52 protein-coding genes and 3 tRNA genes are annotated in these 57,671 nt (G+C 48.7%); 26 read left to right on the forward strand and 29 right to left on the reverse strand.

What is annotated here, in order from left to right; genetic code table 11:
* Window positions 1-6: 6 nt before the first annotated feature.
* The 3 genes from AB8881_09015 to AB8881_09025 all read right to left on the reverse strand — a co-directional run bounded on the left by AB8881_09015 (window position 7) and on the right by AB8881_09025 (window position 2,433).
* A tRNA-Thr gene (locus AB8881_09015) sits at window positions 7-82 on the reverse strand.
* A 202-nt stretch (window positions 83-284) separates the two neighbouring features.
* Entirely contained in the window at window positions 285-1,712 is a 1,428-nt protein-coding gene (locus tag AB8881_09020) for an NAD(P)/FAD-dependent oxidoreductase (GenBank protein XDZ62685.1), read from the reverse strand.
* Window positions 1,699-2,433 carry a TVP38/TMEM64 family protein gene (locus tag AB8881_09025; protein ID XDZ62686.1) on the reverse strand — a complete coding sequence of 245 codons (735 nt, stop codon included), beginning with the start codon at window positions 2,431-2,433 and terminating at the stop codon, window positions 1,699-1,701. Before AB8881_09025 ends, AB8881_09020 begins: the two co-directional genes overlap by 14 nt.
* Window positions 2,434-2,691: 258 nt before the next feature.
* On the opposite strand from AB8881_09025, the gene AB8881_09030 reads away from it, so the two are divergent.
* The 12 genes from AB8881_09030 to AB8881_09085 all read left to right on the forward strand — a co-directional run bounded on the left by AB8881_09030 (window position 2,692) and on the right by AB8881_09085 (window position 11,092).
* Window positions 2,692-2,919 carry a hypothetical protein gene (locus AB8881_09030; protein XDZ62687.1) on the forward strand — a complete coding sequence of 76 codons (228 nt, stop codon included), beginning with the start codon at window positions 2,692-2,694 and terminating at the stop codon, window positions 2,917-2,919.
* A 7-nt stretch (window positions 2,920-2,926) separates the two neighbouring features.
* The gene (murA, locus tag AB8881_09035; GenBank protein ID XDZ62688.1) at window positions 2,927-4,183 is read left to right on the forward strand and encodes a UDP-N-acetylglucosamine 1-carboxyvinyltransferase; all 1,257 of its coding nucleotides are present in this window, start codon (window positions 2,927-2,929) and stop codon (window positions 4,181-4,183) included.
* A 2-nt stretch (window positions 4,184-4,185) separates the two neighbouring features.
* A complete protein-coding gene (locus tag AB8881_09040; protein XDZ62689.1) occupies window positions 4,186-4,659 on the forward strand; it encodes a DUF2948 family protein in 474 nt (157 codons plus the stop codon).
* Window positions 4,660-4,696: 37 nt separating this feature from the next.
* Complete coding sequence (gene hisD, locus AB8881_09045; protein ID XDZ62690.1) at window positions 4,697-5,992, forward strand: histidinol dehydrogenase; 1,296 nt, start codon at window positions 4,697-4,699, stop codon at window positions 5,990-5,992.
* A 7-nt stretch (window positions 5,993-5,999) separates the two neighbouring features.
* Window positions 6,000-6,485 (forward strand): UPF0262 family protein, encoded by a 486-nt coding sequence (locus AB8881_09050; GenBank protein ID XDZ62691.1) that lies wholly within the window; start codon window positions 6,000-6,002, stop codon window positions 6,483-6,485.
* 16 nt (window positions 6,486-6,501) lie between these two features.
* Complete coding sequence (locus AB8881_09055; GenBank protein XDZ62692.1) at window positions 6,502-6,984, forward strand: hypothetical protein; 483 nt, start codon at window positions 6,502-6,504, stop codon at window positions 6,982-6,984.
* A 58-nt stretch (window positions 6,985-7,042) separates the two neighbouring features.
* Window positions 7,043-7,261, forward strand: coding sequence for a translation initiation factor IF-1 (gene infA / locus AB8881_09060; protein XDZ62693.1), 219 nt, complete (start codon window positions 7,043-7,045; stop codon window positions 7,259-7,261).
* Between the two features lie 182 nt (window positions 7,262-7,443).
* A complete protein-coding gene (locus tag AB8881_09065; GenBank protein ID XDZ62694.1) occupies window positions 7,444-8,088 on the forward strand; it encodes a nucleoside triphosphate pyrophosphatase in 645 nt (214 codons plus the stop codon).
* An 11-nt stretch (window positions 8,089-8,099) separates the two neighbouring features.
* Window positions 8,100-9,368: a ribonuclease E/G gene (locus AB8881_09070; GenBank protein XDZ62695.1), complete on the forward strand. Its 1,269-nt coding sequence runs from the start codon at window positions 8,100-8,102 to the stop codon at window positions 9,366-9,368.
* 22 nt (window positions 9,369-9,390) lie between these two features.
* Window positions 9,391-9,627 (forward strand): DNA gyrase inhibitor YacG, encoded by a 237-nt coding sequence (locus AB8881_09075; protein ID XDZ64543.1) that lies wholly within the window; start codon window positions 9,391-9,393, stop codon window positions 9,625-9,627.
* Window positions 9,628-9,809: 182 nt separating this feature from the next.
* Window positions 9,810-9,885: transfer RNA gene (locus AB8881_09080), tRNA-Phe, on the forward strand.
* Between the two features lie 37 nt (window positions 9,886-9,922).
* Window positions 9,923-11,092 carry a DUF6538 domain-containing protein gene (locus AB8881_09085; GenBank protein XDZ62696.1) on the forward strand — a complete coding sequence of 390 codons (1,170 nt, stop codon included), beginning with the start codon at window positions 9,923-9,925 and terminating at the stop codon, window positions 11,090-11,092.
* Between the two features lie 3 nt (window positions 11,093-11,095).
* On the opposite strand, the gene AB8881_09090 is transcribed toward AB8881_09085, so the two are convergent.
* A complete protein-coding gene (locus AB8881_09090) occupies window positions 11,096-11,389 on the reverse strand; it encodes a DUF1330 domain-containing protein (GenBank protein ID XDZ64544.1) in 294 nt (97 codons plus the stop codon).
* 719 nt (window positions 11,390-12,108) lie between these two features.
* Here AB8881_09090 and AB8881_09095 point away from each other — a divergent pair.
* The 3 genes from AB8881_09095 to AB8881_09105 all read left to right on the forward strand — a co-directional run bounded on the left by AB8881_09095 (window position 12,109) and on the right by AB8881_09105 (window position 13,598).
* The gene (locus AB8881_09095; protein XDZ62697.1) at window positions 12,109-13,041 is read left to right on the forward strand and encodes an alpha/beta fold hydrolase; all 933 of its coding nucleotides are present in this window, start codon (window positions 12,109-12,111) and stop codon (window positions 13,039-13,041) included.
* 129 nt (window positions 13,042-13,170) lie between these two features.
* On the forward strand, window positions 13,171-13,497 hold the full coding sequence (locus tag AB8881_09100; GenBank protein ID XDZ62698.1) for a GYD domain-containing protein: 327 nt from the start codon (window positions 13,171-13,173) through the stop codon (window positions 13,495-13,497).
* Between the two features lie 27 nt (window positions 13,498-13,524).
* A tRNA-Arg gene (locus tag AB8881_09105) sits at window positions 13,525-13,598 on the forward strand.
* Between the two features lie 397 nt (window positions 13,599-13,995).
* Here the strand turns inward: AB8881_09105 and AB8881_09110 are convergent.
* The gene (locus AB8881_09110) at window positions 13,996-14,877 is read right to left on the reverse strand and encodes an FRG domain-containing protein (protein ID XDZ62699.1); all 882 of its coding nucleotides are present in this window, start codon (window positions 14,875-14,877) and stop codon (window positions 13,996-13,998) included.
* A gap of 177 nt (window positions 14,878-15,054) precedes the next feature.
* Between AB8881_09110 and AB8881_09115 the strand changes: the two genes are divergently transcribed.
* The 4 genes from AB8881_09115 to phnN all read left to right on the forward strand — a co-directional run bounded on the left by AB8881_09115 (window position 15,055) and on the right by phnN (window position 21,020).
* Entirely contained in the window at window positions 15,055-16,041 is a 987-nt protein-coding gene (locus AB8881_09115; protein XDZ62700.1) for a TAXI family TRAP transporter solute-binding subunit, read from the forward strand.
* 81 nt (window positions 16,042-16,122) lie between these two features.
* Window positions 16,123-18,033: a TRAP transporter permease gene (locus tag AB8881_09120; protein XDZ62701.1), complete on the forward strand. Its 1,911-nt coding sequence runs from the start codon at window positions 16,123-16,125 to the stop codon at window positions 18,031-18,033.
* A 70-nt stretch (window positions 18,034-18,103) separates the two neighbouring features.
* A complete protein-coding gene (gene nadC / locus AB8881_09125) occupies window positions 18,104-18,940 on the forward strand; it encodes a carboxylating nicotinate-nucleotide diphosphorylase (protein ID XDZ62702.1) in 837 nt (278 codons plus the stop codon).
* 31 nt (window positions 18,941-18,971) lie between these two features.
* Complete coding sequence (gene phnN / locus AB8881_09130) at window positions 18,972-21,020, forward strand: phosphonate metabolism protein/1,5-bisphosphokinase (PRPP-forming) PhnN (protein XDZ62703.1); 2,049 nt, start codon at window positions 18,972-18,974, stop codon at window positions 21,018-21,020.
* 103 nt (window positions 21,021-21,123) lie between these two features.
* Here phnN and AB8881_09135 read toward each other — a convergent pair whose 3' ends face one another.
* Together AB8881_09135 and AB8881_09140 are read right to left on the reverse strand one after the other, a co-directional pair.
* Window positions 21,124-21,651: a hypothetical protein gene (locus AB8881_09135; protein XDZ62704.1), complete on the reverse strand. Its 528-nt coding sequence runs from the start codon at window positions 21,649-21,651 to the stop codon at window positions 21,124-21,126.
* Window positions 21,652-22,153: 502 nt separating this feature from the next.
* Window positions 22,154-22,549: a hypothetical protein gene (locus AB8881_09140; protein XDZ62705.1), complete on the reverse strand. Its 396-nt coding sequence runs from the start codon at window positions 22,547-22,549 to the stop codon at window positions 22,154-22,156.
* Between the two features lie 275 nt (window positions 22,550-22,824).
* On the opposite strand from AB8881_09140, the gene AB8881_09145 reads away from it, so the two are divergent.
* On the forward strand, window positions 22,825-24,075 hold the full coding sequence (locus AB8881_09145) for an MFS transporter (protein XDZ62706.1): 1,251 nt from the start codon (window positions 22,825-22,827) through the stop codon (window positions 24,073-24,075).
* A gap of 90 nt (window positions 24,076-24,165) precedes the next feature.
* On the opposite strand, the gene AB8881_09150 is transcribed toward AB8881_09145, so the two are convergent.
* The 7 genes from AB8881_09150 to betA all read right to left on the reverse strand — a co-directional run bounded on the left by AB8881_09150 (window position 24,166) and on the right by betA (window position 34,289).
* Window positions 24,166-24,948: a carnitinyl-CoA dehydratase gene (locus tag AB8881_09150; protein ID XDZ64545.1), complete on the reverse strand. Its 783-nt coding sequence runs from the start codon at window positions 24,946-24,948 to the stop codon at window positions 24,166-24,168.
* The gene (locus AB8881_09155) at window positions 24,941-26,980 is read right to left on the reverse strand and encodes an acetate--CoA ligase family protein (GenBank protein XDZ62707.1); all 2,040 of its coding nucleotides are present in this window, start codon (window positions 26,978-26,980) and stop codon (window positions 24,941-24,943) included. The genes AB8881_09150 and AB8881_09155 overlap by 8 nt, the downstream gene beginning before the upstream one ends.
* Window positions 26,981-26,998: 18 nt before the next feature.
* A complete protein-coding gene (locus tag AB8881_09160) occupies window positions 26,999-28,159 on the reverse strand; it encodes an acyl-CoA dehydrogenase family protein (GenBank protein XDZ62708.1) in 1,161 nt (386 codons plus the stop codon).
* A 31-nt stretch (window positions 28,160-28,190) separates the two neighbouring features.
* Window positions 28,191-29,579 carry a carnitine 3-dehydrogenase gene (locus AB8881_09165; protein XDZ62709.1) on the reverse strand — a complete coding sequence of 463 codons (1,389 nt, stop codon included), beginning with the start codon at window positions 29,577-29,579 and terminating at the stop codon, window positions 28,191-28,193.
* A gap of 10 nt (window positions 29,580-29,589) precedes the next feature.
* A complete protein-coding gene (locus tag AB8881_09170; protein XDZ62710.1) occupies window positions 29,590-30,501 on the reverse strand; it encodes a 3-keto-5-aminohexanoate cleavage protein in 912 nt (303 codons plus the stop codon).
* Window positions 30,502-30,772: 271 nt separating this feature from the next.
* Window positions 30,773-32,410: a long-chain-fatty-acid--CoA ligase gene (locus AB8881_09175; protein XDZ62711.1), complete on the reverse strand. Its 1,638-nt coding sequence runs from the start codon at window positions 32,408-32,410 to the stop codon at window positions 30,773-30,775.
* A 205-nt stretch (window positions 32,411-32,615) separates the two neighbouring features.
* The gene (gene betA / locus AB8881_09180; GenBank protein XDZ62712.1) at window positions 32,616-34,289 is read right to left on the reverse strand and encodes a choline dehydrogenase; all 1,674 of its coding nucleotides are present in this window, start codon (window positions 34,287-34,289) and stop codon (window positions 32,616-32,618) included.
* Between the two features lie 207 nt (window positions 34,290-34,496).
* On the opposite strand from betA, the gene AB8881_09185 reads away from it, so the two are divergent.
* Window positions 34,497-35,858 (forward strand): FAD-dependent oxidoreductase, encoded by a 1,362-nt coding sequence (locus tag AB8881_09185; protein ID XDZ62713.1) that lies wholly within the window; start codon window positions 34,497-34,499, stop codon window positions 35,856-35,858.
* A gap of 89 nt (window positions 35,859-35,947) precedes the next feature.
* On the opposite strand, the gene AB8881_09190 is transcribed toward AB8881_09185, so the two are convergent.
* Both AB8881_09190 and AB8881_09195 read right to left on the reverse strand, forming a co-directional pair.
* Window positions 35,948-36,829: a glycerophosphodiester phosphodiesterase gene (locus tag AB8881_09190; GenBank protein ID XDZ62714.1), complete on the reverse strand. Its 882-nt coding sequence runs from the start codon at window positions 36,827-36,829 to the stop codon at window positions 35,948-35,950.
* A 77-nt stretch (window positions 36,830-36,906) separates the two neighbouring features.
* Entirely contained in the window at window positions 36,907-37,683 is a 777-nt protein-coding gene (locus AB8881_09195; GenBank protein XDZ62715.1) for an SDR family oxidoreductase, read from the reverse strand.
* Between the two features lie 241 nt (window positions 37,684-37,924).
* Between AB8881_09195 and AB8881_09200 the strand changes: the two genes are divergently transcribed.
* Window positions 37,925-38,896 carry an agmatinase gene (locus AB8881_09200; GenBank protein ID XDZ62716.1) on the forward strand — a complete coding sequence of 324 codons (972 nt, stop codon included), beginning with the start codon at window positions 37,925-37,927 and terminating at the stop codon, window positions 38,894-38,896.
* Here AB8881_09200 and AB8881_09205 read toward each other — a convergent pair.
* The 10 genes from AB8881_09205 to AB8881_09250 form a co-directional block, all read right to left on the reverse strand.
* On the reverse strand, window positions 38,893-39,744 hold the full coding sequence (locus AB8881_09205) for a sugar phosphate isomerase/epimerase family protein (protein ID XDZ62717.1): 852 nt from the start codon (window positions 39,742-39,744) through the stop codon (window positions 38,893-38,895). The two genes, AB8881_09200 and AB8881_09205, sit on opposite strands and share 4 nt — an antisense overlap.
* A gap of 3 nt (window positions 39,745-39,747) precedes the next feature.
* Complete coding sequence (locus AB8881_09210; protein ID XDZ62718.1) at window positions 39,748-40,728, reverse strand: fatty acid desaturase; 981 nt, start codon at window positions 40,726-40,728, stop codon at window positions 39,748-39,750.
* Window positions 40,729-40,781: 53 nt separating this feature from the next.
* Window positions 40,782-42,446 carry an ABC transporter ATP-binding protein gene (locus AB8881_09215; GenBank protein ID XDZ62719.1) on the reverse strand — a complete coding sequence of 555 codons (1,665 nt, stop codon included), beginning with the start codon at window positions 42,444-42,446 and terminating at the stop codon, window positions 40,782-40,784.
* Window positions 42,447-42,448: 2 nt separating this feature from the next.
* Window positions 42,449-43,456: an ABC transporter permease gene (locus AB8881_09220; GenBank protein ID XDZ64546.1), complete on the reverse strand. Its 1,008-nt coding sequence runs from the start codon at window positions 43,454-43,456 to the stop codon at window positions 42,449-42,451.
* A gap of 179 nt (window positions 43,457-43,635) precedes the next feature.
* Window positions 43,636-44,631 (reverse strand): ABC transporter permease, encoded by a 996-nt coding sequence (locus tag AB8881_09225; protein XDZ62720.1) that lies wholly within the window; start codon window positions 44,629-44,631, stop codon window positions 43,636-43,638.
* 132 nt (window positions 44,632-44,763) lie between these two features.
* Window positions 44,764-46,311 (reverse strand): ABC transporter substrate-binding protein, encoded by a 1,548-nt coding sequence (locus tag AB8881_09230; GenBank protein ID XDZ62721.1) that lies wholly within the window; start codon window positions 46,309-46,311, stop codon window positions 44,764-44,766.
* Window positions 46,312-46,587: 276 nt separating this feature from the next.
* Complete coding sequence (locus AB8881_09235; GenBank protein ID XDZ62722.1) at window positions 46,588-47,712, reverse strand: TauD/TfdA family dioxygenase; 1,125 nt, start codon at window positions 47,710-47,712, stop codon at window positions 46,588-46,590.
* A gap of 54 nt (window positions 47,713-47,766) precedes the next feature.
* A complete protein-coding gene (locus AB8881_09240; GenBank protein XDZ62723.1) occupies window positions 47,767-48,948 on the reverse strand; it encodes a benzoate/H(+) symporter BenE family transporter in 1,182 nt (393 codons plus the stop codon).
* A gap of 136 nt (window positions 48,949-49,084) precedes the next feature.
* Window positions 49,085-49,375: a DUF1330 domain-containing protein gene (locus AB8881_09245; GenBank protein XDZ62724.1), complete on the reverse strand. Its 291-nt coding sequence runs from the start codon at window positions 49,373-49,375 to the stop codon at window positions 49,085-49,087.
* Window positions 49,376-49,567: 192 nt separating this feature from the next.
* The gene (locus AB8881_09250) at window positions 49,568-50,530 is read right to left on the reverse strand and encodes a Gfo/Idh/MocA family protein (GenBank protein XDZ62725.1); all 963 of its coding nucleotides are present in this window, start codon (window positions 50,528-50,530) and stop codon (window positions 49,568-49,570) included.
* Between the two features lie 380 nt (window positions 50,531-50,910).
* Between AB8881_09250 and AB8881_09255 the strand changes: the two genes are divergently transcribed.
* Window positions 50,911-51,198 (forward strand): cupin domain-containing protein, encoded by a 288-nt coding sequence (locus AB8881_09255; protein ID XDZ62726.1) that lies wholly within the window; start codon window positions 50,911-50,913, stop codon window positions 51,196-51,198.
* Between the two features lies 1 nt (window position 51,199).
* Here AB8881_09255 and AB8881_09260 read toward each other — a convergent pair whose 3' ends face one another.
* Both AB8881_09260 and AB8881_09265 read right to left on the reverse strand, forming a co-directional pair.
* Window positions 51,200-52,078, reverse strand: a complete 879-nt coding sequence (locus AB8881_09260) for an alpha/beta fold hydrolase (GenBank protein ID XDZ62727.1) — start codon at window positions 52,076-52,078, stop codon at window positions 51,200-51,202.
* Window positions 52,079-52,271: 193 nt separating this feature from the next.
* The gene (locus tag AB8881_09265) at window positions 52,272-52,505 is read right to left on the reverse strand and encodes a DUF2798 domain-containing protein (GenBank protein XDZ62728.1); all 234 of its coding nucleotides are present in this window, start codon (window positions 52,503-52,505) and stop codon (window positions 52,272-52,274) included.
* Window positions 52,506-52,682: 177 nt separating this feature from the next.
* Here AB8881_09265 and AB8881_09270 point away from each other — a divergent pair, with 177 nt between their 5' ends.
* From AB8881_09270 to AB8881_09280, 3 genes are all read left to right on the forward strand, one after another.
* Window positions 52,683-54,233 (forward strand): M81 family metallopeptidase, encoded by a 1,551-nt coding sequence (locus AB8881_09270; protein XDZ62729.1) that lies wholly within the window; start codon window positions 52,683-52,685, stop codon window positions 54,231-54,233.
* A 1-nt stretch (window position 54,234) separates the two neighbouring features.
* The gene (locus AB8881_09275) at window positions 54,235-54,477 is read left to right on the forward strand and encodes a DUF2805 domain-containing protein (GenBank protein XDZ62730.1); all 243 of its coding nucleotides are present in this window, start codon (window positions 54,235-54,237) and stop codon (window positions 54,475-54,477) included.
* Between the two features lie 594 nt (window positions 54,478-55,071).
* Complete coding sequence (locus AB8881_09280) at window positions 55,072-55,833, forward strand: transporter substrate-binding domain-containing protein (GenBank protein XDZ62731.1); 762 nt, start codon at window positions 55,072-55,074, stop codon at window positions 55,831-55,833.
* 16 nt (window positions 55,834-55,849) lie between these two features.
* Here the strand turns inward: AB8881_09280 and AB8881_09285 are convergent, their stop codons facing one another.
* Complete coding sequence (locus AB8881_09285) at window positions 55,850-57,388, reverse strand: fused MFS/spermidine synthase (protein XDZ62732.1); 1,539 nt, start codon at window positions 57,386-57,388, stop codon at window positions 55,850-55,852.
* Window positions 57,389-57,671 lie beyond the last annotated feature (283 nt).

Here is a 57,671-nt window from a genome sequence, read left to right on the forward strand (position 1 = left end):
AAAGGATGGTGCTGCCAGCGTGATTCGAACACGCGACCTCACCCTTACCAAGGGTGCGCTCTACCGCTGGAGCTATGGCAGCATCTCTTTGTCATCCGGGCGCTTTTATCAACGGCGCCTAGACCGAGGCGTCATCATGTGCCTCAAATTCGTGACAGGTACTAACAGTCTTGCCCCGAAATGACAAGCGGAAATAGGCCGACCAATCATCACATAACGATGCGTAAAAGAACGCGATAATCAGCGCGATAAAAACTGGTGTCAGGGGATTGTCGAACCTGCGCCTAGAATTTCAATAAAAACCCTACCAGCCGGCGGGTTGCCGGTGAGAACAGCTTATTCGTGAAAAAGCTGCCAGCCGCCCGTTTACTGGCGTCACCATAGGTCGGGTAAGGGGCAATCAGGTTGGCCATACTGCCAATCTTGGCCTTGCTCGCAATCGCATGGCTCCAGGCTAAAATCATTTCGCCCGCTGCAGGTGCCAGAATTGATGCACCAAGAATACGTCCATCCTTGTGGGTGATGATCTTGATCATGCCTTCGCTGCGCTGCTCGGCAATTGCACGGTCATTGCCGGAAAGCGGCGCCCTAAGCAAGGTGATTTTTTCTGCGCCAAAACGGCTCTTTGCATCGTGATATCCAAGCCCAACATGCGCCAATTCCGGGTCGCAATAGGTAACCCATGGCACAACGTCATCATTCAGTTTTGCCGGTATCTTGAACAGGATATTGCGGATCACGATGCCCGCATGATAGCCCGCGATATGCGTGAATTGCTGGCGTCCGGCAACATCACCAATGGCGTAAACATGCCGGTTACTCGCGCGTAACCGCCGGTCAGTGATAATGCCTTTGCCATTATGGCGAACCTTGGCAGCGTCCAGCCCAAGATTGTCCAGCGCCGGTTCTCGCCCGACCGCCATTAATAAATGACTACCGGTCACTTGCTTGCCATTGGCAAGGCTGGCGGTAATGACAGATCGGCCCTTTCTTATGGATTTTGAGAGGCCGGTAACGCCAATTCCCTCAATTAGCTTTACGCCTGATTTGATTAATTCCTGCCGCAGGATCGCTACTAATTCCGGATCGTCGCAGGTCATGATTTCGACGGCCTCAATCAGCGTCACGTTACAGCCAAGGCGCGCATGTGCCTGTGCCATTTCAACGCCGATTGGCCCGCCGCCGATAATCAGTAAATGATCGGGCTTTTCGCGATCGGCGAAAATTGTTTCATTGGTGTGGTAATCAACCTCATCCAACCCGGGAATTGGGGGCAGCATTGGCCGTGAGCCGCTGGCGATTACGATATATTTTGCCCGCACTGATGCTGTGGCTGATCGCACCTCGCGCGGGCCGGTAAAATACGCCATTTCGGGGATAACGGTGACGCCAAGCGCTTCGAAACGGGCAATCGAATCATGCGGTTCGATCGTTGCAATAACGCTGGCCAAATGCGCTTTTACTGCGGCAAAATCAATTTGCGGCGGATTATTCTTGATGCCCATCGCCGCATTACCATTGGCCTGATAGGCTGCCTTGGCGGCGGCCAGCAACGCTTTGGACGGGACGCAGCCGCTGTTCAAACAGTCGCCGCCCATTTTGCCGCCTTCAAACAGCACAACATTTGCACCCATCTGAACCGCACCTGCGGCAAGGCTTAGGCCGCCTGAGCCGCCACCAATCACGCAAATATCGGTCTCAATCTGCTTCATTGCCGGGTTCCTTTTTGCGACATGTTTGAACCGCCCGCCAGCGGCGGGTGATGATTGGCAACAGCGATAAAATTCCAAGCCCTGCCAAGGGCAACAGAATCTGCGGGCTGGTTAAAACACTAAGATCAGGTGTCTTGCCGGCGGCGAGGATATGATCAAAACCGCGTCCAACCGAAATATAAACCGCACTACCCGGAATAATGCCAAGAAATGTTGCAATCAGAAACTGGGGCAAGGGCATACGGGTCAGGGCGGGCACAATATTAACCACCCAGAATGGTGCGGCTGGCACAAGGCGCAGCGCCAACAAATAGAAAAAGGCATTTTCGGAAAAGCCAGCTTCTAATTTGTTGAAAAACGCACCGGCGCGGCGGCGCAGCAGGTCACTTAATAGCGTACGCGCCGCCACAAAAACCAGCCCAGCACCGGTCGTTGCCGCACCAACCACAAGCAGAACGGCAGGCCAGCCAAAGATCGCACCGCCGGCAAGGGTAAGCAGGCTTGCAATTGGCAGTGAAAACGCCACCGCCAGACTATAGGCGCAAAAATAGACAAGATAGCCAAGCCACAAATGATCAATGCTAAGGGATTTGATGGCTTCATAATGTTGGCTAAGAAATTGCCAACTGATCACCTGATTAGCACCACTGGCGAAAAATCCAACTAATCCGGCACTTAAAATCACCGGCAAGAGAAACCGTTTTGCAGATGATGTTCTCATCTCTCATGCCTCAGCTTTTGCCGGGGGGCTTGCCATGAGTTCTGCCGGGCTTGTTTGAGTGGCATGGTGGTGATCCTATCATTGCTAGATTTCATCTTAAAAGCGGCCTATAAATTGAAACAAGTAAATTGGAACAATAAAACAGAAACAGCGCTTGGTATGGCCGCCAAACACCGGATTCATCGGCCATAAATATGCCATAACATGATGCGAGACATGTGATAGGTAATATCGGGGGCGTGAAATAGGGATGCAGTCGTGAGTGGTGATCAGCAAACCGGCAAGACAGCCGCACAACAGGCCAAGCAGGATTCTGCTGACCGGTTAGCCAGGGCGTTGCGGGATAATTTACATCGCCGCAAAGCGCAGGCGCGCGCCCGTAAATCAACCGATGCAGGCTTGGCAAAAAACAGCCCTTTAATGAGTGATGATGAGGCGGCAAGACAGCCTAATCATCGTGATTTAACCCCAAAAAGCAAAGGCTAGCAGGCGCATGGATGGTTTGGAAATTAACGGCGGTACAGCGCTTCGCGGTGACATTGTTATCAGCGGCGCAAAAAATGCGGCCTTGCCGTTGCTATGTCTTGGCTTGATGGGCAGCGCGCCATTGGTGCTGGAAAATATGCCTGAACTGGCAGATACGATTTCGATGGAGGGGTTGCTGCGTCATCATGGCGTTGATGTTACACGCAATGGTAATACCGTGACCATGCAGGGCGGGGCGACAAATTATGACGCCCCTTACGAGCTTGTCCGCAAAATGCGCGCATCGGTGCTGGTTCTGGGGCCATTATTGGCGCGTTACGGCGAGGCGCGGGTATCTTTGCCCGGTGGTTGCGCTATTGGCACGCGGCCGGTTGATCTTCATGTTCGCGCGATGCAGGCGCTTGGTGCGGTGGTCGAGCTTGCTGATGGCTATATTCAGGCACGCGCGCCTGGTGGGGTGAGCGGCGGACGGGTTGTGTTTCCGATGGTCTCAGTTGGTGCCACTGAAAATGCGCTTATGGCGGCGGCGCTGGCAAGGGGGCCAAGCGAGCTGGTGAACGCGGCGCGTGAGCCGGAAATTACTGACCTTGCAAACTGCCTCAATGCGATGGGTGCAAAAATTACCGGTCAGGGCACTGACACGATCATGATCGAGGGGGTTGATGGCCTGCATGCGGCAAATTATGCCGTGATGTCTGACCGGATCGAGGCCGGAACATTTGCCATTGCGGCGGCAATGACTGGCGGTGATTTGACCCTGAAACGGACCAAGGCACGAACGCTTGATGCGTTGTTGATGGTGCTGCGCGAAACTGGCGCAACCGTAACCGAAACCGATGATACGATTAGGGTTGTTGCGAATGGCCGCCCGATTGCTGCGGATATCACCACTGATCCGTTCCCCGGATTTCCAACTGACTTGCAGGCGCAATTCATGGCGATGATGTGCATTGCCGATGGCTCGTCACGTATTTCTGAAACAATTTTTGAAAACCGTTTTATGCATGTTCCTGAATTGCTGCGCATGGGTGCTGATATTCAGGTTGATGGTGGCATTGCGATGGTGCGGGGGCGAAATGCGTTAACCCCGGCGCCGGTTATGGCGACCGATTTGCGAGCGTCGGTTTCGCTGGTGCTGGCGGCGTTGACGATTGAGGGGACAAGCCAGATAAGCCGCATCTATCATCTTGATCGTGGCTATAGCCGGCTTGAGGAAAAGCTTGGCAATTGCGGTGCGCAGCTGCGCCGTATCAAGGTGGCATAAACATGTATAATCCGGATGGCCAACTTCGCCTTTTGGCGCGTGATGGTGATGATGTTGCGGTGGTGTCTGCATTATTGCAGGATGCGATCATTCCCGGCGCTGACATGGAATATAACCACAAGAACAATCAGTTTATTATTGTTGCAAACCGGTTTTGTTGGGAAATCCCGCCGCTTGCTGGGGTGACAAGCAGTGCTGGCAGGCCGGTTCATGAACGCCGTCTCTGCGGTGTGCGGATTGGCAATGTTACGGCGGTACAGCATTATAACTGGCCCCAGATGCGGCAAGATACGCTGTTCAACCTGCTTGCGCTTCGCCATGTGGATATGGCAGAACAGGCAGAGAAAAGAACCGGTCTCCAATTTGAGTTTTCGGGTGGTTCAAGCCTCCGGCTAACAACGGACAGGATCGATATTACGCTTGCTGATCTTGATGCGGGTCACCCGACAAGTCTGCAGCCGGCGCATGATGTTTAGGGCGGCCCGCTGGGCGCTGGTGAAGTAGGATTAGGTAATGGCTCAAAGGCTGGATTTTCGTTCCGCAGATTTTGCTGCGGATTTTGACGCGCTGCTGTCGGGCAAGCGCGAGCAAGATAGTGACGTGCATGATGCTGTTGCCAAAATCATTGCTGATGTGCGCGCGAATGGCGATCCGGCAGTGCTGGCGCTAACGGCACAATTTGATAATCTCAAAGCTGAAACAATGGCCGAGCTAGCGGTCGGTCAAGATGAAATGGCCGCAGCGTTGGACGGGCTTTTGCCGGAACTGCGCGACGCGCTTGAGCTTGCGGCAGATCGTATCCGCAAGTTCCATGAACGGCAGTTGCCGCAAGATTTCACCTATGAGGACGAGGTCGGGGTCAAGCTTGGTATGCGCTTTGCGCCGGTAGATGCTGCCGGGCTTTATGTTCCGGGCGGCAAAGCGGCCTATCCGTCATCAGTATTGATGAATGCTATTCCAGCACTGGTTGCTGGTGTTGAACGGCGGGTTATGGTTGTGCCAGCGCGTGATGGCGAGGTTAACCCGCTGGTTTTGGCAGCGGCCGCGCTTGCCGGTGTCAGCGAGGTCTGGAAAATTGGCGGTGCGCAGGCGGTTGCCGCGCTTGCCTATGGAACCCAGACGATTGGTCAGGTTGATAAGATTGTGGGGCCGGGCAATGCGTTTGTTGCCGCGGCAAAGCGTCAGGTCTTTGGGCAAGTGGGTATTGATAGTATCGCTGGCCCGTCCGAAATTCTGGTGGTCGCTGATGCGCATAATGATCCAAACTGGATTGCCGCCGATTTACTGTCGCAGGCCGAACATGACGAAGCGGCACAATCAATTCTAATCACCGATGATGCAGCATTTGCCGATGATGTTGCAACGGCCGTCGAGGCGATGCTGCCACAATTGGAGCGTGCCGCGGTTGCGGGTCAATCTTGGGCTGATAATGGTGCCATTATTACCGTGCCATCAATGGATGAAATGCCGGCGCTGGCCAACCGCATTGCCGCCGAGCACCTTGAACTGGCGCTTGATAATGCGGCTAGCTGGTCGGAAAAGATCCGGCACGCCGGCGCGATGTTCCTTGGCCGCTATACGCCCGAAGCGATTGGCGATTATGTGGCCGGGCCGAACCATGTTCTGCCAACCGCGCGAACCGCACGGTTTTCATCCGGCCTCGGTGTTGCCGATTTTATGAAGCGTACAACGATGGTGGCTTGTGATGCTGATGGGTTTGCGGCCATTGCGCCATCAGGTGTTGCATTGGCGAATGCCGAAGGGCTTGGGGCGCATGCTTTATCCATGCGTATCCGAATGAACCGATAGGGATGTGATGGCTTCGGACGGGGATCAAAAAGACCAAGACCGGCTCGTGAAGATTGATTTGGACGATGCTGGCAAACCCCGTCGGTCAGCCGAGGCTGAACAGGAACGCGCCATCGCGATCTATGATATTCTTGAAGATAATATGTTCCGCCTTGATGGGCAGTCCGGCCCCTATCATCTGCATCTTCGCCTTGAGGGGCGGCATGTCCATTTTGATATTCGCGAGGCCAATGACACACCCCTAATCCAGTTTTTTATGGCGATGGGGCCGCTGCGCAGTGTCATGCGCGATTATTTCCATGTTTGCGATACCTATTATGATGCTATCCGGACGAAGTCGCCGTCACAGATTCAGGCTATCGATATGGGGCGGCGCGCGCTCCATAACGAAGGATCAGAATTGTTGCAAGCCCGCCTTGAAGGCAAGGTGGAAACAGATTTTCAAACTGCGCGGCGCTTATTCACGTTGATTTGTGTTTTGCAAAGCCACTAGGGGGCAATGACCTGAGATGACTGTTGAAACATCAAAAGCCGATGCTGACCAGCCCAAGAAAAAGGGCGTGGGGGCTATCTTATTCGCCTGTAATCTCAATGCGGTTCGCTCTGCGATGGCTGAAGCTATGGTGAAGGTAACCTTTCCGGGGCAAATTTTTGTTGATTCTTGCGGCGTTGCGCCCGGCAACCCCGACGGGTTCGCCATTGCGGTCATGGCCGAAATCGGCATTGATATGGGGGCGCATCAACCCAAATCCTTTGATGATCTGGATTCTGAATTTTACGATGTCATCATATCCTTTTCACCAGAAGCGCACGCCGCTGCAATGGAACTGACCCAGAGCATGGATTGTGAGACATTATATTGGCCGGTTGATAATCTTGCCGAATTAACGGGGTCGCGTGAGGAGCGTTTGCGCGCCTATCGTCATGTCCGTGATGACATTCAGGCCAAGCTAGAAAATTATCTAAATAAATCAATCGCAGTAAAAACTTGACCTTTTAGCCAAATTTGCGCATTCCTATGGCTCAATTTGATAAGATGGAAAGGCACACATGGCCAAGGAAGGCGTAATCGAGTTTTCAGGAACGGTAGCAGAATTGCTGCCAAACGCTATGTTTCGCGTCAAACTCGACAATGATCACGAGGTACTTGCTCATACGAGTGGCAAGATGAGAAAAAACCGCATTCGGGTGCTTGCTGGTGACCGCGTCAATGTCGAAATGACGCCTTATGACCTTAGCAAAGGCCGCATTACTTTCAGGTTCAAGTAACGGATAGGTTTTTGTAACAAAACCGCCCAGCCATGCCATTTAGGTGCCTGCATATGGCCCTTTGGTTGACATAACAATTTTTATGGCAATTCTTATGGCAGTCCTTTCGGTCGTTTTTAGTGCCGTCTTTTGATAATCTTCGGGCCTAGTCGTTACCTTAGGCGAGCAGGAGCAAGAGCGGCGTGCCAAACAAAAATCACCACCAAAACCAACAGCTTATTTTGGCCTCAGCATCGCCGCGGCGGCTGGATTTATTGGCGCAAATTCAGCTTATCCCTGATCAGGTTCTGCCCGCCAATATTGACGAAACCCCGCTAAAGGGTGAGCGGCCGGCAGATTATGCGCTGCGCATGGCGTGCCAGAAGGCGCATCATATTGTTACGGCGATAGAGCCAAAATTATCAACTGCCTTTGTGCTGGCCGGTGATACGGTGGTTGCTGCTGGACAGCGCATTCTGCCAAAGGCCGAAACTGAACAGCAGGTGCGCGCCTGTCTGGCCATCTTGTCGGGTCGCCGTCACCGCGTTTATGGTGGTATCGCGCTGCGGTTACCGGACGGCCAGCAGCGGCAGCGGCTGGTGATGAGCCATGTGCGGTTTCGGCGGCTTTCGGCGGCTGATATTGATCACTACATTGAGCATGGTGACTGGCAGGGCAAGGCTGGCGGTTATGCGATTCAAGGTATGGCGGCGCGATTTATTCGTTCGATAGACGGTAGCTATTCCAATATTGTTGGGTTTAGTCTTTATGATATTGCGGCGATGCTTGACGCAGCAGGCTGGCAAAATCCGGGGCAAAAACACCCTCCATCTCCCCTAGCTGAGTAGGGCCGCTAGTGATGCGCAGCCTTGCCGTTAAAAAGCTATATCTTGAAACCGCCCCGGGTCAGACGCGGCTTGGGTTTTTTGGGTCTGATGACCGCCTTCTTGATGTGTGGTTCGACGCGTGGCATCGTCCCAATCTGATGGAAACCGTCCATAATGTTCGTATCGAGCGGGTATTTGCCAGCCAGAATCGCGCGACCGCAACGCTTGCTGATGGTGTGGCAATAAGCATCCGGCTGCGTAAATCAGATGCTAGTCTTGTAAAGGTGGGCAGAATTTTGCCGGTCACCATCATCGCTGCCCCGCGGCATGGCAAGCCCTGGCAGGCGATGCTTGGTGCGCGCTTGGCCTCAGCTGGTATGATCCTTCTTGTTGGTGTGGCTGACGGTGCCAGCAACATTGCGCTTTCAAACAATATTCCCAGCGAGGACCGCGCTGGCCTCACGGCGCGTTTGTTGGCGGAGGCGGGCTCAAAATTGCCATCAGGCTTTGGGGTGATTCTGCGGCGCGGCGGCAGCAAGCTAACCGATTTTACCGCGCCAGTATCACAGCTTCTTAAACAGTGGCAGGATCATGCTAATCCCATAGTCGCAGATCAAACCGGCTGTATTTATGATAGCGGCGGTTTGCTGGAGCGGGCGCGGCGTCTTTTTGGTGATCTTCCGCTGATTGACGATCCGGCAGAGGCCGCCACGATCTCGGCATTGCTGGATGATGAAATTGCTGCCGCCTGCCAGCCAAAGACGGCGCTTTCGTGCGGCGGTAACCTATGGTGTGCGCAATCGCACGCCTTATGGTCGATTGATCTTGATGGTAATGGCGTGACTGATTTTGACCGTGTGTTCAGCGAAGCGGCGATTGAGATACCCCGGCAAATGCGGCTTCGTGCTATGTCGGGCCCTGTGCTGGTTGATTTGCCGCGCCTTGCACCGGCAAAAGTTAAAAAATTTCGTCGCGCGCTTGAGACTGCGCTTGGTGATGATCCGCGCCAGCCAGATTGTCTGGGCATGACCCGCGGCGGATTGCTGGAATTGCAGGTCCCACATGGCGAGATGGCGCTCCATGCGGTGATGCAGGAACAGCCGGCACAAGATGCGCTTGCAGGGTTACGTTTAGTCATGCAGCAGCCGCCATTTAAGCCGGTTAAACTGGCGGTTAGCCGTGCTATGGCGGCGTGGCTTGAGGGGGTGGGGCGGCCCGCGCTCGATCACCTTGACAGACAGGTTCAGCTTGTTGTCTGGTCGGATGATACGCATAATCAGAGCGCGCATATTCTTGGCTAAATGGCGGTAGATGATGAGTGACATGGATAATGACCAGCAATCGGCACTGGCAAAAAAGCTGCCAAAATGCCCGACTTGTGGAGCCCCAGCCGATTCCAAGGCACGGCCGTTTTGCTCGTCGCGCTGCGCTGATATCGACCTAGGTCACTGGTTTCAGGGAAAATATGCGATTCCGGCGGTTGATGCGGCCGATGACACGATTATCGAGGCGTTGCGGGCGACTGGTGATCTGCCGGTTTCAGATGATGGAGAGAGCTAATTCCTTTATCGCCGTTTAACAAATCTAGACATTGGTTTTTTGAGTGAATTCAGACTGGACAGCAGCAAGCCAAGCGGCTATATCCGTCTGGTCGGGTGCGCACCGCGTTAGTTTCTGGGTAACGGAAAATGGGTGAGGCAGCGGCTGACCATAAAAGCGGTACATTCCTCGTCCGCAAAGATGCCCGGGTAGCTCAGTTGGTAGAGCAGCGGACTGAAAATCCGCGTGTCGGTGGTTCAAGTCCGCCCCCGGGCACCACTTTTTCTCTTACATCACTGAAATATAAGCGTTTATCGTGCTAACAGCTCTGGTGACGCTCAAAATGACGTACAAAACACGCCCATCACATTTACGTAATCGCGATGGCATTTATCACTTTATCCGCCGTATTCCGGCCGACCTTCAAAGCCATTACCGGTCTGACCGCATTTGCTTAAGCCTCAGAACTAAATCTGCACCCGCAGCATCTCGGGCTGCTGGCTCAATCTCTCAACGGCTCGATGACTACTGGTCTGGCCTACTTTTGCAAAAAATGGATGTTCCCGCCATTCACCTTCTTATCGGCAATAATGATGATGCAAAGCACGACAGCCCAACATTAAAGGAGGCGGTTGAGGTGTATTTGCTTTTGAAGGGTGACGCTACTAATCCAGTCTTCGCAAGAACAGCAAGACGGAATGGCCGCTATGTGATTGAAGCCCTTGGCAACAGGCCTATTACTGCTTACTCGTCTGCGGATGCGGCTAAGTTCCGAGATTACCTATTTGAAAATAGCCTCAGTTTAGGCAGTGTGAGGCGAATATTTGGCTCAGTCAGGTCAATTATAAACCTTGTTATGCGAGAGCAAGGCATTGAAGGTACCAATGCCTTTGCGAGAACTTATATGCCCCAAAGGTATGACCAAAAGGAAAGACAGCCTATTCCTTCGGCTGCGCTCTTGGTACTTCAGCAGAATTGCAAGGATAAAGACGATGAAGCCCGCTGGTTAATTGCGCTTATTAGCGACACGGGGATGCGGCTAGCAGAGGCTGCTGGGCTGGCAATGAATGATATTTGTCTTGATGAAGAACTACCTCACATTTCTATCCGAACGCACTCTTGGCGAAGGTTAAAAACAAGAAGCAGTGAGCGTGTAGTTCCGCTCGTTGGTGCATCGCTATGGGCGGCAAAGCGCCTGCATCAGAGGGGCGGCGCATTTGCCTTCCCGCGTTATTGTAATGAGCAAGGGTGCAATGCAAATTCAGCGAGTGCTGCATTAAATAAGTGGATGAAAGGGGTCGTTGGCAATGAATATGTTATCCACGGCCTTCGACACAGTCTACGAGACAGGCTTAGGGCAGTAGAATGTCCATCGGATATAACTGACCAGATAGGTGGCTGGACGACAGAGGGTGTGGGCCACGGCTATGGCAGGGGTTATAATTTGGAGGTTATGGCCAAGTGGATGCGAAAAATTGAGGCGTGAGTTTTAATCAGCCACACCTTCAATAATCATAAAATCAGTGTCCGAACATTCGTCTCTAACAGCTTTTGCCGCCTGATACTCTTCGCTATGATAAAACGTGTTTGCGGCTTCTTTGCTCTCAAATTCAATCATCATTACGATACCGCTGACATCTCCTTCAAGTCTTTCAGCGTCTGGCCCTCGAGCAAGAACCTTGCCACCATATTTTTTTATGGCTGGACCAGCCATACCAGAAAATTGTTGAAATCTGTCTTGGTCAGTAACCCTAATGTTTGCAACTACATATCCTTTAGGCATTTTACACTCCGCAAGTTTGAAATGCCCCAGCGTCACCAGAGCTGTTAGCACGATAAACGCTTATATTTCAGTGATGTAAGAGAAAAAGTGGTGCCCGGGGGCGGGGTTATGTTCCCGATGTAGGCACTTCTCAGCACTGTCGTATCAGCGTTTCTGCCAGTTTAGGTGTCACCTGTTGCAAGTCAACAGGCACGTTTTGTACGTCAGTTTGTGCACCAGTGGCTAGCAACCCAGCCGTTGCAAGCCCCCCATCAAAATATCAGACGGGGCGCCATTGCTATTACAGTGGGGCGTCACTCACCGCTAGCCTTTGCGCTGGGCTTATTTTTCGATTGCCCTAGTGAACAAATCCGTTAATCTGACATCAGGCATTTAACCACCAACTTGTGCGCCTTGGCATCCTGCCTAAAGCACTAAAGCGGAGGATAGCGTTATGACTAAGCACCACACTTCCCTATATGACGACAAGACTAACCCAGCGCCTGATGGCGTCCTCAAGCAGGAACTGGTCACCTTAGAGCAAACACCTGACGGCATCCGAATAACCCGCCTCAAGCGACGTTTCTCTGGAGAAGCAGTCAATAGCAGCTTTGAGAGCGAGCCAATAAGCCTAACTTAAACTAAATAGGCCAGCCTTTGCGTTGGCCTTGTTTTGTGGCAGGGTTGATGGAAGTATTAGGCTCAAACAGTGCAGGCTAAATGAATTTGGATTAGCGCTAATGGCAAAGACAAATCTAACACATCACTTCACTAAAATTTCTGGTCAGGAGTGGCACTGGGTAGAACAGGGTACAGGAATTCCAATTGTACTACTCCACGGAATTCCAGAAAGCTGGCAGTGCTGGAAACACCAAATCCCGAGTTTAGCGAGGCAATTTCGTGTAATTGCACCAGACCTTAAAGGTTATGGAAAATCTGGAAAGGGGGATGGTGACTACTCAATGACCTGTGTCGCAGGAGAAGTGCTTGCTTTATTAGATGCGATTGGCGTGGATGATTTTCACCTAGCAGGGCACGACTGGGGTGTAGCTATATCAGATAATATTATTAGCCAGGCATCGCACCGAGTTAAGCGTTACATTAGATGCTGCTTGTCGCTCCACGAGTATGACCCACGGAACTCTCTACACCACCAGTGGAATGCTGAAAACCACCGGGAAGCCGCAAAGTTAATGAATTGTGCTGAGGCTTACGTACGAGTTTGGTTTGAGAGTTCATGTAAACCGGAGCTTTTACCTCAACAGCAAGAACTAAATGAGATTATTGAAGAATTTTCTGAACCTGGAACTGGCGATGCTGTTTCTAGGTATTTCCGGGATATTCGTAAAAGTAAGCCAATAGATTTATCCAAATTTACAATGCCTATTCTTTACATCCATGGTGAACACGACCCTCGGCAACCGATAGAATACTGTCATGGCATGGAAGAACATTTAACTGGACTTCAAGCAATACTGGTAGTTGATTCAGGGCATTTCGTGACGAGAGAAAGACCAACAGTTGTAACTAATGCCATGGTCTGGTTTCTAAATTCTATGCTGGCTTCTGGACTGCCAATTTTCGAAAGGTCAAGGCATTACGGTTTGCCAACTCGCCCAGCCAAAAAGCCAGAAACAAGTTTTGGCGTAAATGCTGTTACAACGAAATCATAAGATAATTTTTGCGTGGAGATAAATGTCATGCCGCCATTGCTATAATGGTGGTGGCGCGAAAGACAGCTAGCCTTTGCCTTCGCCCTATTATGTGGCAGGCTTGATTGGTGAGAAAGGGAGTTTGATGAAATGAGAGTATTATACCTAGGAATGTATAGTGACGAAGGGCTTCAGGGCTTAGAGAGCAGCAGCTTGGCAAAACGCAAAGAAGCTGCCGCTTCAATCGCGAAAGCGGCTGGTGGAGAGCTGCTTGATTTGATGTATCTGCAGGGCGATTACGATATGGCGGCACTTATGGAATTGCCAAGTATCGAGTCAGCAAGTGGTCTGTTAAAAGCTGTAAATGACTCGGGTGCTTGGGAAAACATGATGATGTTCCCTGAATTTGATTTGGATGAGGGGTTGAAGGCGATTAACGCTGTCAAGTCGAGCTATAAAACGCCCGGGCAAGAATAAAATTCTTGGTCTGAGAAGAGTTAAGACGGTTCCATAGCGCAATTGGATAGAGCATCTGATTTCGAATCAGAAGGCTGGGCGTTCGAGTCGCTCTGGGACCGAAATGATAATCCGCTATTGCGGTTAAAGATCGGTTGAAACTGAAATTTTAAAATGAAAACACACCGGGCTAAAAGCTAGCGCTTTCTCACGTTCCGAGGACACAGATCCGCGGTCCAAGCGTCTCGGACCACGACCCTCTGGCCAAATCTGTTGAACTGGTTTTAGCTTTTATTATCTTTAACCCAACTAAGGCATCAAACAACTTCACTATTTATTTAATAGTTTAGAAAATATGAGCCATTGCAAGCTGAAGCGAGCGCTCGTAGCATTGTTATGGCGAGGAAATAGGGAGCTCAATTAACGATGCTAACAATAAAATTGCGTAACTGACGCCGCGACCATTTACCTCGACCAAGAGGAACACATTCCTGCAGCGTCTGTCGAAATTTGCGGGGGTCAGTCCAAAGTTTGACCATCATAGTAAATTCCGTCATTGCGCTGAAAATACTGCCGCGCCAGCCAGCTGCACATACCATCCAATCCAGGGAATAACACTCTTTCAGTGATGTTCGATTGATCAAGTTTGTCACGAATCTCCCATTTAAGATCCGCAGGGATCACGATTTTCCTCCAGATATCGGGCTTTTTATGCAACCAGTCCGTCATCGGCTTGCAAGCGCCAATTTGCACAGAAAAGCATGCAAACTGGTTCACAATCCTTGAGCTAATTGAAGGGGGTTCGAAAAAAACGACCTGCTCTAATCGTGACGGATCGCTGACATTTTCCAGCGATTTTATGACGCTGGACAGCATTTCGTCCGTGAAGACGTGTGCGCCTTCGCGAAAAAGTCGCTCTTTCAAAGAGGCCTCCAGATGATCATGGGCCCGATGATAGTCAACCATCCAGATTGCGCCATCATGCTCCATGGATTCTAGATTGGCGCATGCGAAATGCGCCGAGATCAGCGGCGAATACGTCCAGTCAAGAAGCCGGGTCGGGAGGCCGTGATGCTGGGCCAACGCAATCCAGTGCCAAAAGTTCTTGGGTTGGTCCTCCGACGCGCCCAAATGCGATTTGGCATACTTTATGAAATTGCGAAGCAGGTGCTTCTCCAGATTGACCTGTTTACCGCTGTTTCGAGACAGGCTTGGTGACAGCTCGTACTCGGCTCTGGAATGCCCCCTGAAAAGGTAGTGTGACCGGTGCCGTCTTATTTGCTGGTTCCAAGAGCTGTCGTGCAGGGCTTCCAGAAGCTCAACCCAAGTAGTCACCGTGACTGTACTTTCAGATAGCGACCGATTTAATATTATGTCTTCACGCGCTGGCCTGTTGTTCATTTCGGTTCCCCAAAAAACAGTTGCGATTTTTATAATAGCCTTGTCCTAGCAGATAATCTCAACAGAACAAAATTTTTGACACCTGAACCCTAAAAAACAAGTTGACTAGCCACCAAATTATGTTCGTATACTAACAAATAAAAAGTAAAATAGACAGCTTCAGCAAGGAGGAACACCATGATTTTAAAGCGTAAGTTAACCATTGGCGCACTCGCCGCGGCGGCTCTATTCGCGGCTCATCCGGTGAGTGCAGCATCGAATATCACCCTTTGCGGCGGCAGCCCCGGAGGCCTTTGGTCGCTGCTCGGCGCGGGCCTTGATGCCGCCGTTCGCAAAATCGAGCCGGACACGACAGTTACATATCAGACATCCAGTGGTGGCTTTGCGAACATCGTTCAGGTGGCGCAGGGAAAATGCGACCTAGCCATTGTGCATGTCGCTGAAGTGGTGATCGCACAGCGTGGTGAAGAGCCGTTCAAAGAGCCGACAGGTGGCGTTGAGGCTGTTTCGATGCTCTATGACTGGGCTCCCATGCAATGGGTTATAGACAAAAACTATGCTCAGACAAATGGCCTAAACTCCATTGCCGACCTTGCCAGTTCCAAAGAATCATTCGATTTGGTAGTGAATCGGCGAGGTATTTTGCCATCGATTCTGGCTGAGAAGTCACTTGCCGATGTTGGCGTCACGTTTGACGGCATCGAGAGCAAGAAAGGCAGTGTGCAATTCCAAGGTTCCGGTGGCGCATCCAAGATCATGCAAGATGGCAAGGCAGATGCCTGGGTTAATGCGACGTTCATCGGTAGTGGACAAATCAGGGCCATTGCCGAGAAACGTGAACTCACGCTGTTGTCTGTCCCGGACAAAACCATCGCGATGATGCAAGAAAAATACGGCTCTAAGGCTGTTACGATTCCGGCGGGTGCTTACCCATGGCTGGACAAGGAAGTGAAAACTTTCGGCGCTTCGGCCGCTCTTATAGCGGCTAAAGATGCAGATCCTGCCTTGGTCAAACTTGTGACTACGGCGATCTTCCAGAACCCCTCAGAGATCCAGGGCGTTCACAAGGCGATGCGCGCGTTCAACGGTGAACTGGCTGCATCCCTCAAGTCGTTCAAGTACCATCCAGTTGCTGCAGAAGTCATATCCGCAGCAGGCTTCTAAGCAGACACCCATATGCGTCAGCCATGTTTCTGCAATGGCTGACGCAACACACCTTACCTTCTTGACAATGGAATAGGCCTGATGGGTAGTGTCTTAAGTCTTCTATTTTCAACGGGACCGCGACGGCATTTGACCGGGTGGCTTTATTGGCCCGTTCGTATTTACACTGCTCTCTTCACGGTTTGGGTCCTTTGGGCCGCGGTCTTTTCTCGCACCGACGCGTTGTCGCTGACCGTTGTGTTCCTGTCTTTGATCTTTGTTCCGTCTTTCCTCCTTATTGGCGCAACGGAACGCGCAAACCCTTGCAAGCCCGGCGTCATTGACTGGCTCTTGTCCGCGCTGGCCGCAGTGTGTGCAGCCTATTTCATTTATTTCATTCCTGAGACCGCCTCTCGCATAAGTCTGCTTTTTGATTTGCGAGTGGATCAGTTTGTTATGGCGGGCATATTAATCCTGCTGACACTTGAAATTACACGGCGAACAGTTGGCGTGTTTCTGATGATGATTGTTGTGGCATTCATCTTGTATAACCTCTACGGGCACCTTATCCGTGGCCAACTTGGGCATGGGTATATTTCGTTTTCGCATTTTATCGATATTAACGTCTACACAACGGACGGCCTGTTTGGCGTGCCGGTCCGCGTCGCGGCTACATATGCGTTTCTCTTCGTGATGTTTGGAACATTCCTGGAGAAGGCAAAGGGTGGTGACTTCTTTTTCGGGCTTGCGGCTGCGCTATCAGGTCGTTCGGTAGGCGGGCCTGCCAAGATTGCCGTTTCGTCCTCTGCTTTGTTCGGCACGATGTCCGGTAGCCCGACTTCAGACGTTGTCGCGACTGGTTCAATTACCATTCCGATGATGAAAAGGCTGGGATACCGACCCGAACTTGCGGGTGGTGTCGAGGTGGCGGCCTCGACAGGGGGAAGCTTGCTACCCCCTGTCATGGGCTCGGCCGCGTTTATCATGGCCGAGATGACCAATCTTGACTATGGAGAGATCGTGCTGGCAGCCTTGGTGCCTGCGCTTCTCTACTATCTCGGTATTTTCATCCAAGTACACCTCAGATCGGTTGCGCTGGGCCTCGCGCCTCTGGATGAAACAGAGGTCCCAAACCTTGCAGACACATTTCGGAAGGGGTGGATATTTCTGGTTCCACTTGGTGGCCTTGTCTCCCTACTTGTTGTGGGATATTCCCCAACAATGGTCGCGGCCGGTAGCGCGTTTCTGGTTTGGCTGGTCTCTTTCTTAAGGCCCGAAACCAGATTAGGATTCAAGGGCACCATTGAGGCGCTGTCGGAAACCACGATACGCATGCTGGCCGTAACAGGGGCCTGCGCGGCCGCAGGGCTTGTCATAGGCGGAATCACGATGACCGGGTTGGCGGCGAAATTCTCTTTTGTCGCCTTTTCATTGGCTGGTGATCAGGTCCTTGTAACGCTTTTTCTAAGCGCCGTAGTAACTATCATTTTAGGGCTTGGTATGCCAACGCCCAGCGCTTACGTGCTCGCGGCTGTATTGGTGGGTCCAACCCTTGTGAACGACTATGGCTTTCAAGAGTTGAATGCCCATCTCTTCCTTTTGTATTTCGCGGTTATGTCCGCCATGACACCACCAGTGGCTGTCGCCGCTTACGCGGCCGCTGCGATTTCGGGCGCAAACCCACTGAGAATTGCGGTTATATCTATGCGATTTTCTATCGTTGCCTTCATTGTGCCGTTCATCTTTGTGCTGAACCCCCTATTGTTGACCCCAGTTGCAAGCCCCCAAGCGATTGCAGTGTGCTTGGCAACAGTTCTGGCCTGTACTCTGATCGCAGTAGCTTCGGAGATATGGTGGCTGGACAAGTTATCTGGGCCCATTCGGGCTGCAATGGTCTTGGCCGCCTTGGCACTGTCCGTCCCCTACATGAGTTGGAAACTTCTTGGAGCGTCAATTGGTCTGGGGCTGCTTATTCATTGCTACCGAGGATATCAAAACTACCGGTTCCAGTAATGCGATCTTTCCGTTGCAATTGCTTTAACCCCCATTATAATTGTTAGTACACAAATGAAAGGAAGCTAACATGTTGCTTGACCTTCGCAAGATCAATAATTTGATCGACCTGTGGCTCGACGAGGATGTTAATTACTATGATCTGACAGCAAAGATCATGGTAGAAGACGAGGCCGTGGCCAATTTTGGTATGAATGCGAGGGAGCCCATTATTCTCTCAGGCCTAAAAATTGCAGAAATGGTCTTCAAGAAAATGGACCCCGACTGCAGCTTTGTAACAAACCATAAGGACGGCGACAGGGTTGAAAAAGGGGAGACTTTCGCAGTCGTCACCGGCAACGCACAGGGGCTTTTGACGGCAGAGCGAGTAGCCCTCAACCTGATTCAGCGTATGTGCGGGATTGCTGGCTTAACCGCACAATATGTCGACGCCATAGATGGCACCGGCGTCACATTAATTGACTCACGCAAGACAACACCGGGTCTGCGGATGATTGAAAAATATGCGGTGGTTTGTGGCGGTGGCCGCAGTCATCGGCTCGGCCTGGATAATGGGATCATGCTGAAGGACAACCACATTGCCGTTGCCGGCAGCATTACGGCGGCCGTTCAGCGCGCTAAAGCCTATGCGCCAATTCTAACCAAGATCGAAGTCGAATGCGATCGTCTGGACCAGGTCGAAGAAGCATTGGCAAGCGGCGTTGATGTTATCATGCTTGACAACATGAGCAACGAAGACATGGCAAGGGCTGTTGGAATGGTCGACAAACGAGTTCCGCTTGAATGCTCCGGCGGTGTGCGGCTTGAGACAATTCGGGCCAAGGCAGAAACCGGTGTGGACTACATCTCGGTTGGGCGCCTCACCCAGTCTGTAGCTTGCGTTGACATCGGCTTGGACGAAATCTGAAGCTCAATTCTCTTTATTGGGGAGAGATCTAATGCCTGGGACACTGTTTCTTGTGGTTGGGCCAAGCGGCGTTGGAAAAGACACTTTGCTTCACGGAGCGCGTGAAGCTTTGGAGGGTAGATGGTTTCGTTTCCCGCAACGGGTCATAACGCGCCCCACCGACGCAGGAGGCGAAAACCACAAGCCTGCGACGGATGCGTCTTTTGAAGACATGGTTTCAAATGATGCCTTCCTGCATTATTGGAAGGCTCACGGACTCAGATATGGCATCCCGCGCGATATCATTGGTGATCTTGAGGCGGGCGTCAATGTGGTGGTTAACACCTCCAGAATGGAAGTCGAGGCTTTCCAACGCAAAGCGCCAAGAACGGTCGTAATTTGCATAAATGCGGCTAAGGACGTAATTGCGGCACGTTTGAGAGTACGTGGAAGGGAAACAGAAGATGAGATCAGCCGCCGCCTCGAGAGAACTGTTGAGCAATCCGCTAATATCGAGAGTGCGGTAGAGATATTCAACGACACAACCGTGCAAGAGGGGACCGAGAGGCTGGTCGAGGTCATTGCTGGCTCTTGCGACCTTTATGCTGAAGCAAATGAGTTTCCCGGAGATTTCGCATCAAAAGCGCTTTGTTTGTTGCATTCTGAAAATCCAGTCGCGACGCGATTGCTGGCGGGGACAGAGAGGGTGGCCATTTATGCAAACGGCAAATCGATAACGGCCGATCTGGGGTGGACTGAAACTGCGTCATTTGTGAAGAGGGACATTTGTGCCGTATCTGAGAAGGTTCTGTCCACCTTAGGCGTTGAGCCAGGTCACCCCGTGAGAATCGAACGGTCACCCGCGCCCGAAAGTCGCGCTATTCTTCAAAAGAAGGTGCGCGGTGGTGAGTTGAACTCGAATGAAATCCACAGGATAGTCAGAGATCTTGTGGATGGAAGGTTCAGCGCTTCTGAAATTGCCGGCTTCTTGGTGTCGGCTTCGCGCAACCTGACAATTGACGAGGTCGTCGAATTGACAAGAGCGCGTGCACAATACGCACATAAACAAAAATGGAACGCGGGTATTGTTGTGGACAAGCATTCCATGGGCGGCATTCCAGGCAATAGAGTCTCACCGATTATCATTCCGATCATTGCGTCTTTTGGACTGATCATGCCAAAAACATCATCTCGGGCGATCACTTCAGCGGCCGGAACGTCCGATGTCATGGAAGTACTTGCGAGGGTTGACCTTACCCCGGAACAGATGGCACAGGTTGTCAACAAAACCGGCGCTTGTATCGCCTGGAACGGCCGTCTGACGCACTCACCTGTTGATGACGTGATGAATTCCATCAACGGCCCTCTGGGCCTTGCCTCGGCGCTATTGGACACTTCCTCGATCTTATCCAAGAAACTGGCTGCGGGGTCGACGCATGTTCTGATCGATTTGCCGATCGGACCTCAGGCAAAAACGGTTTCACGGGAAGACGGCGAAAGCCTGAAGCAACTTTTTGAAACGGTTGGGGCTGGTGTTGGGCTTAAAGTTCATACCTACCTATCGGACGGGACAAAGCCTGTCGGCCGTGGTGTCGGACCTGTACTGGAAACGATTGATGTGCTGAAGGTTCTGTCGAATGAAACGGATGCCCCACAAGACCTTCTGGAAAAATCGGTTCAGTATGCGGCACATATTCTTGAATGGACCGGAGCAGTCGACAGAGGCCAAGGGCATGGCAAGGCTATGAGCATTTTAACAAGCGGTGAAGCCTACGAAAAACTGCAGGAAATTGTGCTTGCTCAAGGCAGCCAAGCAAAAAAACTAAACCCTGGGCGATTTACATTTGAAATCGATGCGGACAGAAGCGGCACTATTGAAGAAATCGACATTCAGACGATCGCCGCACTCGCCAGAGCGGCCGGCGCACCGCTCGACAAGTCTGCGGGGGTCTACCTTTGCGCAAATGTCGCGTCGACAGTTGAAAAAGGCCAAACATTATTACGCATTCACGCCTCTAGCCAAAAGGCACTTGAAGAAGCGGTCGCTAAAGTGAATGAAATGTCGTCGATTGTTCGAAAATGGTCTGAAGCGTCTTGTTAGTAGCGGAGGAGGGACTCGAACCCCCGACACACGGATTATGATAAAACTGCTTTAACTTTTCATATTTGATTTCAGTTGTTTACAAGCACATAAATTAGGTGTGTTAAAATGACACGGCGTTGCCAGCCAGCCTAGTTCCATAAGCATCTGTGAGAGAATACAAAGCTATGCATAACCCATTGGCAAGCGCCAACAACAGCTCTTTTTTGTGAAATCCATCCCGCCGTAATTGTACCAAACCATATGTAACAAGTCCGGCGCATATTACAGCAATACCTAGAGCAGTGTCTTTTGACACCTCAGACCCAAAAAGTCCCAGACTAATCACAAAAACAAATAATGGTGCTGATCCTCTTGCTACGGGATAAATGCTACTTAACTGGCCAATAGTGTATGCTTTAAATAGAGATATGTTATAGCCTGTTTGAATGGCAGCGCTGAGCAAAACTACCGGTAAAACCTCCAATCTCGGTATCCCTGCGATGGCCAAACCAGCTAACGCTAAGGGCAGACTGGTAAAAAAAATAGCCATGACAGCAACTGGTTTATCTGGAGCAGACTTTAAAATCAGATTCCAAGTTGCATGGAGTAACGCTGAGGCCAGCAAGAGAATAAAAATTGCCTGTTCCATTTAGGACCCCTCAACATAAAGCTCTAATAAAAAATACGCCATGCAGACCAACCCACGCCACCATAGTTGCGACCAGTCAACAAAAACAAAAAATAGAAAATAAATAGTGATTTTTTTTACTCATGAATTGATCAAATCTAACGACGCCGCTCAAACAAATTCCACTATGATACTTTGATGGTTTATGCATCAATCTTTGGATTTAGATTGCCCGGCTATAGAAATGGGGAAGGATAAGTCATCTCTCATTCTCACAGTTTAAGCTTTGGTCACCGCCAGATCGGTGCTTTGTCATAGCTGTCAATTGTCACAGTTAATTTTTGTCTACTAATCTCGAGTCAAGAAGTTCACCCTCACGCGATAGAATAGGGTAGGCGATAGTAGCTATTTGGCTGTTGAACTCCTTGAAAGCAAGGCTGGTTTCAAGGTGTAAGTCGCTCGTCTCAAAACTTTCAGACAGTCCAGCGGCAAGGCGTTCTAGATGTCGTTTACGGCTTTTCCGCTAGTGGCGAGAGAGTTTGGATTTTTCTTCTACTAACTGGCGTGCAATGTCTACGTCACGTGAGATCAGCACGTTGTTTGCAAGTGAAATGTTGGCAATGATGTGATCATGCATGCTTTCCAGCTCAGCAAGACCTTCAGCGGAAAAGTGAATGCCTTCTGTCTGGCGGCTTAGGGTGAGCGGCAAAAGAGTTTTGGCAACAATATTTCCTGCAGCTTCGATCGCAATAGCGAATTCGATTAAATTCCGGAGCTGGCGGCTGCGGCCCCTTGACGTGATTTCTTTTGAGAGCTCGCTCGAATATTCACGAATGCCATCAAATGCACGATGAAGTCGCTCGTTATTTTCAAGGATCTTTTTGCTTCGTTTTTTATAATATCTCTCGAATAACTGCATTATCGGGAGCATCATCTCTTGGGTAATGAGGAGCATGTTTTGAATTTCACGCTGGATGCATGTCAATGCTAGTGGGGAGGAGCGCTTTCGGCCTGCATATGGACGTGAGGAGATCTAACCATCCAAAAATGTTCTTTGAAGAATGTGGGTTGTTAAAGAAGAGAGTAAATAAGAATTTTTATTCTTTTGCACCCTTCTATTATCAAATTCGCTTCATTAATACTCACTTTCCTGTCAACGTGAATGCTTCAGGCCTAGCGAATTGAAAAGCCAAAATGCAGCTAATAATTTCTCTCTCAGCCCTGCTTTTATCAGTCATGCTTGTGCAAATGGGCATAGGTGCCCTGAGACCGTTTGACAGTGTTTCTGGAGCTGTTCTAGGCTTTACCAGTGTTGATATTGGGCTTGTCGCATCTGGACATTTTGTCGGCTTTTTGGTTGGATGTTTAATTGGGCCAAAACTGGTTTTCCGGGCGGGTCATTCTCGGGCTTTTGCTATCTTCACGGCTTGTGGCGTTATATCGATAATCGCACACACAATTTATGCTGACGCATATTACTGGACTATAGCGCGCATATTTGGTGGTTTCGCGGTTGCAGGTTGTTACACGGTTATTGAAAGTTGGCTGCAAGCAAAGGCCAGAAATAAAATCCGTGCCCGAGTTTTTTCGATTTATCGGATCTCTGATTTTGCCGGTCAGATTCTAGCAAATAGCCTGATAGGTGTTTTGACCCCTGCAAGCTACATATCTTACAATATGCTCGCAATGATAATGTGTCTTGCACTAATTCCACTAGCTTTTACCCTAAGTAAGGAGCCTGCTCTTCCAAAAACAAATATATTTCAACCATTTATTGCCTATAAAGTATCGCCCCTTGCCACTCTGGGTGTAGTGGTTGCTGGCGTTTCGAGTGCGGCTTTTGGATCAATTGCGCCGTTATTTGCAAAAGATCTAAACATGTCTTACATGGAAATGTCTTATTTTTTGACCACTGCAGTTGTCGGTGGGATTGTCGTCCATCCTCCAGCAGGTTTTCTTGCCGACCACCTTGATCGCCGTTTGGTTCTGATGGTTTTTAGCGTTTTGTCTACGATTGTGTGTTTGGCGATTGGTAGCGGGCTAGTTGACCTAGCTGCGCATGGCTATAGCGCTCAATTGCTATTTGCGTTCCTATTTGGGATATGCACTTTTCCTATTTATTCATTGTCAGCTGCACACGCAAATGATTTTGCACCTCCAAATCAAATGCTCAACCTCAGTGCATCTTTAATTTTTTTCTACGCTCTTGGCGCTATTATTTCCCCAATCATTGCTGGCTTTTTGATAGGCATGCATGGAACGTTATATCTTTTTATCCATATCTCAATGGCGCATATTGTTTTGATAATTTTCACTATTGCTCGCTCTATCGCTCGGCCAGTGTCCAAAGATGACAAGCCGTATGTTTATTATCCTCGGACAACAATGTTTATCGCAAATATAATTCGTGTGCGTAATTTAAAGGGCAAAAGAGATAAACATTAATAGGTAAGAGGGTTTAATATATAAATAGATGCGTGCAGCTGAATTGTCAGAACTTTCCGTCTTTCCGGTTTCTTGGGCAATAAAGAAGACTCAACAACCTTTCCAGACAGGGTCTCTTTTTTCAGAAAAAGCACGAGCTCCCTCGAGCTGGTCTTCAGAATTATAGAGTTTTTCAACAGTTGGTAGTTGGCTTTTAGTAACCCGGTTTAGCGCATCTTGAAAATTCATATCCTCTGCCATACGAACCACTTCTTTTATGGCTGCATAAACAAGAGGTGGGCCAGAGGCTAAAAGCTGGGCTATTTCTCGTGCTTTTTCCATAATTTGATCTCTGGGATAAATATGGTTAACCAGACCCCATTTAGCGGCTTCATGAACATCAATCCAGCGACCAGTTAGCAGCATCTCCATTGCGATATGATAAGGGATGCGTTTCGGTAACTTGATAGAAGCTGCATCTGCAACTGTGCCTGAGCGAATTTCGGGGAGAGCAAAAGTTGCGTGTTCCGCAGCCAAAATAATATCGCAAGAGAGGGCCATCTCTAGCCCGCCACCGCAACAAATACCGTTTACGGCACAAATTAATGGCTTGTTCAGATGCGGCAATTCCTGCAATCCACCAAAACCACCAACGCCGTAATCACCATCTACAGCATCGCCTGTTGCCGCTGCTTTCAAATCCCACCCGGCTGAAAAAAATTTATCACCAGCGGCGGTGAGAATAGCCACTCTTAGTTCTGGGTTGTCGCGGAAACCGAGGAAGACTTCTCCCATTTGCCTGCTGGTCACCAAATCTATAGCGTTGGCCTTTGGCCGATCGATCGTCACTTCTAAAACATGACCATTGATTTGAGTTTGAATGGGGCTAGGCATCTGCATTTTCTCCAATCCGAATAAGCGCGTCCACTGCAACTGCTGACTTGGATGTCAGGATCAGCGGATTAATTTCAATTTCAGCCAAACTAGCACGTCTGTCTAGCACACATGTCTGCATCGCCAGCACGGCCTTGACTAGGGCAGGTTTATCAACCGCCGGCTTGCCACGATAGCCTGTCAACATGGGAGCTAATTTAAGCTGCTGAAGAGCGTTCAGAATATCATTCTGATTGACGGGCAATGACAGGCTTACACTGTCTCTGAGTAACTCTGTAAATACCCCGCCCGCAGCGAGAGTAAGCACATATCCGTGCGCAGGGTCACCAACAATTCCGACAAGCAATTCAACAATTGAATCAGTTATAAATTCTTCGATTATATAACGTTGTTGATCCATTTCTAACATTGCTCTTTTCAGCTCAGTTTGATCCGAAAGCCCTATTATAACCCCTCCGACCTCCGACTTATGAGCCTCACCAATGGCTTTAAGAACAACAGGATATGGAAAGGGCAAGGTTGCTGGCAACTTGTCTTGAGCCACCACTATATAATGCGGTAAATCAACGCCATAATCCGACAAAATAGCTTTTGACGTTATCTCATCTAATATATGTGTTTGGCCAAGGCGGGGCGCCGCAATTACAGATGCTTCAGGTGCTGGATGAACTGAGGCTACTGACGCAATAGCTGCTAGCCCAACCTCTAGACCACACAACGGGACAAGGCCCGCCTTAGCTATTTGTAAAGCGCGATCTTCCGGCATGTTTTCAGGGAGAGAGGCAAGCAGCGCAACGGCTTTAGAGGTGCGCTTTTGTGCTATCCGCGCCGCCTCAATAACACAATCCCATGCGGCACCATCACATCTATCTGCGCGCGGAAAATCCACCACAATGATACCAAAATCGATGGGAGCATCAAGAATTGCACTATAGACATCAGCCATTGCGGGCAAATTGCCCCAAACATATGTATGATAATCTAACGGATTAGCTAAGGCGACCTTCTCACCCAAAACGGATCGTAGACCGTCTCGTTGGGTTTCGGTCAGTGCTGGGAAAACGACCCCGTTCTGCTGCCTGTGTGCAGTGTCCGCCATCAAACTGGCTTCTCCACCGGAGCATGAGGCTGAGACCAGTCTTTTGCCGGTCAGTGGACCAACTTGGTGCAGAATTTTCAGAGCCTCAATCATCTCAGCTAGACTATTAACCCTAGCTATACCAAGGCGCGCTAGAAGCGCATCTGCCGATGTCGCGCTGCCTGCTAATGAAGCAGTATGGGAAATGGTTGCTTGCTGCGCCTGTTCTGACCAGCCAACCTTCAAAGCAACAATAGCTTTGTTACGCATAGAAGCATGGCGCGCCAAACTTTCAAAATCATCTAGATCACCAATACCTTCAATATAGAGTCCTAACGCCGTTACCCGCGGATCATCTAACACTGCCCGCCCCAATGCCGCCAAACTCGTTTGCGCCTGATTGCCTGCTGTCAGTGCATAGGCGATGGGCAGACCGCGCTGTTGCATAGATAAATTAATCATTATGTTGGAGCTTTGCGTGACAATAGCCACACCAGTATCAACAGCTCGCCCACCATGCTGGTCCGGCCAAAGGCAAAACCGATCAAGGTAATTCACAAAACCGTAGCAATTAGGCCCGATGATAGGCATTCCACCTGCCGCATCAATCAGCGCGGACTGCAATGTGGCGCCATCAGCATCTTCTTCTTTGGCCTCCAGAAAACCAGAGGCAAAACATACAGCACCGCCAGCACCTTTTGCGCTCAGAGCTCTCACCTGGTCAATAGTGGCGAACCGGTTCACTCCAATAAAGGCTGCGTCTGGAGCGCTCGGCAAATCACTTACTGAGCGATAAGTAGAGACGCCGGCTAAGGTTTCTGCGGTGGGATGAACCGCAAAAATCTGACCCTCAAAACCAAGTTTTTGGCATTGGTCTATAACTGAACGTCCCCATACCCCGCCACCGATTACCACAACATTTTTTGGGTTTAATAATCGGCGCAAGTCAGACATGCCAATTGCCTTCCCGGATTAGGCGCCCAGTGGACGCAAAAGATCGCGACTGATGATATGACGTTGAATTTCAGAGGTGCCATCCCAAATCCGCTCGACCCTTGCATCACGCCAAAAGCGTTCAATTGGATAATCACTCATTAATCCCATACCGCCATGTATCTGCAAGGTGCTATCAGTCACTCGAGCCAGCATTTCCGTTGCATAGAGCTTCGCAGATGCGATTTCACGATTAGCAGGCAAGCCTTTATCTAACCGCCACGCTGAAGCAAGAGTTAGATAATCTGCGGCATCAATCTCAGTCAGCATATCGGCCAACTGAAAACTGACACCCTGGAATTTGCCAATAGGCTGGCCAAATTGTTTACGGTTTGCGCTGTAATCAAGCGCATAATCAAAACAGCGACGGGCTCGACCGACACTCATTGCGGCAACTGTTATGCGCGTTGCGTAAAGCCATGTACTCATCAACTCAAAGCCACCGTCAACTTCACCAAGAACCTGTGCGTTTGGCAGTCGGCAGTCATTAAATTCCAGAACCATATTTTTATAACCTCGATGGCTGACTGACTGATAACCATCACGAATGGTAAATCCCGGTGTTCCACGATCTACAAGGAAAGTTGTAATTCGCTTTTTGGGTCCTCGTGGGGTATCCTCCTCACCTGTCGAGACAAAGACAATCAAAAAATCTGCGTGTTCCGCACCAGAAATAAAATGCTTGCTGCCATTCAAAATCCAGTCATTACCATCACGTACAGCGGCGCATTTCATCGATCGCACATCAGAACCAGCATCGGGCTCCGTCATCGCCAGCGCATCCATCTTCTCGCCACGAACCGCTGGCAAAAGATAGCGCTCAATTTGCTCACCTTTACATGCCATTAGGATATTTTGTGGTCGACCAAAAAAATGTGTGAGTGCCATAGAGCCACGGCCAAGTTCACGTTCAACCAAGGCAAATTCTAGATGGCTTAGCCCAGCACCACCAACAGACCCTGGAAAATTACAGGCATAAAATCCTAGGTTGCGGGTTTTATTGATTATGTCTTTGGCAATTTCCTTTGGCACTTCACCTGTTCGCTCAACCAGATTTTCATGTGGATAGATTTCTTTTTCAACAAAGCTGCGCACGGTCGTGACAATCATCTTCTGTTCTTCAGATAAACCAAAATCCATCTCGTTGCCCCTTATTCTTTCCAGTCTGCCCTCATAACAATGCAAGCGCTTCAGCGACCGGGCTCAGCGGTGCGCATGATTTACGCGTTACAAGGCTAACATGTAGCAGAAACTGCTCACATGAAGCCAATAGTCTATTATCGTCAGCCCGCTTCATCTGATGGGCCAATTTTAGTTTTTTGCCATCAGCCATCATTACTTCTGTTTCTACAATCACTGCGTCGCCGGCATGCGTTTCCTGCACGTATTTAATTGCTGTCTCAACTGTAAAGTAGCTATAACCGCCGGCAACATATGTTTCATTCATACCGATGCTTGCCAAAAAACTATCTGCGGCATCAGAAAAAACCTGTCCATAGCGGCTTTCATTCATATGGCCGTTATAATCCGTCCAGTCGATTGGAATGATACGGGAAATGGTGCGGGACGCGCGTGCGGCTTTCGCCGGTAGAGAAATTGTCTTCTCATGCGCTTTGATTAGCTGGCCTGCGGCACTTCCCTGCTGTTTAAGAGCGCGCATCATAGCGACCAAATTATTATCTCGTAAACGCTCTAACGCACGTATCGTCATTGCCCCTGACTGGGCATCAGACTGACTAGCAATTTTTTCAACAAGCTCTTCGGTTAGCTCAGGCACATCCGTGAGCTTGGTCCAAGGCCATTTCAGAGCAGGCCCAAATTGTGAGAGAAAATGTGCCATCCCTGCCTCACCGCCAGCGATGCGATAGGTTTCAAAAAGGCCCATCTGTGCCCAGCGCAAACCAAACCCATAGCGGATCGCATTATCAATTTCTTCAGTGTTTGCTATGCCGTCCTTGATCAGCCACAGCCCCTCGCGCCAGACTGCTTCTAAAAGGCGGTCAGCAATATGGGCATCAATTTCCTTTCTTATATGTAGTGGAAATAGCCCAACCTTTAAGAGGGTTTCTTTTGCCGCGGCAATTTGACCGGGCCCAGTTATAGGACTTGGTACAAGTTCAATCAATGGCAAAAGATAAACCGGATTGAACGGATGACAGACCATGATCTGTTCTGGACGAGGACTACCTTCTTGCAATTCGGATGGCTTGAACCCTGAGGTGGAAGAGGCTAGCACTGCGTCCTCTGGGCAATTGGCCTGAATTTCAGCAAATACCTTTTGCTTCAGCTGAAGCCGTTCCGGCACAGATTCTTGGATATAGCTTGCATTTTGCACGGCCTGAGCAATTGTGTTGCACAGACGTATGTTACCCTCAACAGGTAGACTTGTTTCATAAAGCATCGGCAAGGCATGACGAGCATTAACCAATACATCGCTGATTTTGCGTTCTGCCTCGGGATCTGGATCGTAAAAAGATACGTCCCAGCCATTTAAAAGGAATCGTGCTAGCCAACCCGCTCCAATTACACCGCCACCGATAATCGCAATTGTCTTTGTCATTATCCGCTCCTTAGCCGTGTGGCGCACGCTTTATCAGTTTGAGCTGCTTACGCACCTCATCGGGACCAATCACGCGAGCGCCCATTGCCTCAATAATGGTCTTTGAGCGGGCGACCAGCTGTTGGTTAGTAGCCAAAACACCTTTGTCCAGCCAAAGATTATCTTCCAGCCCAACTCTAACATGACCACCGGCTAAAACAGCCGCTGCAACATAAGGCATCTGATGACGTCCCAGTGAAAACGCAGAGAAGGTCCAGGTTTCAGGCACGTTATTGACCATCGCCATGAAGGTGTTGAGGTCATCTGGTGCACCCCACGGAACACCCATGCAAAGCTGAACAAGCACATCCGGTTTTAGCACGCCGTCAGCAACTAGTCGCTTGGCGTACCATAAATGGCCAGTATCGAACGCCTCAACCTCGGGCTTCACCCCGAGCTCAGTCATCATCCGGCCCATTTCCATCAGCATGCCTGGGGTGTTTGTCATCACATAATTTGCTTCGGCAAAATTCATAGTTCCACAATCAAGTGTGCAAATTTCGGGCAGACATTCCGCCACATGCGCAACACGTTCCACTGCACCGGCCATGTCGGTGCCTGCCGCCAGTGGTAGAGGGTTTTCTGTGCCGCCAAAAATCATGTCCCCGCCCATGCCTGCTGTCAGGTTCAACACTACATCCACCGCTGAGTCACGGATCCGGTCCGTAACTTCACGATAATAGGCAAGATCACGGCTCGGCCTGCCTGTTTCTGGGTCACGCACATGGCAATGAACAATCGCAGCTCCTGCTTTGGCGGCAGCAATGGCGCTTTTAGCAATTTGTTTAGGGCTGCGCGGCACATGTGGACTTCGATCCTGCGTCCCACCGGATCCTGTGATTGCACAGGTAATAAAAACCTCTTTATTCATAATTAATGGCATTTGGCTCCCCCCTTTGGTCAGTTTAAATAATCACCTTTCAGTTTTATTGTAAACGGCTGTAAAGATAACAGTATAACTCCGGCACAACCGACCCATCTGCCGAATGAATTGACCATTTATCGTCTATGCTTTAACACGTTTTAGGCCTTAAGCTTACAGGGATGCACCATCATGCTCTGCGTCTTTAACTGGAGCAAAGGCTAAGCAAATTGACTTTTCTAGGATCGCTTCGGCGTGGAGATTGCTCTTCTGGAAAACCCTTGCCTATATCCTATGTTTCAGCATCTAAAATTGTCGCGCGAAGGGCTTTCTTATCAATTTTTCCAACACTCGTTTTGGCAATTTTGTCAACGATATCTATTCGGTTAGGCGATGCCCATTTTGATATAACACCAGCGGCAATTGCCTCTTTATATGCTGCCTTTATCATCTCTTGAATGATGGGTTTGCGATCAGATGCGGCGATCTGGCTTGACTTATCTTGTACCACCAGCAACATGGGACGCTCACCCCATTTTGAGTCAGGAATACCAATCGCTGCAACTTCAACAACACCCGGGACGGTTGATGCGATGCTTTCAAGAGTCAAAGATGAAATCCACTCGCCACCAGATTTTATAACATCTTTGACGCGGTCCGTAATAATAAGGTTACCTTGTTCATCAAATCTGCCCACATCTCCCGTATGCATATACCCACCTCGCCAAAGTGCTTTTGTTGAAACTTCATCCTTTAGGTATGCCTTGTTCAACCACGGAGCACGGGCGACAATTTCCCCAACACTTTTGCCATCACGAGGAACATCATTCATTACCGTATCGACAACACGCAGCTCTACCATTGCCGCGGGTTGCCCAGCTTTTAGCCTCGCTTCAATGTCACTCTCATCATTTGGATCTAGATGCGCGACCGTCAAGAAGGGGCACGTCTCAGAGAGACCGTAAGCGGAAAATAAATTGATGCCTCTAGCTAATGCCTGTTCTGCTAGCCCTCGCGGTAATGCTGAACCGCCGATAACCACTTTCCAATTTGACAGATCAGCTGAGGCTGCGGCATTGCAACCCAGTAACATATGTAGAACGGTTGGAACACAATGCGAAAACGTAACCCGATGCTCACAGACAAGTTTCATCAGCCTGTTTGGATCATAGCGGCCTGGGTAAATTTGTTTTAAGCCAAGCATGGTTGCGGCATAGGGAAAGCCACATCCATGCACATGGAACATCGGTGTAATCGGCATATAAACATCACGACCATGAAAGCGATTACTTGCCGACATTGGTCCCAATGTTGCCAAAATACCCATCGTGTGCAGAACAAGTTGGCGGTGTGAATAAGCAACCGCCTTTGGATCACCAGTTGTACCTGTTGTGTAAAATGTTGTTGCCCGTGTGTTTTCGTCAAAGTTGGGGAATGAGAAATCTGAATCGGCTTCTAAAAACAATTCATCAAGCACCGCTTCAAGTTGAAGGGTTGTATGAGGCAATTCACGATCTGGCGTATCACGCATTATGATCAAACGAACATCTCGTTTGACTTGTGGTATGATTTCCTCAAGCAATGGCAAAAAATCAACATGAACTAGAATAATATCATCTTCTGCGTGGTCGATCGTATAGGCGATTTGCGACGGCGAAAGACGTATATTCACAGTATGCAATGTCGCGCCCAACATTGGCACCGCAAAAAAACTCTCGAGATACCTGTGCGTATCCCAATCCATTATTGCGACGACACTACCGTGTCGAACGCCGAAGCGTCTCAATATCTGGCCAAAGCGACTAAGGCGGTTGATAAATTCAACATAGCTGTAAGAGCCAAGCCCATCGCTGATAATCTGCTGCTGCGGTGCTTGCTGTATGGGACCGTTAAGCAATGTTCTGATAAGTAGAGAAAATTCAGAACTCAATTGTCATTCCCCCTCAACAACAATAAAAGCCATCAATAAACCATTACATCTGGGAACGTGCTATGACAATCATTTACATAGAGGCTCGTGATAATGACGAACAGGTTGATGCACGCCGAGCAAAGGGAAAATGATCAGGTCAGTATCTTAAAAATCTTTTATTTTTCGGGCTTTAAAATTCAAACATACTAATGGTTAAAGCTGCCTATCGTTGCTTTAATTGCCAGTCTGGGTGTCTAAAAGGCCTATCATTAGCCGGGGCTAAAAGCGGTTTCCCCAAAATGTGATCAGCGGCTTTCTCGCCAACCATGATTGATGGTGCGTTCAAATTGCCGTTGGTGATACGCGGAAATAACGATGAATCCGCACAAAACAGATTCGTTGTGCCAATAACACGGCAGTCTGGGCTGACTACAGCCAAGGGGTCATTTTTGGCACCCATTCTACAGGTCCCGCACGGATGATAGGCTGACTCAGCTTCGTTCTGAATAAATGCGTCCAAATCTGCATCCATTACCGCGTTCGCACCCGGTTGAATCTCGTGATCGTAAAATGGACGCATCGCCTCTTGCGCCAGAATTTCACGGCTAAGTCGCAATGCCTTGCGAAATTCAGGAAGATCATCTGGGTGAGAAAGATAGTTGAATTTTATTTCAGGGGGTGTGTTTGGGTTTGACGATTTAATCTTCACATGGCCTCGTGACTTGGACCGCATTGGCCCAACATGAAGCTGGAACCCATGGCCGGCCGCTGGTGCAGTGCCATCATAGCGAATAGCTACTGGCAGAAAATGATACTGAATATCAGGATAGGTAATGTTTTTGTCTGATCGGATAAATCCAAGTGTTTCAAACTGATTCGAGGCGCCTAAACCAGACTTGAAGAATAGCCATTGAGCAGCGATGAGGGCCTTTGAGATGGGATTGAGGTGTTTATAAAGTGTTACCGGTTTTCGGCAAGCAATCTGAAAATAAACCTCAAGATGGTCCTGTAGATTGCCTCCAACACCCTTTCGATTGGCGATGACCTCTATCTCAAACCCTTTAAGGGTATCGGCACAGCCAATGCCGGACCGCTGCAAAATTGTTGGACTTGCAATCGCACCTGCACACAGGATCACCGCCTTTTGAGCGATAATATCTTGGCATTTGCCCTTGCGCCAAACTCGAACACCAACGGCGCGTCTTCCTTCAAAAAGAATTCGGTCTGCCAAAGTTCGGGTAAAAAGCCTGACCTTTCTTTTTTTTATTGCAGGCTTCAGATATGCGTTGGCCGTGGACCACCGGCGGCCTTTCCAAACCGTCATGTCAGCTGGCCCAAATCCTTCCTGACGATAGCCATTATAATCAGCAGTTACTTTATAGCCGGCCTGCAGGCTTGCTTCAACAAAGGCATGATGGAGCGGGTTATCGCGTGGCCCTCGGGTAATATGCAACGGCCCATCATTGCCTCGCCACGGAAATTCGCCGCCATGCGATGTTTCCATGCGTCGGAAATATGGTAGGACGTCAGCATAGCCCCAACCAGCTGCCCCAAGGTCACGCCAGTGATCATAATCTAAGGGGTTGCCCCGGACATATATCATCCCATTAATGGAAGACGACCCTCCGATCACTTTGCCGCGCGGGCAAACGAGCGAACGGCCGCCAAGGCCTGCTTCGGGTTCAGATTTGTAGCCCCAATCATAGCTAGACATGTTCATTGGATAGGACAAAGCGGCTGGCATCTGAATGAAAGGGCCAGCGTCACTGCCGCCAAACTCGATAACAGCGATTGAACCTTGCCCTGCAGTAGCCAACCGATAGGCAATGGCCGAACCGGCGGATCCAGATCCGATGATCACATAGTCAAATTGATATGGTGTCGCTGTAGAGGTCATCAATGGTTCATCTATGTTCCTGTAAACTATTACACACAACCTAGCCTTTATCCTTCCGAAAGCTCAAAAGAAATCGAAGCGGATGACTTTGATTGCCCCATAGTTGGATCCAAAGATAGGATTCCTTTAATTTTACAATCATTGGTATAGTGGTTACAAAATTTTTGACCAGGACAGAGTTTTGAATTTTGGTTGGGGGAAGGTGCGATGAGACGTTTTGCAGAGCCTGCGCAGGAAATAGATATCATCCATGAAACAGATGTACTAGTAGTTGGGTCTGGCCCGGGTGGCCTCGCCGCAGCATTATCTGCCTCACGCGCAGGGGTAAAGACAACCCTTGTCGAACGCTTTGGCTGTTTTGGTGGAAACATAACAACTGTGGGTGTTGAGGGGTTTGCATGGTACCGACACGAACAGACTGTTGAGGCTAATGGAATCGGCCGTGAATTTGAAGAACGTGCAAAGGACATGGGGGCGGCCGTCCCTGAAAGCCAGAGCTTATCTTACGAGCTTGACAGCGAAGGGTTTAAATTGGTTGCCGACAAGCTGGTTCAAGAGGCAGGAATTCACCCCATGCTTCACCGGATGTTTGTAAAGCCTATAATGCAAGGTAACGAGATAGTTGGCATCATCACAGAATCAAAGGCTGGGCGAGAGGCGTTGCTGGCGAGAATTGTTATCGACGCAACGGGTGATGCTGATGTTGCTTACCGCGCCGGTGCACCGACAACGAAACCACCAAAAGAAGCACTTCAAGCTGCAAGTGTTATGTTCCATTGCGCTGGCTTGGACAAAGCCAAATTTATGGAAGATGTAAAGGCTAACCCACAGACATATGCAGACTGGTCAACTGGAGAATGGTCAGTTGAGACCGATGGCAAAGAAGATAAAATGTTCTCGCCTTTCCTAAAAAGACCATTCGAGCAAGCCCGAATAAATGGCCTTATACCTGCGGACTTGTCAACCATCTCAGGTACTTGGGGTGCGGTTCATGATACTGGCGAGATGACCTATATGAACCTTGTTCATCTAGCTGGCTGCGATGGGACTGACCCGGATGACCTGACCCATTTTGAGATTGAGGGGCGCAAGCAAGCCATGCTAGCAATCGAGGCTTTGCGAAAATACGCCCCTGGTTGTGAGGCCATACGGTTACGTAATTTTGGTATGACAATTGGTATCCGCGACACAAGAAAAATTGATGCGCATTATAATATGCAGGAAAATGATGTACGCCATCAGGCACGATTTGACGACAGCATCGGTATTTATCCTGAATTCATTGATGGCTATGGTATTCTAATCCTTCCAACAACGGGCAGATATATGCATATCCCTTATCGATCATTAATTCCAAAGTTGGTAAAAGGCTTGTTGGTAGTTGGCCGTGCCACCGGCGGAGACAAAGTCGCGCATGCCGCAACACGCAACATGGCTTGTTGTGCAGTTTCTGGACAGGGGGCAGGTGTTGCAGCAGCTGTTGCGTTAAAATATAGTCGGGATCTTGAAGAAATTAACATCAGTCTTGTGCAAAATGAGCTACTGCGCCAAGGGGTCCGTATTAATTAGGTTTGGGTAGCTAACTTAAAAGTTAGGCTTTCGTAAACATGATTGTTCCAGCAGGATTTTCGGGACGATTATTCAACCGGTGGCAACATCTAAATCCGTTCCGGATAATCACTCATCACCATATCAACACCCAAATCAAAAAGATCTTTGGCATCGCTTGGATCATTGACAGTCCAGGCCCGTATTTTGATACCTTGTTGATGAAAAAGCATCACGTCAGTTGATGTGGAGATCAATTTGCGATCGAGGTGGACTGCCTCTACTGCCAGATTGGTTTTCAGGAAATTTAAATTCTCCGGGAAAAAACTATGAATACTGGCAATGCGGATGTGTGGGGCAAAAACCCTAAAATAACGAAGAAAATCTATGTTAAAACTTGATACAATAATCGTTACTTTTGGGCGAATCTGCAATGACGCTGCGAGCAGCTCAGCTGAGCGATATTCGCGATTACCATGGCATTTCATTTCAAGAATCAGTGCCATATCATGCTTTTTTGCCCAAGAGAGCAATGTTTCCAAACGCAATACTTCTTGGCCAACAAATTGGCCTCCTTTCCAAAGACCCGCATCGGCATTCTCGAAGTCTTTCCATTTAGTATCCGAGATCAGTTTGTTGCCGGCAACGGTCCGGCCTTGAACTTCGTCATGGAAAACAATTAAGGTTTCATCAGAAAGCATGCTGATGTCAGTTTCAATCCACTTTAAGCCCGCATGCCTCACAGCGTCAAATGCGATGAGAGTGTTCTCGGGGTATTGTCCTGACATTCCCCGGTGCGCTATGACCCTTTGTGCTTTCATCTCGGGGCTAAAGATTTTCCCTGTCGGCAGCATCTTATCGGCTTTATCTCCATTAAGTGCGAATGATGGCATCATTTCAGGCGCGAAAGCGAAAAAAAACACTGCGAAAGCGAACCCGGCTTGAGCTCCACGATAGCTCAATTGGATCAGGTAGTTGTAAATTTTTTTCAATATGCATATGAATTAAGTTAAACAGCCTCATTTTATTTTGTTTTTCGCCCGGCTTTTAATTTAGCCTTCGAGCTGTATCATTGCGATGTTCCTACTTTTGGATCTGGGTTTTCGGTATGTCCGTCAACCGCGATAACCTGGCCAGAGATTCGGCCAGCGACATCAGAAGCAAGAAACACAGCCATTGCGGCAATGTCATCCACAGTTACAAAACTACGCATAGACACGCCCGCTTCGTAAGCACGGCGTACCATTTGAGGTTCAGTACCTTTCTGGACTGCTTCTTTAAGGAGCACGTTATCCATTCGTGGCCCGTCCACACAGCCAGGTGCAATCGCGTTCGCGCGGACACCGTAGGGGCCTGCTTCCATAGCCAGGGTTTTCATAAACCCATGTATCGCCCATTTGCTGGCACAATAGGGTGACCGATACGGAAACCCATATAACCCTGCGGTGGAAGACGTGAAGATGACTGCGCCTTTTCGCTGCTGCTTCATCATTGGGAGCGCACCTTGCACTGCGAGAAAGGCGCCTTCCAGATTGACCGCGATACAATCCCGAAACGCCTCGATTGGCTGATCTTCTATGAGAGCGGTTGGGCCCGATATACCCGCATTAGCACAAAGCACATCAAGGCCAGTCCATTCTGTCAAAATACGATCAAACAAATTCTGCATTGCGGTAGCATCGCGAACATCAACTCGATCGTATCGCCATCTTGCTGAGAAATCAATTTTTGAAAGGGGTAATACATCGATCACCCATACATTTGCACCGGCCGCGGTAAAGGCTTCTGCAAGGGCATGGCCGATGCCTGAAGCGCCAGCTGTGATCAATACTTTTTGACCATTCATTCTGTCATCCTCTGTTTTTTATATTTGTTGCACCGCTGTAATTAAATTGCATCAATTAATATGAAGGTAAGTCGCTGGCGCAAGTCAGTTCCGTAAGAAAGGAGATGAAGAAAAATTAAGCGTGGCAAATGCAATCTTGAAAATGATCAGTGAGAAGAAAAAATAACGAAAGTTAAAGATTAACTGGCGTGTTCCGGACCGTTATGCAAAGGTTTTTGTCGTTTAGAGCAGGAGACACTTAATGCGTAACGATCCATTTTTCCAACCGGTGTCGGCGCTTGAGATGCCGCGCTTTGCTGGAATGCCAAGTTTTATGCGGTTGCCGCACCTCAGTATGGATTCTTCAGAAATTCATCGTGTTGATATGGGGCTTGTTGGTGTTCCTTGGGATGCGGGCACTACTAACCGACCTGGGCCTCGACACGGACCTCGTCAACTTCGGGACCTTTCAACAATGATCCGTGCGATGAACCCAGTAACTGGAATTAATCCGTTTCTGATGGTAAACTGTGCTGATCTCGGCGACGTTGGCCCTAATCCTATTGATTTACAAGACAGCCTTGAACGCATAACAGCATTTTACGCTGATTTAAAACACCGCAACATCACACCAATGACTGCTGGTGGTGACCATCTGGTGTCATTGCCAGTTTTGCGTGGCTTGGTAAAAGATAAGCCTCTCGCGATGATTCATTTTGACTCGCACACAGATTTGTTTGATAGCTATTTTGGGGGGTTTAAATACACACATGGCACGCCCTTTAGACGGGCCATTGAGGAAGGTCTACTGAACCCAAAAAAGGTTGTGCAAATTGGTATTCGCGGCACAGCATATAATTACGATGATATTGAATGGGGCGAGGCGCAAGGTGTGCGCATCATCCGTGTCGACGAGCTATTTGATCGCGGAATTCCTTCGGTGATGGAAGAGGCGCGTGCCATCGTCGGAAATTCTCCGACATATTGTTCTTTTGACATTGATTTTGTAGATCCAACCTTTGCCCCTGGCACTGGAACGCCAGAAATTGGCGGCCCCAATTCTTTTCAAGCACAACAAGTTATTCGCGCGTTGAGTGGCGTTAATCTTGTTGGTGCGGATCTTGTTGAAGTTTCGCCGCCTTTTGATCCCTCTGGTGGCACTGCGTGGCTGGGTGTGTCCTTGATGTTTGAATTGATGTGTGTTTTGGCAGAGGCAATCAATAAGCGCCGTTAACGGCGCTCCAGATCAGACCAGATCTCTGTTACCCAGCTTTTAATTTTTAGAGCTTCTTCCCAACGGTTGGACAATTCCTGGCCAGTCGCATCAGTCATGGCATATTCTGGCGGGCCGAGTTCACACAGGAAAATACAGTTACCGTATGGGTTGCGTTGGCGCCAGCTTATCAATCCGTCACGCCACCATTTTTTGAATAATTCGACCCATTTTTGATGTTGAGGAAAATCCAACTGAAGTTGGATTTGCTGGCGGCTGGCGACACGCCCTTGAAAACTGTCTGACCTTTCAATAATGCGATGGATCATCCCAGCATCACGGTCGGCGAGTGGTAGCTTGAATTCGCGATCAACGACAAAATGCGACAGATCCGCACAAAGCCGCATTTCCGGTACCGCATCCAGCAAACATAAAGTGGCGTATAGGTCGTTGGTTATGCAATTTCGGTGCGTTTCAAACTGGATTGGCATGTCCAGCTTTTCAGACATCTCCACCCATTTGCGTATCACCGGGATCATTCCATCAACAGACAGCGGCATCACTTGACCGATCACATCTACAAAGGGTGCGCCAAAATCTTTTGCCATTAACAAGTTGTCATGCAGCGAGTCGATGGTTTTGGGAAAGGCAACGATTAGGGGGGTGAGTCCGCAACGTTCCATGTGGGGCCGAATCGCGTGCGCCTGTTCCACATCGCCTGCGCCAAGGTCAATCGCCATGCCATCATAACCGGCTGACGCTACCATCTCGCATATCTCATCAAACGGTAAAATAACGCCGCTTTGATCATGCGGCATCATCGCCCAAAGCGAGGTATAAAACTTTAAGTGCCGTGTTGCGGCGGTCACCTGTTACGCTTCCAACTGAATATGTTTGCCATTGCCGGTCGGCACCACCCAGACTTCGTTGGTTGGCCATTGGCTTTCATCTTTTTGGGTAAGCTTGCGGATGACTTCAATTTGAAATTCGATCCATCCCATTCGATGTACTGGTCCCGCAATCGCCTCAATTTTGTCATTTAGTTTGCGTAATTGCCAAAATGGTACAGAAGGGTAACTATGATGCGCGGTGTGGTAGGGCATCTGCCAGCATAACCAGCGCATCAACGCGTTAGTGCGCGTAGATCGGGTGTTATTCAAAATATCAGCTTCATGCGATAGCCCAAGATGCTCTATGGTGTTTTGTAACTGATGCACAGGTTTGGTCAAAAGCATCGGAAACAGCCAAAATGTTACCACAGCCCAGCTTTCCAGATACAGAGAAATCAAAAAAATCAGCCCATAACCGGCAAGATGCCATCGCGATTCTCTAATAATTTTACCCTCATGCGTTGCCCCGATATAGGGCTCTATAATAATGCCGCGCGCCCTGCGAATGATGCCGATGAAACGATTTCGCCAATAAGTAATGCCACTCATCCACAGTAAGTAACTGCCGAGTGTGTAGGGCGCACGGGTCAATTCGCCATCGCGTTCCCAATCTTGTGTCCAGCGGTGGTGGGCAAAATGCATGACCTGATCATAGTCGCGGGGAAACAGCATGATAAAGCCAATTACACGGCCAAAAAATTCATTTAGATGTTTTGTTTTGAAAACTGTCCAGTGAGATAACTCGTGCTGTCCGGCATAAAGGAAGTTGATGGCAATGCCGAGCATTGCACCGGTGAGAAGAACCCACCAGCTGCCAAGCGCCAGATAATGGACATAGCCAAGCGCCAAAATCGTGCCAAAATGGCTACCGATTTGCAGAAAGCCAAAGACATCGGACTTTGTATTCAGTTTTTTTAGTTCGCTTGGTTGCAAAAGCTTTCGCGTGGAAAATGACTCTTCCATGGTATACCCCTTTACCAAATTTGAAAAAAACTGATCCCATGTCTCAAAGAGTGTCAGCTCTCATTCATTTTTTCAATAGCTGCGTCCCCGATGTTGTCAACGCCGCGGCTAGCCAGCAGATTATCCAGCCAGTCCGGATCCATATTTGGCACCGAACTCAACAACAGATCGGTATAGGCATGATGTGGAGGCTTGAACATATCATTTTTTGGCCCCGACTCGACAACAACGCCATCTTTCATCACTACCACTTCATCGGCAATTGCACGTACGGTTGATAGATCATGTGTAATCAACATAAATGACAATTGCATCTTATCTTGAAGGTCAGTCAAGAGCCGCAAAATGCCCTCAGCTACAAGTTGGTCAAGAGCGGAGGTTACCTCATCACAAATGATAAATTTTGGCTCTGCCGCTAGGGCCCGGGCAATACCTATACGCTGCTTCTGGCCGCCAGAAATTTCTGCCGGATATCGGTCAATAAATTCAGTAGGTTCAAGTTCAATCTGCGCAAGCAATTCTTCGACACGCCGACGCTTTTCACGGCCGGTTAATCCCAAATAAAATTCGACAGGACGCCCAATAATTTCGCCAATTTTCTTGCGCGGGTTAAGCGCTGTATCTGCCATTTGGTAAATCATCTGCATCTGCCGCAATTGCTCATTTGAACGTTGCCGGTAATCAGGTTGCAAGGCCGTGCCATCAAAACTGATGCTGCCAGTCAGCGGTGGTAGCAAACCGGTTATACAGCGGGCCGCGGTAGATTTTCCAGACCCGGACTCACCCACGACAGCTACGGTGCGCCCGGCGTGAATGTCAAAACTCACGTCACGGACAACGGGGTCATTCATGGCATAGGCGGCTGTCACATTCTTTAAGCTGATGACAGGGATAGCACCGGTTTTGGCGGGTGGCTTTTGCTTGCGTTCAAAGCTCCGCACCGCCCAGAGCGATTTTGTGTAGCTTTCGCGCGGTGATTTCAGCATGGCACGGGTGGTGTTTTCTTCAACTTCATCACCGCGAAGTAAAACTTTGATACGATCGGCCATTTGCGCGACAACGGCTAAATCATGGGTAATGTAAATAGCGGCGGTTGAAAATTGTTTAACAATGTCGCGGATTGCGGACAACACCTCGATCTGTGTTGTCACATCAAGTGCTGTTGTCGGCTCATCAAAAATAATGAGATCTGGCCGGCAGGACATTGCCATAGCAGTCATGGCACGTTGCAACTGGCCGCCAGAAAGTTGATGCGGATAGCGAAACCCGATCATTTCGGGTTGTGGTAACCGTAACCGTCTATAGAGATTGATTGCATCGGTCTCGGCATCAATGCGGCTAAATTTTCTGTGAAAAACTGGCGCCTCAGTATGCTGATTAATTATTTTGTGTGATGGATTAAAACTCGCGGCTGCAGATTGCGCAACATACGCAATGCGGCTACCCAGCAACTGGCGCCGTTTTTCAACAGTTGAATTAACAAGATCAATACCATCAAACTCTATGCTGCCCCCAACAATTTCGCAACCATCACGCGTAAAGCCCATCCCAGCAAGTCCCAGAGTAGATTTGCCGGCACCAGATTCGCCAATCAGACCAAGCACTTCACCAGGATATAGATCAAGGCTCACTTTATTGATAATACGGCTCCGGGTTTCGTCACTAATACCATCAATTTGCAGATCACGAATTTTGAGCAGCGGCTTGGCGTTGGTCATGCTCACTCCCTTAGCCCTGAGGTTCGGTGCAGCATCCAGTCAACAACAAAATTCACCGCGACTGTAAGCAAAGCAATAGCGCTTGCTGCCATCAATGGTAAGGCCGCGGTAAGCGGGCTGAAAACGGCAAAATTAATGAATTGTGCAAGATCTTTCACCATGGTACCCCAATCAGCCAAAGGTGGTTGAATGCCAACGCCAAGAAAGGATAGCGAGGCGATTGTCAAAAAGACAAAACAAAATCGCAATCCAAATTCAGCTAGGAGTGGGGCAAATGCGTTTGGCAAAATCTCATTAAAAATAAGGTAGGGCATTTTTTCACCACGCAATTTAGCGGCTTCAAAAAAATCCATAACCACAATATTCATTCCGACAGCGCGCGAGAGTCGAAACACCCGCGTAGCATCTAGTACGGCTATAATTAGAATCATATAGATCGTTAAAAGCCATTTTTCTGAGCCAGCCCATGCAGAGGCAATGGTCATCAATAAAAGTGCAAAAATCAATTGAGGGATTGACATGAGCATATCAACTATCCGCGATAATGCTTGATCAAACCAGCCGCCTAATGCTGCTGCCAGAAATCCAAAAAATGTACCAATCAAAAAAGCAAGGCATGTAGTTATAAAGGCAATTCCTACTGTATTTTGTCCACCGTATATGAGGCGGGATAGCAAATCGCGTCCAATTTGGTCAGTGCCCAAAAGGTGTGCGGGATCGCCGCCTAAATCTGGGTTGCCCCCGGGCAGAACATTTACTTTTGCAAAAATTTCAGCTTGACCATAAGGAGCTAACCAGTCGGCAAAAATGGACATGATCGCATAGCCGATGATGATGATTATGCCAAGTGCGGCGGTTACCGGCATCTGCCGAAACATTTTGCGACTGCCATCTGTGCCAAAATGCTGTCCGGCCAAGCGGAATAGATAACCGGCAATGCCAAGGCCGATAACGCCTTGAACAAACCATTGAAAAAATATCAGCTCTTTGACGAAATACAGCCAGCACATCAGATAAATTGTGGCTATGGCAATTGAATATCCGAAAGCGCCACCTAGGCTCATGCCGGTACAGGCATGTTGGATCGGCGCAATCGGGACGCGGCGACCAATAGGCCGCAGCAAAAGGCTCATTGCAATAATAAATACCAGCCATATCAATCCACTTGTCCCCGTCATTCTGCCGTCTCCTATTTTGGCATTCGCAAGCGTGGGTTTGATAAAATTGCCATGATATCGGCGAGCAAATTTAGAAGAATGTAAGCTGAAGCAAAGACCATGCAGCAGGCCTGCACTACTGGGATATCCCGAATCTTGACACTATCAACAAAAAGTTGACCGATGCCGGGATAGACAAACACCACCTCAACCACCACAACGCCTGTGATTAAATATGCCAAGTTCAAAGCAACCACATTGATGATTGGTGCCAACGCGTTGGGTAAAGCATGCACAACAATTACCCTGAATGGGCTAAGTCCTTTTAATCTTGCCATTTCGATATAGGGAGATGCCAGTAAATTAATGATGGCGGCGCGGGTCATGCGCATCATATGGGCTGTAACAACAAGTGTAAGTGTCAGCGCAGGCAATAAAGTTTTTTCAAGTCTCTCACCAAAGCTCATGCCATCAAAAATATTAGACAGTGATGGCAGCAATGGGTTTAGGACGGCAAGAACGAGAATAAGAATATAGGCAACAAAAAATTCCGGGCTTGAAATTGATGTCAGGGTGCTGACATTCGCAACCCGATCAAACACTGAATGGCGGTATAATGCTGCAAGGATACCAATGATCAAAGATATCGGGATAGCAATTACTGCGGTGACGCTTGCCAGAAACACTGTGTTGGCAAAACGTGGCGCCAGCTGTGTCGCGACACTGCCGTAATTAGAGCTACTATTTTCACCAACATAAGCACTAAAATTGGCTTGCGCAAAGCTGGTGCCAAAGTCACCCCTAGCTGCTCTGAGAAGCCAGTCAAAATAACGAGTGGCAATCGGTCGATCAAGACCAAGATCGGCGCGGATTGCGGCAACTGCTTCTGGCGTCGCGGCTTGGCCAAGCAGCGCTTGTGCAAAATCACCTGGCAACATGTTTACCGCCATGAAAATGATGATCGACACAAGGAATAGTGTCAGAACCCCTAGTCCGAGACGCTTTAATATAATCGATAGAATGCCCATGCGACCTAGTTTGTTTGATTGGACTGCGATATCAGCTATCCAAGATCAGGTTGAAGTCAAGCAACGTAGTATGTGGCGGTTTCACACAAATTAGAGAACCTGCGTGAAACCGTTTGTTTTTTTGCTAATCGACTAGGCGAACCACCAACGCTTAGAAATTCGTGAATTATCCAGCATCCACAAATTACCAACTTTCGGCCCATGAGCCAGCTTTGTTGAGGCAGCGTCCAGATAGTTCTGATACATCGGAATTATTGTACCGCCCTCTTGAGAACACAGTGACTGCATTTCGGTGTAAATATCGCGACGCTTAGCGCTATCAAGTTCTGACCTGCCTTGTTTCAAAAGTGATTGGAACCTCTCATTTTCCCAACCGGCTTCGTTCCACGGCTGGCCACTTTCATACGCGGTCTGGAACATCCAGTCTTCGGTAGCTCGTCCTGACCAATACGACGCGCACCAAGGCTTTTTCATCCAAACATTCGACCAATACCCATCGGCTGGTTCCTGAATAACATTGATGGTAATTCCACATTTTGCGGCTGAGTTAGAATAGAGTTGTCCGGCATCTGTCGCACCGGCGAATGCGCCCTCTGATACATGCAGGTCAAGCTTTAGATTACCCAAGCCAGCCTTATTCATATGGAATTTTGCCTTGTCAGGGTCATACTGGATTTGCGGGAGGTTGCCGGCATAATACTGATTTGCTGGACCGATCGGATGGTCATTGCCGATCGCTCCATGACCTAGCAAAATTTTATCAACCATTTCCTGCCGGTTAACCGCATGTTTTAACGCTTGCCTGACATGCACATTGTTGAAAGGCTCCATCTTGCACAGCATTGGGAAGACATTGTGCATATTTCCGGTGACTTCAATGATTTCAACATTTGGGTTTGCCTTCATTAAAGGAACCGTTTTGAAATCAACACGGTTAACGGCATCAACCTGACCGGTCATCATTGCGTTCATCCGTGCAGAGGCATCGGCAATTGCAATAGCTTCAACCTCGGCAAAATAGCCAACTGTATCAGCGCGATAATGGTCTTCAAATTTCTTCACCAAAGTCCGAACACCTGGTTCAAATGAAACCACCTGATATGGGCCGGTACCGATACCTTTGCTGATAGCTTCGGCAATCATACCTGCTGGGAAGATACAGATGTGGTAATCAGAAACTAGATAAGGGAAATCAGCACTGCCAGATTTCAGGGTAAATTGTACCTGTGTGTCACTAAGCTTTTTCATCTCATCCACCGACGATACGATTGGCTTGGCTGCTGATTTAGCACCTTCTTCCACATGCATTTTCATTGATTCGATAACGTCATCGGCGCCAAAGCTCTTGCCGTTATGGAATTTTACGCCTTTACGCAAATTAAATGTCCAGACTTTGGCATCTGGTGTGGCTTCCCAGCTTTCTGCTAGTTCGCCTCTAAGGCTGCCATCAGAAGCCACTTCCGTCAGGGTCTCAAATACACAACCAGCGCCCATGTTAATCATATAGTTATCAGAATGGGTTCGGCTATCCCACGTGTCTGATGTATTGGCACCAGCAAGCCCTAGCCGCAAACGGCCACCATGCTTTGGCGCCGCCCAGGCTGGCATTCCCATCGTTGAAAGCAGGCCAGCCGCAGCTGACGTTTGCAACAATGTTCTTCTTGAAAATTGATTAGTCATTTTTTCCTCCGACAAAAAAGATTAAGAAGTGGCATCCGACTGACCGCGCTTCGACTTCCGAATGCTTAAAGGTGCCATTCCCCCTTATGTTTTAACCATAGCGTAAAAGGAGAATTGGGTCTTTGACAAGCATTTTGGCGTTAGCTAGATTTTAGATTTAGTAGCTAGTTGATCGTTATTTTATGCGGCAAATCATATTTTCTTTCACCATATGACACTTTTTTCTGGTTCTGAAAAATTGGTAATAACAGCTCAATCACTGAGATATATTCATCGTTAATACTGTGAATGGTGCCTAACCAGACCATGTGTTTTCAAACTACTTAAATAGTCCTCACGATTTATATAGGCGCCTGCCATTTTTCGTTTTCCCTGAAAAGCGCCCCGGCCATGTAGGATCCGCCAATTATCAAAAACTATCATTTCGCCGGGCTTTAGTTGATACCGCCATTGATAGTTTGAGCTGTTAAATCGGCCATCCAGATAACGGATCCCGGCATAGAGCTGGGTCATCTGTGATTCGGGAAGTCGTATCGTTGCCCGGTCATAATTGTTAAAGGTTAACTGAAGGAGCCGTCCCTCATGGTCATGTCGTAGGATTGGTCGGCGTGCCTGCAAATTTGAACCATCCCCTTTGTAAATGCCAGTAACCTCAATCTGGCCAAGTGCGGCATATAAAATCGGGTCATCTTGTTGAAGCTGGTGAGCCACTCTAAAACCGTCAACCATGACAGACTCACCGCCAGTTGCGTCATACTCCATACAAAGAAGTATTTGCAGCCCAGGTGCGTCTAAACTGTAAGTCGAGTCGGTATGTGGTCGCAGTTCCTTTGGCGTATACGCGCTATCTGCCATGGTTTCATTCGCTTCAAACTCCCACAACCCACCAAAAATAGTCTCGCGAATATAGCCAATATTATTTGCAAACTTGGCCACAGACGTCTGTTCGCATGGACAGTGTTTCACAAGCACAAATCCATAATCGGCAATCTTTTTTAGAGCGTCTGAGGTGCCTGATCGAGTTAACGCCTGATCATACTCAATTGAAACAAGATCACTGGTTATGTTATGCGCATCCCAGAGCATGGGCACCGGTACATCAATTTCATCCATCGGCTTAAAGTAAGCTGCAAGAAATCCGCTATCATAGTCCGCGAAATTTTCAAGGTCGGGCCATTTGATGCAAATGAATTGGCCGTCCTCTTTTAGTTCTACCTGTTCTGGGGAGATATTGGCAGGCACTTTCGCTGTGAATAATTCACGTTGGTGACTTTGACTGTCAAAGCTTACGGGGTCGCGTGCGTTATCACGCAACCAAAAATAAGAAAAATCAGAAGACTGTCCGTTTTGCAACACAACCTTCAAAGAGCTAGAATCAAGTCGAAAAGCGCTGATTTTCATCTGTGTGTCCCCTCGATATAATTTATAACTGAAATCTCCTTCGCTCTCTTTCTTTCAATTAGATGACTTTCTTTCAATCACAAAGCTAACAATTGCTCCAAAAACAAGGCCCCAAAAAGGCGAGCCAATATTTAGCATTGGAACTTCACCTAATGTGACTAAAAATGCAATTAGCCCCCCCATTGGGTGACTTGAGCTAAATGCACCAGAGAAAGCGGCTTGAAGTGTTTTCAATAGGGCTAGGCCGGCAAGAGTGGCAAGAAATGCTGGTGGAGCTGCAATCAGAATGTTTGTTACTGTTGGAGCAGTGAGACCAAATAAGATTGCAAAAACTCCCAAAAATACAGCAGAAATCCAATGCGCATCTGGCCTATTGCTTGATACAAGGATAGCATTCACCGGGCCCGTTAAGCAGGTTGAGATGCCACCATAAATTGCTGTGAATAGGGACATAAATCCACAGTAAGAAGTGATTGTATTAACTGGCGGGTTGTGACCAACATTTTTAAGTACAACAATGCCCTGAGCATTTTGAGCCGCAATAACTGTTACAGCAAGAGGCACGACTAGTTCTAGAGTTGCTGACAGTGAGAATTCAGGAAGGTAAGTTTTTGGTGTAACAATAAAGGCGGTTAACGGGAATTCACCAGTCTCGAAACCTTGCCGCTCAAAAATTATTATGACTCCAACTATCAGCGCATAAATCAGTGGTGGAAGTAAAAGAGGCATTCGATTAAGTGCGATAACTGCAACGAAGGTCAATGACATTGCCGAGACAAGAAAAAAGTCGGCTTCAAACGCTCTAACCCAGTCAAGTCCGAAACTCACAAATACACCGGCGACCATGCCCATTACGATTGGCATCGGAAGCCAGTCCATAATTTTTTTGACCCAACCAGTCAAACCAAGACACAGCAGTAAAGCGCCTGTAAGGATGTATGCTCCAATAACTTCTTCAAAGGAAATAGAGTTCAATGCAGTGCCAACTAATATTGCACCAGGTATGGTCCAAAGAAAGACGAGTGGCTGCCTGTAACTCACAGACATTGCAATGCTTAAGAAGCCATTAAAGACAAATACGGCAAAAATCCAAGAGCCAATGTCACTCTCACTCAGGCCAGAACCGAGAGATACGCTTATGATTATCGCTACAGGTGCGGATGCTGCAAAAAGAAAAGCAACAAAAGCATTCAAAAATTCATTGAGCAAAACGCTGATGGAATTTCTTTGGCTCAATGGTTTTTGCTTCACAGAATCAAACTTTCCAGCATTAGAAGATATTTAAAATGACGCCGTCGATTAACAAGTCTCATTCAGAAACTGTTTTGTTCAAAATTCGTTGGCACAAATAAGTCTGTATTTGAGTTGAAGTTTAATCCAAGCCCTCGATTACTCGGACATCTCGCTCAACATCCCCCAGAAGTGCGAATGCTGCCTTATACGCATCACTGGTGAAGGCCGCGCGGGCCAAATCAGTGCTATCGAATTCTGCTATTACAGTTCGTTGCTCAATACCATTTTCAAACGTAGCCACCGGCATCCCCCTAGCTATAAATTTAGCACCGGCATTTTTCATAGCCTCTAGGGCTTTTGGCGCATAGTTGCTGAGATTTTTCTCATTTGGGGCTTCTCTGTAGGAAACCACTATGTATCCTTTTGGCATTCTTACCTCCTTTTTCTGTTAAAATGGTGCCACAAAAAAAGGCCAGCGCAAAGGCTAGCCGTGAGTGAAGCGCCACAGTCATAGCAAGCCTTCCAATAACCAAACGACGGGACAGCTAATCCTATAAGAGTGGTATTATTTCTCATTGTAGAGATTTACAAACCCGCTTCTAGAAGAAGCCATGGCGCGCCATTAAAGTGTGTGCGCAAGTATGCCCTCCACAAGTTTTTGTACGCGAAAAGCCTCATCCATAGTTGCAAGTTGATTAGGTTTGCCCGAGAAATGAAGTGCCAAATTGTTGAGTTGTGCTCTAAGAATCTCGGCTCGCGGGTCTTTGGGTGGTTCGCGCAAGGCAATGAAATCGCCGCCGCCACTGACTGCATCTTTATGAAAATCAACAATGCGGCGGCTCGTTTTGGTTCCTTTGACGGTAAATTCCTGTCTGTCTGGTTGAGTGCCACCCACGGTCGCCAAGATAGAAACAGCTTGCCCTGTTTCCGATTCAAGCCTTGCCAGGACACCAGTTTCACACAAAGACGGGTCATCGGGGTATGTCGTCGTCGCAAAAACAAGCGATAAGGGCCCCAAGACCCTTTGGGTGAAAAAGAGAAAATGGGAAATCACTTCGCGGGTCATGCCACCCTCAGCACGAAACCGCAACCAATCTGCGCCTTTTTGCCATTCACGAGGCCAATTAGGGTAGGTCACAACAATATCGACACCAACCAATTCACCCATCTCTCCTTTTGCGTTTGCCTCCAACAACTCCGATAAGGCTACGCCTGATGCCTGGGTAAAATTGACAGCCACCGGAACAGTAAAGGCGTTTAGGCGGTCAAACAACCTCTGGCTCTCTTCAAGGTTGATGCCAAAGGGTTTTTCAAGAAACAGGGCTTTCCCTGCTGCTGCCGCTTCAAGGGCATACGCTTCCCGGGAGGCCGGTGGACATGCCAGATAAACGAGGTCTGCGTTTTTTATGGCATGGCTCGCACTTTCCATGATTTGAGATTGGGAGTCTAAAGAGATGGCTTGTTTGCAAGCAGATTGTTTTGGGTCCCATAAATAATCTGGCTCGAATTCTGGATGAAGACGCATGTGGGTAAGCATCCGCTGTCCCATTATACCCAACCCAATGATGGCTACTTTGATAGTCATTTGTTTAGCTCTTCCAGTTCCTGTCTTGCCTGCCACATATCAACACAAGGCTGGCAACGACCCGTAGCTGGGCGAATAGCTCTGTACGCAGGATGCTTCTTGCACCCGTCGACGAGAATGCTCAGCAACTTAACCTGCTTTTCTAAATTGTCAGTTTTCATCCTAAAACTTTGCCACAAAACAAGACCAGCGCAAATACTGGCCGTCAGTGACGCCTATGCTCTCACTGAGCTAATACAGTGGGTATGGTGGTCTAGGGTCAGGAGAGGAGAGCCAATCACCCTTTATCTTCCGTCACCTAGGATGCGTAGGTTGTTTGAAGAGTCGCTTTTGAGTTAGAGTTTTCGTTAGTGCCGTCGATATTTTAAGGAGGCGAAGCCGTGATGCGTGAAAAAGCGAAACCAACCGTTCAAATTGATGACGGCAAAGTGAAAGTGACCCGATGGGATTTTTCACCAGGAGCGGAAACAGGGTGGCATAGGCACGAGATGGATTATGTTGTCGTACCTTTAACTGATGGCGCTTTGACGGCAGAAATGCCAGACGGCTCTGTTATTGAGAACAAATTGACTGTGGGGGCAAGCTACGTTCGTCCAGTAGGTGTTGAACACAACATCATTAACAACAACGATGGGCCGTATAGCTTCATTGAAGTCGAATTGAAGTAACTCAAAAGAAATTAACTAGTTCGTTGAAAACATCGTCTGGCACTTGTTCTGCTGGGTAATGTCCACAATCTAGCTTTTTCATGTTTACAATGTTGTTACAATATTGGGGCCAGGCGATATTGGGATCGAAGAATTTCTCAGTGTGACTGTGCGCACCCCAGTAAACAGCTGTTGGACAAGTGACCACACGACCTGCATCGTGGTCTAACTTATCATGCTCCATGTCGACACTAACCCCAGCTCGATAATCCTCGCAAACAGCATGGATGTTTTCTGGTGTGCAGCATCGTGCATATTCAGCCAATGTTTCTTCGCTAAAGCCACCTTTGCCAATGCCCATTTTAGTTAGCTTTTTCAAAATATAATAATCTTCCCGCCCCCCAATCAGTTTTTCGGGGATGTCATATGGCTGTGCCATGAAAAACCAATGATAGGAATTTAAAGCAGATCGCCAGCTTGTGTTGCTCAGAACATAGTGCGTCGGAAGAATATCGAACGTAGCTAGCTTCTGAACTGCCTTTGGGTGGTCGAGTGCCATGCGATGCGCAACGCGACCACCACGGTCATGGCCGGCGACGCAAAACTCCTCGAAACCAAGTTGCGCCATGACATCAATGTGATCCTGAGCCATGCGACGAAAGGAATAATTTGAGTGGTCTGCCTTGCCACGCGGTTTGCTACTGTCTCCGTACCCCCGAAGATCAGGAACCACCACGGTAAACTTCTCAGCTAAGCGTGGGGCAACAAGGTGCCAGTGGACATGGGTCAGAGGGTTGCCATGGAGCAGAAGTATCGGTGGGCCAGCTCCACCGTAGCGAAGGTTAATAGAGACTTCAGGGTCAGTCGTTTGAACTTTTGCTTGGTGGAAGTTTTCAAACATTTTCGTTATCCCCATAGAAAAGCTGTGTCTATGTTGAAAAGCGTATGGTTTGGCTTTTTAAAAAACAACAACTAACAACCGACCCTTTAGCCCCCTTTTTTGAAGGCGTGAGACTAAGATGGTTACTGGGGCGAGCTTTGAGGGCTATGGTATCAGTTTTTCCCATGCTTGACGCTAAGTCTTTAGCAGAGTGTCATTTATTTGAGTCTATAACTAGCTTGCTGACGAGACGCCTAGTTAATGGCGCGACAACAAGTACAGTTGGAAATGCAACAATCCAGCTTTTGAACCAAGCGGTCATCCACAGATTTAAAAATCCATCAATCAATCCAGTTGTGTTCAAGACTGAGACACCTGAGACAACGCAAGACATAAAGATTGATAGGAAAAAGCCAAACGTTAGTTGGGTGTATTTGGTTGGGATCATTTCTATTGAACCTTGTAACGTGTAATTTTAATCTAAATGTGAGGACTGCCCGATCCGGCAAATAAACCCATCTTCAAGGGCTGAAAAAACACATCGGTTATTGTTGGTTTGATGTTAGGTGATCAATTGCCTAGACTTTTAATAGTTTTAAGTCTAGCGGCCGTAAAAATATACCAAATGACCAAGCACAAACCAAAGGTAGCCTTACTCGGTCTTATCCTCGAGTCTAACCGTTTTGCACGACCAGCATCTCTTGAAGATTTTACGCTGTTAACGCTAAAACGGGGTCAGGAATTGATCAATGATGCAAGGTCAGAAACGCCGTCAATAGCGATTGAATTTTCGGCTTTTGTAAAGACCATGGACGCCACTGGTGATTGGAATCCTGAGCCAATAATCCTGATGGCTTCACGCCCTCTTGGCGTGGTGCAAAAAGAGGTTTTTGACAATTATTGTGCCGAGGCAATCAGGAGGTTAGACCAGAGTTATGATGCGGTTTATCTGTGTCATCACGGTGCTATGGTAGCCGAGCATCTGCATGATCCTGATGGTGTCATCGCCGCCGCGGTGCGATCCGCAATTGGGCCAGATACGCCAATCATTATGACCCTCGATCTACATGCAAATATTTCTGACAGGATGTGCCGTTCGGTGAATCTTGTTTGCGGTTACAGAACGAACCCCCATGTTGATCAATATGATAGAGGTCAAGAAGCGGCATTCGGACTTCGCCAGATACTAGCTGGTATGGCGTCGCCCAAAATATCGCATATCAAATTGCCCCTCGCGCCATCTTCGGTAACCTTGCTTACCGCTGGCGGGCCGTTGGGACGGGCGATTGATTTTGGTCAACGCCGTCTGGCGGAATATGGCAGCCGGGTTATGAATGTTTCAGTATTTGGAAATTTCATTTTCTCAGACGTCCCCGAAAACGGTGTTTCTGTCGTCGTCACGGCAAGAGATGATTGTGATATTGCAACCAGTTTAGCCGCCGAAATCGCGACATTTATATGGGATATAAGAGAAGATTTTGTAAAGGCTCTAACGCCGTTTGATAAGGCTATTGAAATCGCCTTGGATAGAAATCGCGAGCCGGTGATTTTTGCCGACTCTGGTGATAATCCTGGCGGTGGCGGCAGCGGACGAACGACTAGCTTGTTGTCGGCATTACTGGCGTCTGATGCGCGCAATATCCTGTACGGTTCATTCTTTGATCCGGCGCTGGCACGTGACGCTCATCAAACCGGATTAGGCGCTAGTTTTTCGGCAGTTTTCAACCAAAAACAAGGCGATGCCGCATGGGAAAACTGGGACGAGCGGCTGGTCATTGATGCAAAGGTAATCGGATTACACAATGGCGAGATCGTTGGCAAATTGGGAATGATGGCGGGCCGCAAACTATCGCTTGGACTGTGTGCGTTGCTAGAGATCGGGGGTGTAAGAGTGGTGGTAATCTCTGAGAGATCGCAGACGGCTGATCCCGTCTTTTTTGAGATGTTCGGGCAGGATATCGCAGCCGCCCATACAGTCATTGTAAAATCACGAGGTCATTTCAGAGCGGGCTTTGCCCCTTGGTTTGGCAGTCAAAGGACATATGAGATTGATACGATTGGGTTGACGTCACCAGTGCTTTCAAGGTGGAATTTCAACAATGTTCCGCGCCCGTCATTCCCGTTTCAGCCCGATTGTGAGTGGCGCGTGTCCGTCCTAGACAATCGACAGCGATAATGTGTATCGTCAGATTGAACTTAAAACACCGCAGGATATTGATTTGTCGAACGACTATAACATTGATGAGGTCATTGAGATGGCCTTGTCGGATCATACCAGCTTTGGCGATATTGAGAGGCTGTATGGTCTAAGCGCAGATGATGTTAAACGCATCATGCGCCAAAATCTGAAACGAGGCAGCTATGAAGCATGGCGACGCCGCGTTCGCAAATTTTCTGACAGACGCGAACATTATAAATAACCCTGCCAATCAGCTAAAAAGAAAAGCCCACCAGTCATTAAACTGATGGGCTCGGTGCATGATCGTCATGCTGACCGTTTTGCAAACTATGTGCCAGCAACAGCAATCTGGTGAATTTGTTTGCGATGATTAACGCTGTCTTGCGGCCGTAGTTGATGAATGGCCAAAGTTTCTAGTGGCCTCGGTTTGCTATTTTCCGGATAAGTCGTTGAACCCCCATCCAGAATAAAATCGAACTGCCAGCATAGATTCCCCTCTCTTGAAAGGAGATGCCATCCGACAATATCAAATATAAACAGACAATCACGATAATGCTGTTGTTTAGTCCGATCAATAAACTGGGGACAACTTGTTTCATGATTGTAATCTACCCCTATGTTGTTTGACTTGTCGATTGAGGCTGGCCGGGCCGCACCATCTTAGCATGGCATGACAGGTACCCTAAAGACAAAGGATGGGCTATTCGCACTGTGAAATAGCGCATCTTTATCAGGGGATCACGGCGTTTTTTTAAAGGCCAAACCACGCTTTTCTTTTTGCTTAATCATGCGCCGCTATGCAAGACTCGAACCTTGTATTTGGCCAATTTTGGCGATGATAAATGTAAGTTTAGAGCGTGTATCAATGATCCCGTCCGATATTGTAAAACAGCAATTAGCGCCAACCGGTGTTCTGCGCGCTGGTATTAATCTGAGTAATTTCCTGCTTGTATCTGGCCAGCTTGACGATGGCAGTCCGGACGGTATTTCGCCCGATATTGCCAGATATATTGCCGCCACGCTTGATGTGCCTTGCGAGCTGATTAGCTTTGATCGTCCCGGAAAGCTGGCCGATGCTGTGAACCAGAATATCTGGGATATTGGTAATATCGCATTTGAGGCAGAGCGCGCGCAAACGCTGGATTTCAGTAACCCTTATGTGTTGATTGAGGCCAATTTCCTGTTTCGCCAAGAGGAAGATTTTGTCAGCAATGACGATGTTGATCATGCATCTGTGCGCATCGCGGTTTCTGAGCGCAGCGCCTATGATCTGTGGCTAACCGATAATTTCAAAAAGGCACAGATTGTCCGTGCCCCGTCAATCAAGGCGGCGCATCAGATGTTTTTTGAGAACGAGGTCACTGTGCTCGCCAGCCTCAAGCCAAAATTGCTTGAAGATATGGAAAGTCATAAAGGGCTGCGGCTCATCGAAACGCCCTTTACCGCGGTGAAACAATCGGTCGGTATCGCCAAGGGCAAGCCCGAGGCAGTGGCATTTTTGAACGCGCTGATCGCAGATCTGATCCGTGATGGCTGGATTGCGGCCCAGCTCGACCGGCATGGTGTCGCAGAAAAGCTGGGTATCCCAATAGTCTAGGCCAAACTGGCAGGGCCTAATCTGCCGCCCCCAGCAATAGACCACTCATCAATCGATCAACCGGCGCGCGGTCATCGGTTAAAATTGGCAGATCCCGTGCCGCGCTTGCGCTGGCCAGCTGTTTGCGTGGCCACCGCCACCAGCTCCGATCAAAACCGGTTTCGGCATTGATATAATCATCCTCAATCGGCCTGTTTGTGCCGACAACGATAAAGGTCGTTCGCGCGCCTTGTTGCTGTGGGTCAGGTTCAAACCAGACGTCAACATAGTCAAATGACCGCTGTAGGGTCTTGACATAGGACAGCAGGAATAGTGGCTGCTTGGCATGATCAACAACATTCACAAGATAGACGCCATTGTCGCCAAGCCGGCTTGCCACAAGGTCATTAAACTCTTTCGTGACCAGATGTTCGGGGATCGAAATATCATGGAACGCATCGCCGAAGATAAGATCATAATCTACATTATTAGCCAGATTGTTTAATTCATAGCGCGCATCGCCGTGAATGATTTTGGTGCGTGATCCATTAGGGTGAAACCATAATTCGGCCTTGGCAACATCGGTGACTTTTGGATCAATTTCTGCAATGGTGATATCAGCACTGCCCTGATATTTTTCGATCCAGGCGCGCGGCAACGAGAAGCCGCCGCCACCGATAAAGAATGAACGGGGTGGTAAGTCGCCAAAGCGAAGGCTGACATATTCATCAACAAAATGCACATAAGGGGAATGCAGCCGCTGTGGCTGATCCTTTTCATTGATCGAATGAACCAGATGATCAAGCGCAATCAGGCGGGTTTGCGCCCCCGTCATACCCACATCTTGGATCTGGATGCAGAAATAATTGCTTTCGGTCATGCAAGGGCTTGTCAGCGCCCCCAATCTTTGTGCACCGGCCATGATCGAAAGCCCGATGGCAAGCGGCATAATCATAATTTTGGCACCGTTCTTGTAGCCGAGCATGAAAAAGATCGACCCAAGAGCGAAATAGATCGCGGCAACCAAAATCACCGTGTTGCGGGATCCAAGCATCGAAATCAGAAAATAGCCCGCAAGCAACGCGCCAAAAATTGCGCCGGCTGAACCTAGCGCGTACATCCGGCCAATCACCACACCAGACTCGCCCTTGGCCTGAATATCAATTGCCAGCTTTGTTGCAATGGGTGAGACAATGCCAACAAACAGACTGGGCAGGAAAAATAGAATAATCGCGGCAAGCAGGATCGCCGTGATCACGCTCAAATCAGCGCTGCGCACCAATGCCGGAATATGGTCGAGTAACAGCAGGATCAAAAGGCTGGTAAAAGATGAAAGGAACAGCGCATTACCAATTTTGATAAATTGGGCGCGTTTGACAAATTCGCCGCGTGTCATATTGCCACCGATCCAGTGGCCAATCGACAGACCAGCCAGAACGACGGCAATAATCGACGTCCAAGTATAGAGCGACATCCCGAATATTGGCGCTAAAAGCCTGCCTGCAACAATCTCGATGATCAAACCACAGGCCGAACTTATAAGGATGGTAAGGGCAAGCAAAATTTGAATTGTCATAACCGCGCTATCCCATCATTTAAATTCGTGGCGAATATTTCTGGTCAAGGCGCCAAAGCCTATATCCCCCGTCATCACAATAATTGCATAGAGCTGGCGGCCATAAAATAGGCTATTTGCGCTTTTTATTCGGCGTTGCCACGGGCCGGTTTTGTCGCCATTTGTCATTTGAGGTAATCGGAAAACGGCCGTCTCGACGTGAATTTTTGTTCTTGCTTTACCCGTGTCAGATTTATGCGATAGTTAAAAAAGCTAGCAGGTTTTGTGAGCGTTAAAGACCAAT

This window comes from Alphaproteobacteria bacterium LSUCC0396, assembly GCA_041228345.1.
Lineage (GTDB): Bacteria > Pseudomonadota > Alphaproteobacteria > Puniceispirillales > Puniceispirillaceae > UBA3439.

Bases quoted from the DNA above. Each gene is read 5' to 3' on its own strand.
- AB8881_09195 (XDZ62715.1), bottom strand. From the start codon at position 37,683: ATGAATGGTCAAAAAGTATTGATCACAGCTGGCGCTTCAGGCATCGGC.
- AB8881_09145 (XDZ62706.1), top strand. From the start codon at position 22,825: ATGCAGCTAATAATTTCTCTCTCAGCCCTGCTTTTATCAGTCATGCTT.
- AB8881_09165 (XDZ62709.1), bottom strand. From the start codon at position 29,579: ATGACAAAGACAATTGCGATTATCGGTGGCGGTGTAATTGGAGCGGGT.
- AB8881_09120 (XDZ62701.1), top strand. From the start codon at position 16,123: ATGGGTAGTGTCTTAAGTCTTCTATTTTCAACGGGACCGCGACGGCAT.
- AB8881_09115 (XDZ62700.1), top strand. From the start codon at position 15,055: ATGATTTTAAAGCGTAAGTTAACCATTGGCGCACTCGCCGCGGCGGCT.
- nadC (XDZ62702.1), top strand. From the start codon at position 18,104: ATGTTGCTTGACCTTCGCAAGATCAATAATTTGATCGACCTGTGGCTC.
- AB8881_09160 (XDZ62708.1), bottom strand. From the start codon at position 28,159: ATGGATTTTGGTTTATCTGAAGAACAGAAGATGATTGTCACGACCGTG.
- AB8881_09215 (XDZ62719.1), bottom strand. From the start codon at position 42,446: ATGACCAACGCCAAGCCGCTGCTCAAAATTCGTGATCTGCAAATTGAT.
- AB8881_09225 (XDZ62720.1), bottom strand. From the start codon at position 44,631: ATGGGCATTCTATCGATTATATTAAAGCGTCTCGGACTAGGGGTTCTG.
- AB8881_09200 (XDZ62716.1), top strand. From the start codon at position 37,925: ATGCGTAACGATCCATTTTTCCAACCGGTGTCGGCGCTTGAGATGCCG.
- AB8881_09280 (XDZ62731.1), top strand. From the start codon at position 55,072: ATGATAAATGTAAGTTTAGAGCGTGTATCAATGATCCCGTCCGATATT.
- murA (XDZ62688.1), top strand. From the start codon at position 2,927: ATGGATGGTTTGGAAATTAACGGCGGTACAGCGCTTCGCGGTGACATT.
- AB8881_09185 (XDZ62713.1), top strand. From the start codon at position 34,497: ATGAGACGTTTTGCAGAGCCTGCGCAGGAAATAGATATCATCCATGAA.
- AB8881_09095 (XDZ62697.1), top strand. From the start codon at position 12,109: ATGGCAAAGACAAATCTAACACATCACTTCACTAAAATTTCTGGTCAG.
- betA (XDZ62712.1), bottom strand. From the start codon at position 34,289: ATGACCTCTACAGCGACACCATATCAATTTGACTATGTGATCATCGGA.
- AB8881_09040 (XDZ62689.1), top strand. From the start codon at position 4,186: ATGTATAATCCGGATGGCCAACTTCGCCTTTTGGCGCGTGATGGTGAT.
- AB8881_09025 (XDZ62686.1), bottom strand. From the start codon at position 2,433: ATGAGAACATCATCTGCAAAACGGTTTCTCTTGCCGGTGATTTTAAGT.
- AB8881_09150 (XDZ64545.1), bottom strand. From the start codon at position 24,948: ATGCCTAGCCCCATTCAAACTCAAATCAATGGTCATGTTTTAGAAGTG.
- infA (XDZ62693.1), top strand. From the start codon at position 7,043: ATGGCCAAGGAAGGCGTAATCGAGTTTTCAGGAACGGTAGCAGAATTG.
- AB8881_09210 (XDZ62718.1), bottom strand. From the start codon at position 40,728: ATGGAAGAGTCATTTTCCACGCGAAAGCTTTTGCAACCAAGCGAACTA.
- AB8881_09220 (XDZ64546.1), bottom strand. From the start codon at position 43,456: ATGTGCTGGCTGTATTTCGTCAAAGAGCTGATATTTTTTCAATGGTTT.
- hisD (XDZ62690.1), top strand. From the start codon at position 4,697: ATGGCTCAAAGGCTGGATTTTCGTTCCGCAGATTTTGCTGCGGATTTT.
- AB8881_09090 (XDZ64544.1), bottom strand. From the start codon at position 11,389: ATGCCTAAAGGATATGTAGTTGCAAACATTAGGGTTACTGACCAAGAC.
- phnN (XDZ62703.1), top strand. From the start codon at position 18,972: ATGCCTGGGACACTGTTTCTTGTGGTTGGGCCAAGCGGCGTTGGAAAA.
- AB8881_09270 (XDZ62729.1), top strand. From the start codon at position 52,683: ATGACCAAGCACAAACCAAAGGTAGCCTTACTCGGTCTTATCCTCGAG.
- AB8881_09050 (XDZ62691.1), top strand. From the start codon at position 6,000: ATGGCTTCGGACGGGGATCAAAAAGACCAAGACCGGCTCGTGAAGATT.
- AB8881_09155 (XDZ62707.1), bottom strand. From the start codon at position 26,980: ATGTCTGACTTGCGCCGATTATTAAACCCAAAAAATGTTGTGGTAATC.
- AB8881_09135 (XDZ62704.1), bottom strand. From the start codon at position 21,651: ATGGAACAGGCAATTTTTATTCTCTTGCTGGCCTCAGCGTTACTCCAT.
- AB8881_09230 (XDZ62721.1), bottom strand. From the start codon at position 46,311: ATGACTAATCAATTTTCAAGAAGAACATTGTTGCAAACGTCAGCTGCG.
- AB8881_09075 (XDZ64543.1), top strand. From the start codon at position 9,391: ATGGATAATGACCAGCAATCGGCACTGGCAAAAAAGCTGCCAAAATGC.
- AB8881_09235 (XDZ62722.1), bottom strand. From the start codon at position 47,712: ATGAAAATCAGCGCTTTTCGACTTGATTCTAGCTCTTTGAAGGTTGTG.
- AB8881_09170 (XDZ62710.1), bottom strand. From the start codon at position 30,501: ATGCCATTAATTATGAATAAAGAGGTTTTTATTACCTGTGCAATCACA.
- AB8881_09055 (XDZ62692.1), top strand. From the start codon at position 6,502: ATGACTGTTGAAACATCAAAAGCCGATGCTGACCAGCCCAAGAAAAAG.
- AB8881_09140 (XDZ62705.1), bottom strand. From the start codon at position 22,549: ATGCAGTTATTCGAGAGATATTATAAAAAACGAAGCAAAAAGATCCTT.
- AB8881_09285 (XDZ62732.1), bottom strand. From the start codon at position 57,388: ATGACAATTCAAATTTTGCTTGCCCTTACCATCCTTATAAGTTCGGCC.
- AB8881_09265 (XDZ62728.1), bottom strand. From the start codon at position 52,505: ATGATCCCAACCAAATACACCCAACTAACGTTTGGCTTTTTCCTATCA.
- AB8881_09020 (XDZ62685.1), bottom strand. From the start codon at position 1,712: ATGAAGCAGATTGAGACCGATATTTGCGTGATTGGTGGCGGCTCAGGC.
- AB8881_09110 (XDZ62699.1), bottom strand. From the start codon at position 14,877: ATGAACAACAGGCCAGCGCGTGAAGACATAATATTAAATCGGTCGCTA.
- AB8881_09070 (XDZ62695.1), top strand. From the start codon at position 8,100: ATGCGCAGCCTTGCCGTTAAAAAGCTATATCTTGAAACCGCCCCGGGT.
- AB8881_09250 (XDZ62725.1), bottom strand. From the start codon at position 50,530: ATGACTATCAAAGTAGCCATCATTGGGTTGGGTATAATGGGACAGCGG.
- AB8881_09100 (XDZ62698.1), top strand. From the start codon at position 13,171: ATGAGAGTATTATACCTAGGAATGTATAGTGACGAAGGGCTTCAGGGC.
- AB8881_09245 (XDZ62724.1), bottom strand. From the start codon at position 49,375: ATGCCAAAAGGATACATAGTGGTTTCCTACAGAGAAGCCCCAAATGAG.
- AB8881_09260 (XDZ62727.1), bottom strand. From the start codon at position 52,078: ATGTTTGAAAACTTCCACCAAGCAAAAGTTCAAACGACTGACCCTGAA.